A 57,671-nucleotide genomic window follows, 5' to 3' on the forward strand; every position below is an offset into this window, starting at 1 on the left:
TCAACAAACCATTTGAAGCCAACCGGTACTTCGCAAAGCTCACGGCCAAGATCAGCAACAACGCGGTCGATCAGTGCACTGGATACCAATGTCTTACCAACAGCAACTTCCTGTGCCCAATCAGGGCGGTGGCGGTAAAGATAATCAATACATACCGCTAGGAAGTGGTTAGGGTTCATAAGACCGGCAGGCGTCACAATACCGTGACGGTCGTAGTCAGGGTCATTACCGAACGCCAAGTCGTATTTGTCTTTGTGCGCCAGCAGGCCAGCCATCGCGTAAGGCGACGAACAGTCCATGCGCACTACGCCGTCTTTGTCTAGCGACATGAAGCGGAAAGACGGGTCGATAGACTCATCCACCAGCGTAAGATCCAAGCCGTAATGCGCAGCGATCTGACGCCAGTACTCAATGCCAGATCCGCCCAGTGGATCAACACCCATTTTCAGATTGGCTTTCTGGATCGCAGCCATATCGATGACATTAACCAGATCATCAACATAAGGTGCAACCAAATCACGCGCTTCAACCAGATCACTAGCAAAGGCATCAGCGATTGAAATGCGCTTAACATCGACCATGCCCGCTGCAATAATTTCATTGGCTCGGGTTTCGATAGCCGTCGTTAGTGCACCTTCCGCCGGGCCACCGTGGACCGGGTTGTATTTGATCCCGCCGTCTTGCGGTGGGTTGTGCGATGGCGTGATAACGATACCGTCAGCTTTGTCATCCTGCGCTTTGTTGTGACACAAGATGGCATGAGAAATACCCGGTGTTGGGGTGTAACCATTATCTTGCTGGATCACAACCTGCACACCATTAGCCACCAACACTTCAAGTGTCGAGGTAAAAGCAGGCTCAGACAGTGCGTGGGTATCCTTACCAAGGAATAGTGGACCTGTTACGCCGTTGGCAGCGCGAACTTCAGCCACAGCCTGAGCAATCGCCCAAATGTGGTGCTGGTTAAACGTTCCTTTGTCGGCGGTCCCGCGGTGACCAGAAGTTCCGAATGCGACCTTCTGCTGCGGATTTTGAGCACTTGGCTCAATCAGGAAATAATTTGCCACCAACGCGGGAATATTATGCATATCTTCTTGCTGAGCACGCTGCCCCGCACGAGGATGAATAGCCATTAACGTATCCTTGTAAAAACTAAATAGGCATATTGCCGGTTAAATTTCACCGCAAACTTTTTCAATGATATCGCCACTGAAGCTCATCTTGACCATCAGTTGTTCAACCATCTGGCGTTTACGATCAGTATTCGTATTCGTGATCACCCAAAAAGGTGTTTCCGGAATTGGCTTAGGCTTAGTGGTCTTGCCACTTGCTAGCAGTTTCTCTTCTGTATCGGCGAAGTAAATTCGGGTACGCCCTTTAATAGCAGCCGCTTCAGAGAAACCTTGAGGATCAATACGATAAAGCGAGGTTAATACCAGCATAAATCGGCCAATCGCTTTTTCCTGCACGGCAAATTCGTCAGAAATCAACAACGAACGCATCTCTTTCACGCGATCGTTATTGGGTACCACGTTGCCCGCATCTTTGCTCACCACGACGCCTTTCGGACGTACTGGCATCACGACCTCATGCTGCAAGGTTGCTACAGATTGATCAGGCATCATCAGCAAGCGGCGCAGGATATCCGAAGCACTTTCACCAATGTGCTGGGTCTGGCTCGCGATATAACGATATAGCTCTTCGTCTACCTCAATAGTCTTCATCGTAGTGTTCATTATCGTTCCGTTTAAAAATCACCGAGAGATTATAACGTGATCCGAGGTTATACTCTACGGTAAAGCGTTAACTACAAGAGAAAATAGTCAGTGAATCTTCATTACCAAGTCGATGGCGAAGGCGATGTGATCGTCTTGATCCACGGCCTATTTGGCAGCGCCGACAATCTCGGCCTAATGGCCAGATCATTGAAAGATAAATATAAAGTGATCAGCGTTGATCTGCGTAACCATGGTCGCTCCCCACACAGCGATCAATTTACCTACCGCGAAATGGCACAAGATATCCTTACTGTTATCGACCAACTCAACGTCGAGCGCTTCTCGCTGATTGGTCATTCTATGGGCGGCAAGGTGGCAATGGCAGCAACCGAACTCGCTGCGGCCCGACTCAACCATTTGCTGGTCTTGGATATGGCACCGGTTCACTACCTGGTCCACCGCCACGAAAACGTGTTCAACGGCTTGCGTGAAGTCTCCCGCCACACCGTCAGCAAGCGCAGTGAAGCCGAACCGTTACTCGCTAAGCACGTGGTTGAACCTGGGGTTCGCCAGTTCCTGCTCAAATCCTTTGCCAAACAAGAAAACGGGCTGTTTGATTGGCGTTTCAATGTCGAAGGCCTCATTGCCAACTATGCCACCATTATGGGCTGGCAGGACATAGTGCCGTTCACTGGCAAGACCTTATTTATCAAGGGGCAGAATTCAGAGTATATTTTACCGGAACACCGCGTGGCGATTGGCACCCAATTTCCCAACGCCAAAGCGCATCTGGTGGCCAACACGGGGCACTGGTTGCATGCTGAAAAACCTGAAACGGTTAATCGTATCATTTTGAACTTCTTGCAGGCCGCTTAGCGTTAACAGGCGGGCGTTGTCTATGATATAGTGCGCGCCTGGCTCAAAAATGACGATAATGTGGAAAGGAGACACAGATGTTGTATGAGCATATGGATTTGCTTGAATCTATTGGGCTGGATTTGCTCTTTGCCGCGATATTTTTCTTTATCGGCATGGCCATTAAAGATGTGCTAAAACAAGGCAATGTTCCGCCTTTTGGCCGAAAAATCGTCTGGCTGGTTCTTTTCCTTGGATGTGCCGGTTTTATTACCAAAGGTCTGATCCAAATCAGCTGGGAAGGCGCAGGCATCGGTTAAAACTGAACGATTACAGTCATTGATAGCCAAAAGCAGCAGTGTGCTGACTTTACATACCGCGATCACTGACCATCAGGGTATACTCCTGACAAGGCTATTTCTATCGTTAACCAACAGGTTAACGGTCAACATTAATAACGGGTAATTTCTACTATGGCAAGTGTAGGACTCTTCTTTGGTAGCGACACTGGTAACACAGAAGCGGTCGCTAAAATGATCCAGAAACAACTGGGCAAAAAGCTAGTTGAAGTAAAAGATATCGCAAAATGCAGCAAAGAAGATATCGATAACTTTGACCTACTGTTGCTAGGTATCCCAACTTGGTACTACGGTGAAGCACAGTGTGACTGGGATGATTTCTTCCCTGAGCTAGAGCAAATCGACTTTTCAACCAAACTGGTTGCTATCTTTGGCTGTGGTGATCAGGAAGACTACGCTGAGTACTTCTGTGATGCGATGGGTACAGTACGTGAAATCGTTGAAGGTCGTGGCGCAACTATCGTTGGCCACTTCTCTACCGAAGGCTTTGAGTTCGAAGCATCTAAAGCGCTTGTAGACGACAACCACTTCATTGGTCTGTGTGTTGACGAAGACCGCCAGCCAGAACTTACCGAAGAGCGCGTACAGAAGTGGGTTAACCAGATTTTCGATGAAATGTGCCTAGCAGAACTTGCTGACTAATATTTCGTCTAGCGAAAACTAAAATGCCGGGTCTGATGCCCGGCATTTTTATATCTGGAAAGCTTAAGATAGCGTTTCCCCCTACGTGGCCCAAATGGCATTCCTTGCTGAGGCTCGCTATCAGCATCCAGATATACACCGGCTTGGCTTGCAAAATAACGCTCGCGCCGTATTGAGTACGATTAGCATTTCCATTTCACTATTTTAACTTTGAGGCCAGAGATTCAGGGCAAAATTGATCACTGATAGGCAGGAAAATTCGATACATAGCGGCACTCCTATCACAGGTTCAATGAGATGACTCCCACTGCGTCTAATTACATTTGGACAACACACAAGCAACAATAAGAAAAGTTAGATATCAGCAAGATTGACCTGTTTTTAGGTTTATTGTTACCTTGTGGTCACTTATAATGAGCAAAGAAGAGAAAGACTACCGTATCATGAGGGTGCGGGTAGCCAATAGGAAACTCCAATGTCAGATAACAATCACGCACTAAAACAAGCTGGCCTGAAAGTAACCCTTCCACGCCTTAAGATTCTGGAAGTGTTACAACAGCCGGATTGCCAGCATATCAGTGCTGAAGACTTGTATAAGAAGCTAATCGATATCGGTGAAGAAATTGGCTTGGCGACGGTATACCGCGTTTTAAACCAATTTGACGATGCAGGCATTGTGACGCGCCACCACTTTGAAGGCGGCAAATCGGTATTCGAACTGGCAACACAGCATCACCATGACCACCTAGTATGCCTAGACTGTGGCAAAGTTATTGAGTTCTCTGATGACATCATCGAAGAACGCCAAAAAGAAATCGCGGCTAGCTTCAATGTTCGCCTAACCAACCACAGTCTGTACCTGTACGGCCACTGTGCAGAAGGCAACTGCCAAGAAGACAGCACACTACACGACAAAAAATAATTAGGCCCAAGTAAAAAACAATAAGGCCATGAGCTCAACACTTGGCCACTCAACCAGCCTCATTTTTGTTGTTGTCCACCAATAAAAAAACCAGCCATTTGGCTGGTTTTTTCATATCAGGGTTGGAGAGGCTTAGTCACCAATCTTCGCCCAAGTATCACGTAGGCCAACGGTGCGGTTAAAGACCAACTTCTCTTTCGAAGAGTCTTTGCTATCGGTACAGAAGTAGCCCATACGCTCAAACTGGAACGCTTTTTCCGCTTCAGCTTCAACCAGTGACGGTTCAACCACGCCATTCATCACGCTCAGTGACTCAGGGTTGATCACTGACACGAAGTCATCTGCCGCACCTGGGTTTGGAACGGTAAATAGGCGATCGTAAAGACGGATTTCAGCCGGAACACCCTGCTCTGCAGATACCCAGTGGATCACGCCTTTCACCTTACGGCCGTCAGCAGGGTTCTTGCCCAGCGTTTCGTTATCGTAAGAACAGAAGATGGTAGTAATGTTGCCGTCTTCGTCTTTCTCGATACGCTCAGCCTTGATCACATACGCGCCACGCAAACGAACTTCTTTGCCCAGAACAAGACGCTTGTACTTCTTGTTGGCTTCTTCGCGGAAGTCTTCACGCTCGATGTACACTTCACGAGTAAAAGGTACCGTACGACTACCCATCTCAGGCTTGTTCGGGTGATTAGCAACGTCTAACATTTCCGCTTCGCCATCAAAGTTCTCAATTACGACTTTGATTGGGTCAAGAACAGCCATTGCACGCGGTGCATTTTCGTTCAAGTCGTCACGGATACAGGATTCTAGTGAGCTCATTTCAATGGTGTTGTCTTGCTTGGTTACACCAATACGCTTACAGAATTCGCGAATAGACGCCGACGTAAAGCCACGGCGACGTAGGCCAGAGATAGTCGGCATACGTGGATCATCCCAACCTGACACCAAGTTTTCAGTCACAAGCTGGTTCAGCTTACGCTTAGACATCACGGTGTATTCAAGGTTTAGACGGCTAAACTCATACTGACGAGGCTGGCAGTCGATTGTGATGTTATCCAGTACCCAGTCATACAGACGGCGGTTGTCCATGAACTCCAGGGTACAAATAGAGTGCGTAATGCCCTCTAGCGCATCTGAAATACAGTGGGTGAAATCGTACATCGGGTAGATGCACCACTTGTCACCGGTTTGGTGGTGAGTGGCAAAACGTACACGGTAAATAACCGGATCACGCAACACCATAAACGGTGATGCCATGTCGATTTTAGCGCGCAGGCTCATTTTGCCTTCTTCAATCTCACCGTTCTTCATTTTCTCGAACAGCTCAAGGTTTTCTTCTACGCTGCGATCACGGTATGGGCTGTGCTTACCGGCTTCGGTAAGGGTGCCACGGTATTCGCGCATCTGCTCTGGACTTAGCTCATCAACGTACGCTAAGCCTTTATTAATCAATTCAATAGCAAACCCGTGCAGCTTATCGAAGTAGTTCGATGAGTAACAAATCTCACCGCTCCATTCAAAGCCTAACCAGTTAACATCGTTCTTAATAGACTCAACGTATTCGATGTCTTCTTTCTCAGGGTTTGTATCATCGAAACGAAGATTACATTGACCCTGATAGTCCTGAGCAATACCGAAGTTCAAACAAATAGATTTCGCATGGCCGATATGCAGGTAACCATTCGGCTCCGGCGGGAATCGGGTATGTACGCTTGTATGTTTGCCACTATCTAAATCCGCATCAATAATCTGGCGGATAAAGTTAGTTGGACGAGCTTCAGATTCACTCATCAATTAGACCTCGTGTGCTTACAGGATTTTTAAGTCCCCTATGATCCATAAATATAGGGGCCGACTCAACAAATAGTGTACATTGTTTGTCGATATGAATAAAAAAACCCCGCAATCGTACGGGGTTTCGAAGATAATCGGCCGAAACTGGCGGGGTTAGGCCCGCCAACAGCCATTACAACGTGACTAAACGGCTAAAGCGCTGGCGGTCCGCACTCATCGCACGCACCTCAACATCCCCAGAAACTGAAGCTTTACGCTTGGCATCATAGGTCTGCCAAGGGGGACAAACAAACATAACAATGATCTGAAACCGCAGGCACTAAGGCTCGCCCTTGATAACTCAGACACGGGTCTGAAAGAGAGAGAATGCTTTGATAGTGTGGTAACAGGTGATTATTGAGTCTGATGGAATATCGGCCTCCGAATGGAGGCCGATATGGTCGTTAACTATGACTTAAGGCAAAGTCATTAAGGAAGCTTTACTGCTGATAGGTCTTCGTTCGGAGAAACTTTCTTCATTTCACCAGCAACGATTTCAGCAAGTGGGCCTAGGATAACCTGTAGGTTGTTAGAACCCAGTTTCACCACACCCATTGCACCCAGTGCTTTCAGTGTTTTCTCATCAGCAAGGCTGCTGTCTTTCAGCGTCAGACGTAGACGAGTGATACATGCATCGATGTTTTCTAGGTTAGATACGCCACCTAGAGCTACGACGTACTGCTTAGCTAGCTCACCCGTTTCCTGAGAACCGCCAACATCAGATGCTGTTTCATCTTCGTCTTCACGGCCAGGAGTCTTCAAGTTGAACTTGATGATAACCGTGCGGAAGATTGCGTAGTATAGGCCGAAGAATACTAGACCCTGTACAACCAGCATGTACCAGTTTGTCGCAAGTGGGTTGCGGCTCTGAAGAACCATATCAACCAGACCTGCAGAGAAACCGAAGCCAGAAATCCACTGCATTGAAGCTGCGATGTAAACAGAGATACCTGTTAGTAGTGCGTGAAGTACGTATAGGCCTGGTGCTAGGAACATGAAGGCAAATTCTAGCGGCTCAGTAACACCAGTGAAGAATGAAGCGAAACCTGCAGCAATCATGATTGATGCAACTTTGTCTTTGTTCTCTGGCTTAGCTGTGTGGTACATAGCAAGCGCTGCACCTGGTAGACCGAACATCATGATTGGGAAGAAACCACCCATGTAGATACCCGTTACACCCGGAATTGCAACACCAGAGTCGATTGAACCCTGACCACCAAGGAAGTTAGGAAGGTCGTTGATACCTGCTACGTCAAACCAGAATACAGAGTTCAGTGCATGGTGAAGACCCACTGGGATTAGTAGACGGTTGAAGAATGCGTAGATACCCGCACCTAGCTCACCAAGACCCTGAATCGCTTCACCGAAGCTGACTAGACCACCGTATACAGCAGGCCAGATAAACATCAGAACGAAAGCGATGAGGATACCAGCAATTGACATCAAGATTGGAACCAGACGCTTACCAGAGAAGAACGCCAGTGCTTTGTGCAATTCAACTTGCGAGAAGCGGTTGTAAATTTCAGCCGCAACGATACCCACTAGAATACCAACAAACTGGTTGTTGATCTTGCCGAAGGCCGCTGGTACTGCGCTAACATCGATACCCTGGATGTTAGCAACCGTGCCCGGTGCTAGTAACGTAGTCACTACTAAGAAACCAACGAAACCCGATAGTGCTGCTGCACCGTCTTTATCTTTAGACATACCGTAAGCAACACCAATTGCAAACAGCACAGACATGTTATCGATGATAGCCGAACCAGCTTTGATCAAGAAAGCAGCAAGTGCACTGTTCGCACCCCAGCCGGCCGGATCAATCCAGTAACCAATACCCATTAAGATTGCAGCTGCAGGAAGCGTGGCGACAGGCACCATCAATGCTTTACCTACTTTTTGAAAATATCCAAGAATATTCACCCTTAGTTCCCCCTATGGTTTTCTTAGATTCGATTGTGAATAACTTATTTTAGCTATCCGATTAAGTCTCTTGCAGTTTAAGAATTTTATTTCGCCCCGCAAATTAAAAGGTCCTCATTTGTGATCTTAGTCACCAGTATTGCCAATTGGCAGGCGATTTTGCTAGCTCGATCATAAAACTTATTTTATCATGCAAAACAAATGCGATATCACGCTATGATTTAACCGTAATTTAAATTTGGAATGAGGTGTCACTGTGAGACTAATCCCACTGAATGAAGCTAAAGATGTAGGTTTGTGGTCAGCCCGCTATATTGCTGATCGTATTAACAAATTTAAGCCAACAGCGGAACGTCCTTTCGTACTGGGCCTACCAACAGGTGGCACCCCGCTAGCAACGTACAAGCGTCTAATCGAGCTTTATCAAGCTGGCGAAGTAAGCTTTGAGCATGTTGTCACCTTCAACATGGATGAGTACATTGGTATCCCGGCAGACCACCCTGAGTCATACCGCAGCTTTATGTACAACAATTTCTTCAACCACATTGATATTAAAGAAGAAAACATCAACCTTCTTAATGGCAATACTGAAGATCACGATGCTGAATGCCAACGCTACGAAGAGAAAATCAAGTCATACGGCAAGATTAACCTGTTCATGGGCGGCGTAGGTAACGACGGTCACATAGCCTTCAACGAGCCAGCATCGTCTCTTGCGTCTCGTACCCGCATCAAAACCCTGACTGAAGATACCCGCATCGCGAATTCTCGTTTCTTCGATGGCGATATCAACCAGGTACCTAAGTACGCATTGACTATCGGTGTCGGTACCCTGCTAGATTCTGCAGAAATTATGATTCTGGTAACCGGTCACAACAAAGCGCTAGCGCTGCAAGCCGCAGTTGAGGGGTCAGTTAACCACCTATGGACAGTTTCAGCCCTGCAGATTCACCCTAAATCTCTGATTGTATGTGATGAGCCATCGACACAAGAGCTGAAAGTGAAGACTGTTAAGTACTTCCGTGAACTTGAAGCTGAAAACATCAAGCATCTGTAATCAAGGAGTTATTCATGTACGCGCTAACCAATTGCCGCATTTACACCGGTAGCGATGTGCTGAATAACCACGCCGTCATTATTGACGGCGTGAACATTCACGCTGTCTGCCCTGTTTCAGAACTTCCTGCGGATATTGAAATCCGTGATCTTGATGGTGCCAATCTTACACCAGGCTTCATCGACCTCCAGCTGAATGGCTGTGGCGGTGTCATGCTCAATGATGAGATCAATGCCGACACTATCCATACCATGCACCGTGCAAACCTGAAATCAGGCTGCACCAGCTTCCTGCCAACGCTGATCACCTCTTCTGATGAAGATATGAAAGCGGCAATCGCTGCCGAGCGCGACTATCAGAGCCAATACCAAAACCATTCACTGGGTTTGCACCTTGAAGGTCCTTACCTAAACGTGATGAAAAAAGGTATCCACTCTGTTGACCATATCCGCCGCTCTGACAACGCGATGATCAATGCCATCTGCGACAATGCCGATGTGGTGACCAAGGTAACCCTCGCACCGGAGCAAAACGACCACAGCCATATCGAGCAACTGGTTGAAGCCGGTATCGTAGTATCAGCAGGTCATACCAACGCCACTTACGTAGAAGCCCGCAACGGCTTTGCCTCAGGGATTACTTTCGCGACCCACCTGTTCAACGCCATGACCCCGATTGCTGGTCGTGAGCCGGGTATGGTCGGGGCTATTTACGACACACCAGAGGTCTATACCGGTGTGATCGCCGATGGTTTCCATGTCGATTATGCCAATATCCGCATGGCCCACCGCATGAAAGGCGACAAACTTGTTTTGGTCACCGATGCAACTGCACCCGCAGGAGCTGACATGGATCACTTTATTTTTGTCGGCAAGAAAGTATATTACCGTGATGGTAAGTGTGTTGATGAAAATGGCACACTTGGTGGTTCGGCACTCACTATGATCGAAGCGGTCCAGAATAGTGTCGAGCATGCAGGTATCGCCCTGGACGAAGCGATTCGTATGGCAACCCTCTATCCTGCTCGCGCTATCGGCGTTGATCAGAAGTTGGGCGCCATCAAAAAAGGCATGGTAGCAAACTTAGCTATTTTTGATCGTGACTATAAAGTTCAGGCGACTGTTGTTAACGGTGAATACGAGCAGAATTAAATATGACAGGCGGACAAATTGGTAATGTTGATCTGGTAAAGCAGCTAAATAGCGCTGCTGTTTACCGGCTCATCGACTTGCAAGGCCCTATATCTCGAATCCAGGTTGCTGATATCAGTCAGCTCGCACCTGCAAGTGTTACTAAAATCACCCGCCAACTGCTGGAGCGCGGCCTGATTAAAGAGGTCGCGCAGCAGGCTTCCACCGGAGGCCGGCGTGCAATTTCGTTGACTACAGAGTCAGCACCTTTTCACTCGATTGCGATTCGCCTCGGGCGAAACTACATCGAACTAACGATTTATGACCTTAGCGGCAAGCATATTGTCGGTACTGCGCATCCTTTCTACTATGCCAATCCACAAGAGCTTATCGATGGCTTGCTTGAGCATATCCGCACATTTATTTCCGATAACCAGAATGTGCTACGCGAACTGGTTGCCTTTGGGATCACCCTACCGGGCCTGATTGATCCGGAAAGCGGTGTGGTTGAGTACATGCCCCACATCGATGTTGATAACTTGCCGTTGTCGGAAATTATCACAGACAAATACGGTGTTGCCTGCTTTGTCGGCAATGATATCCGCGGCTTGGCACTGGCCGAGCATTATTTCGGGGCAAGCAGAGACTGCAGGGACTCTATCCTTGTCAGTGTCCACCACGGTACCGGTGCAGGGATCATTGTCAACGGGCAGGTATTCTTGGGCTTCAACCGTAATGTCGGTGAGATTGGCCATATCCAGATCGACCCGCTTGGCGACAAGTGCCAGTGTGGCAACTTTGGCTGCCTAGAAACCGTCGCAGCCGATCCGGCGATTATCCGCCACGTTCAAGCCCTGCTTGACCAAGGCTACCCAAGCTCTTTGCAAGAGCTGGAAGATATCACCATGCCAGCTATCTGTGAAGCGGCCAATAAGGGCGACGAACTGGCAAGCCAAGCGTTAATCAAAGTTGGTAATCAATTGGGCAAAGCCCTGGCAATGACCATCAACTTGTTTAACCCACAGAAAATTGTCGTGGCCGGTAATATTACCCAAGCCAAAGACGTCATTTTTCCTGCGATTCGCCGCTGTGTGGAAACCCAGTCGCTTTCAACCTTTAACAAGGACTTGCCAATCGTTGAGTCTGTGCTCTACACCCAGCCGACCATCGGTGCATTTTCGATGATCAAGCGCGCCATGCTTAACGGTGTCTTGTTGCAGCGCTTGTTAGAAGAGTAACGAAAGCAAAGTTTAAAGCGAAAACCAAGACGATGATTAGCTTTCTAAGTTATTCATCCTGTTACAAAATATTAAGGGCAGACTTCAGACAGAAGACTGCCCTTTGTGTTATATTTCGCCGTCAATAAAGTACCCTCATAGATAGAGGTACATATCCAACAGCCAGTCCACACATCTAATTAATCCATTTTTGGCCTGGCGAAGAACCATAAAGGAACGTCAGCCTAGCATGGAACTTATCTATATCATCGCCGCCTTCTTGGCCGGCTTTATCGCACTTCGGTGCAAGCTGCCCCCACTCGTGGGTTTCCTTGTCGCCGGCTTTGCCCTCAATACCGCAGGCTACGAATCAACCCCGGTACTATCGAGCCTCGCCGATCTCGGTGTGACACTGCTGCTATTTACTATTGGCCTAAAGCTCGATGTTAAAACCCTACTAAGCAAAGAAATCTGGGGTGGCGCCACCCTGCACAACCTGCTCACGACCGGCTTGTTTACCCTCGCTTTACTTGTCCTCAAGCAACTAGGGGTTGGTATGATGGCGGGTCTCGATGTGGCCCAAATAGCCTTGCTTGCCTTTGCCCTGTCGTTCTCCAGTACGGTATTTGCGATTAAGGCGCTACAGGAAAAAGGCGAGCTCAACGCAACTTACGGTACCCTCGCCATCGGGATCCTGATTATGCAGGATATCTTCGCGGTACTTTTCCTGACCGTATCGACCGGTAAGATCCCTGAAATCACAGCCCTTGCCCTGTTTGCCCTGCCACTGCTACGCCCTTCGCTGTTTAAGATCCTTGACCGTGCCGGGCACGGTGAGATGCTGGTGCTGTACGGTATTTTCCTGGCGCTGGTCGCCGGGGCTGGCTTGTTTGAGCTTGTCGGCATGAAGGCGGATCTCGGCGCGCTGATCATGGGTATGATGCTCGCCGCCCATCCCAAGTCATCAGAGATGTCAAAGTCGCTGTTCAACCTCAAAGAGCTATTGCTAGTCTGTTTTTTCCTCAACATTGGCTTGGCAGAAAAACCGACGCTCGATGGCCTACTAATGGCACTGTTGCTGATGGTTATGCTGCCGCTCAAGGGGATTTTGTATTACGTCATCTTCAATTTGTTCCGCTACCGAGTCCGTACTTCCCTACTCGGGACCCTGACTCTGTTCAACTACAGCGAATTTGGCCTTATCGTCGGCGGTCTCGCCTACAAAATGGGCATGCTACCGGGTAGCTTCTTGGTCGCCATTGCGATCGCGGTCTCCCTCTCTTTTCTCGTCGCCGCCCCGCTCAACAGCTTGGGTCATCGTCTCTACAAAGATGCCTCAAAGTGGCTCAGAGAGTTCGAGCCGGAAAAACTCAATGCCAGTGATCGCCTGATAGATTTAGGGGATAAACAAATCCTGATCTTAGGTATGGGCCGCATTGGTAGCGGGGCCTATGATGAGCTGGTAGCAACGTACGGCAACAAAATCATCGGGGTCGAAGCCCGTGAAGACTCGGTCGAACTGCATCAAGAGCAAGGTCGCCATGTCATCCACGGCGATGCTACCGACTCAGATTTTTGGGCCCGGGTGATCTCCAAGCAACATATTCAGCTGATCCTGCTCGCCATGCCGCACAGCCAAGCCAACAGTTTTGCCCTCGAGCAAATCCGTGAGCGCAATTACCAAGGCCAAATCGCTGCCATTGCCAAATATGACGATGAAGAAGAAGAGCTCAAAGCGCTGGGAGTCGATGCGGCCTTCAATATCTACAATGAAGCCGGTAGCGGCTTCGCTCGCCATGTGTGTGAACATTTGACACCACAAATTAAGTCGAACTAATTCACACCTATCCACGATAAAACGGCAGCTTCGGCTGCCGTTTGTTTTTGTGCGCAAAATATCACCCACAATTAACTTTCATTCACTTTTTAGGGTATATATTAAATATTATTCATCAAGAGCTCTTTTTATTTATCGAATTGAAATTGATGGTTGCAATTCATTGTTGAATACGCAATTTTAACAATTAACGAAAGGACAGCGATGATGTGGCCAAGATCTGCCTAGCACATAACAAAGTGCTAACGCATCGGAAATGCAAACCCACAAAACGGGTGATGCACACCGCCACGCTGATTCCGGCAATTTTCATGGATAGCAACATTTAGTTAATTTTGGGGTAGGTAGTATGTGTTCAGTATTTGGGATCCTAGACATCAAGAGTGATGCAACGGCATTACGTCAAACCGCATTGGAAATGTCTAAAAAAATGCGCCACCGCGGCCCTGACTGGTCTGGCATTTATTCATCAGATAAAGCCATTCTTGTTCACGAACGTCTGGCTATCGTCGACTTGAACAGCGGTGAACAGCCACTTTACAATGCTGATAAAACACATGCCCTTGCGGTAAATGGTGAGATCTACAACCACAAAGAGCTGCGTGCTGAATTTGCCCCTGACTATCCGTTCCAGACCGAATCTGACTGTGAGATTATTCTGGCACTATACAAAGAGAAAGGCCCCGAGCTACTTGATTACCTCAACGGTATTTTCGGCTTTATCCTATACGATGAGCAGGAAGATGCCTACCTGATCGGCCGTGACCATATCGGCATCATTCCGCTATACCATGGCTATGACGAGCATGGTAACTACTATGTAGCCTCAGAAATGAAGGCATTGGTTCCGGTTTGTAAATCAATCAGTGAATTTCCTCCTGGCCACTTCCTATGGAGCAAAGCCGGCGAACCAACCCGCTACTACAAGCGCGACTGGATGGAATTTGATGCAGTGGTTGACGCTAAGACGGATAAGGTCGCGTTGTCTGATGCATTGGAAGGAGCTGTTAAACGCCAGCTAATGACCGATGTGCCTTACGGTGTACTGCTTTCTGGTGGCTTGGATTCCTCAGTGATTTCAGCCATTACCAAAAAATTTGCCGCCCGCCGTATCGAAGATAACGAAGAATCAGATGCTTGGTGGCCAACCCTGCACTCCTTCGCCATTGGCCTAGAAGGCGCACCGGACCTAAAAGCAGCGAAGGTTGTTGCCGATAGCATCGGTACGGTTCACCATGAACTAACTTATACTGTTCAGGAAGGTCTGGACGCTATCCGCGATGTGATTTACCACATCGAGACTTACGATGTCACCACCATCCGCGCGTCGACGCCGATGTACCTGATGTCACGCAAGATCCGTGCAATGGGTATCAAGATGGTACTGTCTGGCGAAGGTGCCGACGAAGTTTTCGGTGGCTACCTGTATTTCCACAAAGCCCCTAACGCACAAGAGTTCCATGAAGAAACGGTCCGTAAGCTACTCGCACTGAACATGTTTGACTGTGCCCGTGCCAACAAGTCAATGGCTGCATGGGGTATCGAAGCCCGTGTACCTTTCCTCGATAAAGAGTTCCTGGAAGTGGCTATGCGCCTTAACCCTGAAGACAAGATGTGTGGCAATGGCAAGATGGAAAAACACATTCTCCGCGAGTGTTTCGGCCATTACCTGCCAGAATCGGTTGCTTGGCGCCAGAAAGAGCAGTTCTCTGACGGTGTAGGCTACAGCTGGATTGACTCTTTGCGTGAGGTTGCAGAAGCAAAAGTCTCGGATCAGCAGCTTGAAACGGCGAAATTCCGTTTCCCGTACAACACGCCGACCACCAAAGAAGCTTATGTGTACCGAGAGATCTTCGAAGAGCTGTTCCCGCTAGAAGATGCAGCGAAATGTGTTCCAGGTGGCCCGTCAATCGCTTGTTCTAGCGCGAAAGCCATTGAATGGGACGAGAGTTTCAAGAACAGTGCCGATCCTTCAGGCCGTGCCGTCGCAGCAGTTCACAATGAGGCTTACTAATTCAACACCTTAACGGCTGCAGTGCAACATGATGGAAACAGCGAGAGCCGATGCTCTCGCTGTTTTTTTGATCAGAAATAAAAGCGGGTACCGAAAACGAAACGAGTGAAACTGTCTTCGAGGCCATCTTTAGTCACATTGATATCATCCGTCGCGATGCTGTAGTTAACCTCGGCACTTATCGCTACATGCGGGTTAACAAAATACTTAACCCCGCCTGCAAATTTAAGCGTCATCGCAGTCGCATCTTCAAAGTCGAAGTCAAAATCACCATCACTCCCAGACAGGTTGGCGACTTGAGCAGCTAAGCCCAAATATGGCACCCAGTTAGTAGTATTGGTAAAATTATACTCAGTAAAAGCACCTAGCTGGAACTGCTGTGAGCTGTCACTCATGTTAACATCCAACACCCCGCCGATTTCCCAATTCTCGCGTATGAAATAACCGTAAGAGGTATTGAGCACAAATAGATAATCATCGACATAGTCAAGATCTAAGCTACCTTGCAAGCCGAACTCCTGGGTACCTTCCGGTAAACTAACCCCAGCCCATAGTGCTGGAGTGAAAACACTGCCTACCAATACCAACGCCACTGCACTTTTCTTCATATTCTTCTCCATTTCCATATTGAACAAGCTCATAAAGCGTAGATGGGGTTATGTTATTTTTCTAATTATCAACAAGAAAATATACCCTTTGCACATAATCCTTTATCGTTCAGGCATAAAAAAGGGAGACAGTGGCTGTCTCCCTCTCAATATCATAATGATGACGCTTAGCGTTCCCAGTATGCTTCTTCCAAGCTGTCTTCACGCTCTGGCAGGCCGCGAGACAGGCGCGGAGAGTGCTGCGCCAGTACTTCGTAACTCACTCGATTCGAGTACAAGCAAACCTGTGAGAAAGACGAGTAAGTCAAGAAATCAAACTGATGCTTGCTCGACTTCGGTACATTATCTTTGTGATAACGGTTAGCAGACATGTCGTGCAACAGTGCAGACAATGCACCATCACCGGCACCGTTGGTGTTCTTGATACGCTCAGGGCCCCCCATATACGGGGCAATATGTGAGTACACCTTGATCGGGGTTCGACATTCTGATTTGAGCATTGGACGACTGAATTCGTAACGGTTGAACTCAGGAATTTCACCCGGCAGCAGCGGTAGGCTCGTTTCGCGCTTGGCTTCATCTTCGGTGTAACCGGCAGTGTACAAACCAACAGGGCCTGCGGTACATAGCACCAAGTCTACCCACTCAAGGGTTTTCTGTGACGCAATCAGCGGATCAGATTCACCGGTCAGAGCTTCGGCTTCATCTTCGTTCATCGCAACAACCGTCACATGATCACGCAGGAAGTCACGCCACCACTGTGGATCATCTTCAATCACAAACTTGGTACCGAGTGTCAAAACAACAGGTACATCGTACTTTTTGGCGTATTCAATTGCCTGCATAGTGGCTGCTGGCATTGGGTCGCCGTCTTTACAACGTACCAAGTAAGCTGTTAGTACCAAGGCAGAAGCGCGTTTGAATACATCTTCTGGAATGCTGCTTGGGTCAAGCTGGTTCATGCGGCCTTCGTTGATCGCGAAAGTTCGCTCACCTTCTTTAGAGATCAGGGCAAAGCAACGGCCGATAGGGCCATTGACCGGCTGCAGGTGGTTCATATCCATACGGCTTGATGTGTTGCACAGATAACGGTAGGCATAGCTGCCGATTTCGATATCTTTACTCATCACACCCAACAACACGGATTTGTCATCAGCCAGGACCGAATAGTTATGAAGGGTATTACCAATAGTCCCCCCCGCAAACTCGTGGCTAATCAATTCTTTTTCTTTCAGCTCACGGTAAAGTGCTTCGGCTTTCTCATCGGAGATCACCAGCGAGTGACCTTTACTTAGCTCATAGCGTTCCAGGAATTCATCTTCGACGCATGCTTCAATATCAACCAGAGTCTGGTCAATACCGACAATATGCGTACGTGTTAGTCGCTTGTCTTGCTTGGCTTGACTAAGAAGGGGATCACGAGCATGGACCGGGAAGTAATGCTTCGATTTGCGTTGGCCTGGAAATTTCATGTCAATGAGCTGTCTGTTGAGAAATTTTTGCGAATTCTATCACAGAATATAGAACAAAAAAGAAAAAGCTCTCACAGAATGTGAGAGCTTTATTACTAACTAGGAAAGTTTTCCATACAGGGCGTTAAGCTATGCCGACACTCGGTCGCTATTAGGTTAATCCCTACCACCCTTGGCTATGTTGCTGTACCAGCGAAGCCATCAATTTGATATGGCCAGGGCTGTCATTGAGGCAGGGGATCAAATTGAAACTCTCCCCGCCGGCTTCAATAAAGACCTCTTTGCACCCTTCGGCTATCTCTTCCAGCGTTTCTAGGCAGTCCACCGAAAATGCCGGGCAAATCACATCAAGACGCTTCACTCCTTTTTGCGCCAGCTCTCGAATCGTCCCTTCAGTATAAGGCTTGAGCCATTCTTCACGGCCGAAGATAGACTGATAGCTCATACTCATTTGCTCACGCGGCATATCAAGCTTTTCAGCTAGCAATGCGGTGGTACCGTTACAATGCTCAGGATACGGATCGCCATTGTCGGCATAGCGCTTCGGGATCCCATGGTAGGAACACAGCAGATAATCAGCCTTGCCATTCTCTTGCCAAAAATCAGTAACTGATTCAGCCAGCGCTGAAATGTAGTCAGGATGGTCAAAATAGTGGTTCACAAAGCGCAACTCTGGGATCTCGGCCCTCGCCTTCAGCACTTTCGCCACTTTATCAAATACCGCCGCGGTGGTGGTACGTGAGTACTGTGGGTACAGAGGGAGTACCAACACGCGTTCGCAACCCTGCTGCTTGAGCGCATCAAGACCATCAAGCATACTCGGACTACCGTAGGTCATTCCCAACTCAACAGGTACACCCAGGGTGTCTTGCAATGCCTGCTGCTGACGTTTCGAATACACCATCAGTGGGGAGCCCTCATCCATCCATACCGACTGATACAACTTGGCAACTTTCGGCGCGCGGACCGGCAAAATCACCCCGTGTAAGATCGGACACCATAGCCAGCGGTTCATATCAACCACACGGTGGTCATGAAGGAATTCAGACAGGAATCGCTTCACTCCTGCCGGTGTTGCTTCATCCGGTGTTCCTAGATTCACTAGCAGCACCCCATACGGGCGGGTTTGATTATTGTTATCTATGCTTTGCTCGCTCATATCATCCTTCACGCTAACGGCGGTAATGGCCAATCAAGTCAACTATGGTTGGTATAACTGTATCAGTTTTCTTTTCAGTCGGTTATACCTTATCAGGCAATAATTGGATCATTTTGCTGCAATAAAAAACGGGCTGACCCAATGGTCAGCCCGCTTGTGAACTTGCTAAGCAGCTTGCGATTAAGCCAGTGCTTTTTCTAGCTCTGCGCTTACAGCGGCTACAGGCTGAGTACCGTCGAATTTCAGGTACTTCGTGTTGCCTGCGTCTGCTTCTTTGTTGTAGTAAGCAATCAAAGGAGCAGTCTGCTCGTGGTATACACCTAGGCGAGCACGTACGGTTTCTTCTTTGTCGTCATCACGAACAACAAGATCTTCACCTGTTACGTCGTCTTTACCTTCAACCTTAGGCGGGTTGTAAATTGCGTGGTAAGTACGACCAGAAGCGAGGTGGGCACGACGGCCAGCCATACGCTCAACGATCACGTCGTCAGCTACGTCAAATTCGATCACGTAGTCAACTTCAACGCCGATTTCTTTCAGGCCATCAGCCTGAGGAATTGTGCGTGGGAAGCCGTCAAGCAGGAAGCCTTTTGCACAGTCGTCTTCAGCAATACGCTCTTTAACCAGACCTAGGATGATGTCGTCTGACACAAGCTGGCCAGCATCAATGACGGATTTCGCTTGTTTACCTAGCTCAGTACCTGCCTTGATTGCTGCACGTAGCATGTCACCAGTAGAGATTTGTGGAATACCAAATTTCTCCATGATGAATTGTGCCTGAGTACCTTTACCTGCACCTGGAGCGCCCAGAAGAATGATGCGCATCTTGTTCCCCTTTAGATTTGAATGGAGTTTTCAAAGAAGTGAAAAATACACTGATTACGGCATAGTCGCAAGCCCAGTCCCGGACTGGGCTGCGATTACATGCTGTATCAGAATACTATTTGAGGCCGGTAACAGGCGATTAGACCTTAGTCCTACCTGCTCTGGCTTATTTTTTCCTGCCGTTAGCCCAGCAGTTTATTCACCGCGGCCAGGAACTGGGACGGATCGTCCATAGTGCCCTTCTCCGCCAGCATCGCTTGTCCCAACAGCATTTCGACCCAACGGCCAAAAATGTCTTCGTCCGCTTCGTCAGCCATTTTAATAACCAATGGGTGCTCAGGGTTCAGCTCAAAGATGTATTGGACTTCTGGTGCGTCATGACCGGCAGCAGCCAGCAGTTTCGCCATCTGGGTACCCATTTCGTTCTCGTCGGTCACCACAACAGCAGGGGTATCTTTTAGCTTAAACGTGGTACGTACGTCTTTCACTCGCTCGCCAAGGTACGTTTTGCTTCGCTCAACCACCGACTGGAAGGCTTCTTCTGTTTCCTTGCGCTTCTCTTTCTCTTCTTCCTGTTCAAAGGCTGATAGATCAAGGTCGGCTTTGGTGATCGCTTGGAACGACTTACCATCGAATTCTGGCAGGTGGCCCATCAGCCACTCGTCGATGCGATCGTGCATCAGCAAGACTTCCAACCCTTTGCTGCGGAACTGTTCTAGGTGCGGGCTGTTCTTCGCCGCGCTGAAACTGTCGGCCGTCAGGAAGTAGATCTTGTCCTGGCCCTCTTTCATCCGCTCGATGTAATCGGTCAGCGATACAGTCTGCTCAACCGTCTCAGCCTGGGTTGAGCTAAAGCGAAGCAGCTTGGCAATCTTCTCGCGGTTAGTGAAATCTTCTACCGGGCCTTCTTTTAGTACCTGACCAAACTCATTCCACAATGTTTGGTATTTGTCGGCGTCTTTGTTCGCCAGACGCTCCATCATGGTCAGGGCACGCTTGGTGCATGCCTTGCGCAGTGACTGAGTCACCTTGTTGTCCTGTAGAATTTCTCGCGATACATTCAGCGGTAAATCGTTCGAGTCAATCAGGCCGCGCATAAAGCGCAGGTAAGACGGCATAAACTGCTCAGCATCGTCCATAATGAAGACGCGTTGAACATATAGTTTCAAGCCGTGCTTGCTGTCGCGATTGTGCATATCCCAAGGTGCTTTAGATGGGATGTACAGCAGGCTGGTGTAATCCTGCTTACCTTCGACGCGGTTGTGGCTCCAGGTTAACGGCTCAGCAAAGTCGTGGGATACATGGCTGTAGAACTCTTTGTATTCTTCGTCGGAAATATCGGACTTGTTGCGAGTCCAAAGCGCTTGCGCTTTATTGATTTGCTCCCACTTACGACCTGTTTCCTTCCCTTCCTCGTCGCGCTCAACAGTTTGGATATGAACCGGTATACCGATATGATCCGAGTACTTGCCGATGATCTCACGCAGGCGGTGCTCACTCAGGAATTCCTTCTCGTCTTCACGAAGGTGAAGCACGATCTCGGTACCTCGGCTCTCTTTCTCGATATCTTCAATCGTGTAGTCACCTTCACCACCCGATTGCCAAGATACGGCCTGATCGGCTGCAACACCGGCCGCACGGGTGTTCACCGTCACTGAATCTGCCACGATAAAGGCCGAATAGAAGCCGACGCCGAATTGACCGATCAGCTGAGAGTCTTTTGTTTCGTCTTCGCTCAGCTTGGCGAAGAAGTCTTTGGTACCCGACTTGGCAATCGTGCCCAGGTGCTCAATCACATCATCACGGGTCATACCGATACCGTTATCGCTGATAGTCAGCGTACCGGCCTGCTCATTGAATGATAGTTTCACGCCAAGCTCGGCATCATTTTCATACAAGTCTGGCTGAGATAGCGCACGGAATCGCAGCTTATCCGCCGCATCAGACGCATTTGAAATCAACTCTCGCAAAAAGATCTCTTTGTTGGAGTACAACGAATGGATCATTAGTTGCAGCAGTTGCTTCACCTCAGACTGAAAACCGCGGGTTTCCTTATTTTTGTGGATAGTTTGTTCGCTCATTTCAACTCCGAAACTTGTATCAATAAACATTCAGGGTTCTAAAACAGCCGCATGCCTTACGCAGCATTCCTTGACTCTTCACTAAAACCCAAGTGACTTGAGTATATAGATGTGGTCAAACGTCGCTATTTCAACCTAAAATACATCTTTTATGTTTTTGATGTTTTTTCAGAGCCGTTTTTATATTTTTTATATTCAGAAGAGATTCAGGGTAGCGGCGTATGATGTGCGCAAAGAATGTACCCTTGGTGCTAAAAATGAATAAATTAGAAAGTAAATTCCTAATTGGTCAGCGCTTTTTGTTTGACCCATACGATAATAGCTTAATTGACCAACACGAGAGTGATGAGCTCACCCGACTAGGTAGTAATGAAAGCCGGGCGCTCAGTTTGCTGATCGAAGAACCGGGAGCCATCATTACCCGCCACCGCCTGCATGAATATGTATGGCGAGAGCAAGGTTTTGAGGTCGATGACTCGAGTCTCACCCAAGCCATTTCGACGTTAAGAAAAGCACTTAAAGACTCGACGAAATCGCCGGAGTTCATCAAAACCGTACCCAAACGCGGCTACCAGATGATTGCTATGGTTGAATCGTTGTCAGAGCTTGCCTCTAGCGCCAGTGCCGAACAAGCAGATACGCTAGCTGAAAAACGGGACGATCCGTCCGATATTGAGCGCGAACTGCTTGAACACAACCACCAAGTTACGGCAACCAAACCATATTCAGTGGCTTCTCACCCACGGACGCCAAAGCGCCCATTACCGATGGCAGCCATCTCAGGTGTATTGGTACTGATTGCCCTGCTATTGCCTATTATTGTTAACCTTGGAATACCACCAAAGTCAGCAGCTTTCGAGCCTTTTGCCGTTGTCGATGATATCCCGGTCCTTACCCCGGCCAACCACCCTTCGCTAACGCAATGGGAAAGTATGATCACCCAATGCGTTGAAAGCTATCTTGACTACCACCCGGCAGACAAACGTCCAATGGAAGTCATTGTGTCTGGTGGCCAAAACTCTCAGTTGTGGGTCAACTATGTTCACTCGTTAGATAATCCAGCACAGAATGTGACCCTCCGTTTGTTGACTAGCCATAAGGACAATGTTTCGATATGTCAGTAAATACTCACAAACAGTCAGCAAAACACTTTGTTTACCGGTATTGGGCGTTTATCCTTTTAGGCTTGTCAGTGCTGTTCTGCGCTTGGCTATATTACTCCAGCGACTACAAGCAAGAGCAACTCCTGATCTCTCGTGAATGGCAATCAAAGACGGTAAGCCGCATCGAAGCGACCGAGCTGGAGCAACTCGGTATGCTGCGCCGTGTCGAGCAAACCAGCCATGTGGTATACCTACCGAACTTTACCTATTCGCGGATCACCTTGATGAGATTGTTCAGCACCAATGAACAACCACTCACCATTCATATTTCGGAATCGGGTAACTGGGATGTTAGCGGTAAGTATCTACTGACCGAGCCCAAAGAGTTTAAAGATATCACCTCGGGCACCAATGAGGACTTCCAGCCGGAGCACCTACGGATCATCAACCAGATCTACCGTATGGATGCCCAGCAGAGCCGTAGAATGGATATTATTGACGAGAAGACCATCTTGCTGACCAGCTTGTCATACGGCTCGCATATTCTTTACTCGCTGTAAGCCAAACATTCGAACTTAATGACTATTTAACCGCTCAGCAATGGGCGGTTTTGTTTTTGGGGGCGATGGGCGATGGGCGATGGGCGATGGGCGATGGGCGATGGGCGATGGGCGATGGGCGATGCAGATTTTAGAAAAGCCCACTAGATTTCAAGATCTTGCTCTGAGTTCTTCCTCGCGCCCAGGGCCTAGAGCCGTTTTTGCCGCTCTAAAACAAGAACGGGCGCAACTTTCGTTGCGCCCTTAGGTCTTACTTGCAGCAGTCCCGCTACTATGGTGCTCCCTGCATCATTCCGTTGAATTGCTGTAATCCGTCAGCATATTCCTTTTATTCTTCGTCCTGAAGTTGTCCATTGGCCATCCTGACCTGTCAGCATATCCTATCCTGACGCTCAACATCCTTCCTGGAGGGGTCCCTGACTTCTTCCTGAAGTGGTCCTTTTGTCATCCTGACTGGCAAACATCCTGCTTACCACTTTCCGTTCCTCGGCTATCCCTTCACAGTCCTTGTTCGATATACCGTCCTGGTACACCGGTCTCATCCTGAGACTCCCCAATCCTTGGGTATTTCCTGTTCCGTTCCGTCAGTTCCTTCCGACCCCTTCAACTATACGCCGACAGGCCGAATAGAATAGTAACCTCGAGGGATACTCGTACCGACAACACGGTTGGCACACAGCAAAAAACAAAATAAAACCAACAAAAACAATACTATGTGATTATAAGCACAATATATTCTCACACTTACCACCGTTATCTCCCACGAGCTTGTAAGAGATCTCTCACAAAATAGATAGAGGATTAGTACAGAGGTGAATAAATTGCGGCTCTATAAAAAAAGGGGGGAAGCCACGCTTCCCCCAAACACAATGAACAGTCTAGCAATTATCTAATATTAGAAGTACAGGCGCATACCGATTGTGAATGCGTTATCGTCTTTACCAGCGTTAGTTTTATCGAAGTCCTGGTCCGCGTATTCCATATAAGAAACAACTTGGCTGGTTAGCCAGTAATCCGCACCAATGGTGTACTGGTTGAGCTTGTCGTTTTGTGTATCGTAGTCAACATAGTCGTACACACCGTACACGCCGAAACCCATTGGGAAGTCGTAGCGGGCCATGGCACCAACACCGGTCTGCTCATCGCCTGCGAAGTCGTAATCAGAGTACATAGCCGCTAGAGACAATGCCTGCCATTCATACGTGGCGTTCAAGGTCCAAGACGTGTCTTTATCATCGCCGTAGATACTCTTCTCGGTACGCTCTGACTGGGTGTAGGTACCAGATAGACCTAGACCAAAGTTAGAGGTCCACGCTGCACCTAATGCAAACGCTTGGTCGATATCGACACTGCTGCTTTCGGTACCAGTGTGGTATTGAGCCATAACAGTAAAGTCATTGATATCAATCTTGTACTGGATACCGTTGGTCAAACGGTCAGTCGCAGCACTATCAGATTTGATGTTTGCTGTACCGCCGTATTCCCATGAAATATCATATTGGCCTGCCAGCGTATCTTGTACCGCTGACATACGACCCATGCGGAACTCACCGAAGTCACCACCGATAGCCACAGAGCCGAACTTCAAGAAGTCTTCATCATCAAAGCCATCACCGTCTTCAGGGATGATATTGAACTCTTTCAGTACATCACCATTGATGTACATGCCATTGTCCATAAAGTAATTGATGCTTAGGCCAAGCTCTGTACCTTCACCGGTGAAAGTACTGTCTGCGCCCATCAGGCCATTGTCAGTGGTCTCGTAACGGGCACGAAGGTTACCGTATACGTTAACAGATAGATCATCTGACTTATAAACCTCTGCCGCCATTGCTGACGCACTAGCCACTACCGAGCCGATCACGGCTGCAACTACTGTCTTTTTCATGTTCACTCCTAATCGTTCCCTGACCTTAAATAGTCGAAAACTTAGTATTAAATTTTTTATTTGATACGCCGTTAATGACGGTTTATTTACAACCATCAATAATTGTTATCCGGCAAGTAACGCTATTATTTAATACATGAAAACAATTAGTTAGGAACAAAAATTCTATTAAAGAATATTTTGATAGAAATTATTAGAAAACAACTTTAACTAAAATCTAAATTAATCTTTACCACTCTAAAGCATCTAAAATTGGCTTCTTAAGTAATTGATAAGGCAAGATATTGAAAAAATGACAAAAAAATACCAACAGTTGCTGTTGGTATTTTTATGAAATAACTTTATATAAAACAAGTTTTATATCTGTCAGTAAAGCTTCTGTCGTCCCGCCAAGGAGTGGGACAACGTCGTACCATCGACAAGCTCAAGCTCACCGCCTACAGGTACCCCATGGGCAATCCGTGAAGCTGGGATCGAATACTCACTGCATAGCTCAGCAATGTAATGAGCGGTCGCTTCACCTTCCACCGTCGGATTCGTCGCCAAGATCAACTCGTTGATCGGCTCGCCTTGCAAACGAAACTCCAAGGTATCCAGACCGATGTCCGAAGGACCAATGCCATCGAGTGGTGACAGGTGTCCCATCAACACAAAGTATCGGCCAGAAAACTGCCCCGTTGCTTCTACCGCCACGATATCTGCCGGTGACTCCACCACACAGATCTCACCATTTTCCTGACGACGCGGGTTGGAGCATATTGCACAAACCTCTTCTTCAGTAAACGTGCGGCAATCGCGACAGTGACCAATCTCGGTCATTGCCTTGCTCAGAGCGTCAGCCAATTGCAGGCCACCTTGTCGATTTCTCTGTAACAAACTGAAGGCCATACGTTGCGCTGACTTGGGACCGACCCCAGGCAGGCACCGTAAGGCCTCCATCAGTTGTTCCAGTAAGTGACTGGTACGCATTAATTAGAATGGCATCTTAAAGCCGGCTGGTAGGTTCATACCACCGGTTACGCCTGCCATTTTTTCTTTCTGCGCTTCTTCGATACGACGAGCGGCGTCGTTGAACGCAGCCGCAATCAAATCTTCCAGCATATCTTTGTCGTCTTCCATCAAGCTTTCATCCAGCTCAACACGACGTACACTGTGGCTACCAGTCAGAGTCACTTTTACCAGGCCAGCACCAGACTCGCCGGTCACTTCCATATTTGCGATCTCTTCCTGCATTTCCTGCATGCGCTCTTGCATCTGCTGCGCCTGCTTCATCATGTTAGCCATACCGCCTTTACCAAACATATCATCTCTCTCTGTGGTCTGGTTAATCTATAAGGGTCTTACGCTATCTTCATCAAGTACAGCAGAAAACCGCTGACAAATGAAATTAACGTTCGGATCGGACATTAAGCTCTGCTTGGCCTGATCCAATTTCTGCTGATATATCACCTCCCGCCATTCAAGGGGCGAGCGGCCTTTATCATTCAATTCAACGTCCAACGACACGGTCTCGGCAAAAAGCTCACTCATTGCCACAGCCAATTGCTCCCGTGCCTTGGGAGTATTCAAGTGCTGCTGAGAAGGGCGGAGACATAATTTCACCCGATTACCTTCTCTTTCGAACGCCGAATTAAGTGCCAACTGCTGAACCATACGTCCAACTTGCAGCTTGGTCACCCAATCCGACCAACTATCCTGATTTGCTGCTTCATTGACAAGCAATTTCACCATCTCAGGTGTCTTTTCATGCTCTAAGGCTTGTTTCAAAAGCTTCGGAGCAACGACTTGCTGAGTCTCGGTCCGTTCAGGAAGCGTGGTCGGGCGCCATTGGTACTCAGAGGCATGATCGCCTTGCTGATCCATGGCGTCAGCCTGCGCTGCCGCTGTTATCGGTGCACCCGGTACCGGCATCGCATTTCCAGCCGCCGTTACCTGACCATTTTGCTTGCTGGCAATTCGATCAAGTACGCTGCTGCTTGCAACCTTTTTAGCCCGTACCGGTTCACCCTTTTTTCCGTTATCCGGCGCATTGCCGTCACGCTTGGTTTTACTGCGAAGCTGGTTTCTTGCCGCCAGCAACCCTGATGCCGCAGAGCTAGGTGCCGCTCCCGACGCTGGTTGGGCTTGTGCTGGTGCTGGTGCAGCAGGAGCCATTTGCTGCTGTGGCGGAGTCTGTCCAGGCTGATAGCTTGGTGCTGTGCCAGCTGATTCATAACCCGCTGGTGGCTGTGACGCATAATGAGCCGGAGGCTGATTTTCAGGTGACTGATTGACATATGAATGACTCGCTGGTGCCGGCTGCGACACCCCCTGTGGTGGCATATTCTGCTGCGGAGCCGGCGCTGCCATCTGTTGAGGCTGCGGGGTAGCCGCCTGACCGCCATTCATTTGTGCTTTCAGTGCCTGCACCCGCTGAATACCCTGCCCTTGGGCCTGCGACGGCTGTGCCGCGACTGGCTGCGTCGTTGGAACAGCGATAGGCTGCGGCGTTACAGCATTAACCGATACCGGCCTAAAGGCCAGCATACGAAGTAACACCATTTCCAATCCGGTCCGGCCGTCGGGGGCAAAAGCCAAGTCCTGCCGTCCCTGAAGAGCAATTTGGTAGCACAGCTGGACTTCTTGCGGTGATACCGACTGACTCAGCATGCTAATTCGCGATGCATCCGGAGCGCTGTCATCCAGCGAGGCTGGCAGGGCCTGATGCATCGCAACACGGTGAAGCTGAATCGCCATTTCACGAAGCAAGCTGTCCCATTCCACACCGACCGAGGCGAGCTCTTCCAGACATCCCATCGCGGGCTGTGCCTCACCGCCAGCAACGGCTTCAAGCAGGTAAAGTGCCTGTTCGGTATTGAGGGTCCCCAACATTTCCGACACGGCGTCCGCCTGAACCTGACCATTACCCAGCGCAATCGCCTGATCGGTCAAGCTCAACGCATCTCGCATACTGCCTTCGGCTGCCCGAGCGATCAATCCCAGCGCCCGAGAGTCGAATTCAACATGCTCTTCGCCCAGAACCTTTTCCAGCTGCGTCTGGATCTGGCTATTGTCCAGATGCTTGAGATGGAACTGCAAACAGCGGGACAGGATAGTCACCGGCAGTTTTTGCGGATCGGTAGTCGCCAGAATAAATTTCACATATTCAGGCGGCTCTTCAAGCGTTTTCAGCAAGGCGTTAAAGCTATGACGAGAGAGCATGTGCACTTCGTCAATCAGGTAGACCTTGTAGCGGCCACGCGCTGGCTTGTACTGGACGTTATCGAGTAGATCTCGGGTATCTTCTACCTTGGTACGTGATGCCGCATCGATTTCCAGCAAATCGACAAAACGACCTTCATCGATTTCACGGCAGGTTTCGCATTGGCCACATGGCGAGGCTGTGACACCTTGCTCACAGTTCAGGCCTTTGGCAAAAATACGGGCAATCGTGGTTTTACCTACCCCTCTTGTTCCACTGAACAAGTAGGCATGGTGAAGACGGTTATGGGCAAGCGCATTGGCCAGTGCCGTCAAGACATGGGACTGACCGACCACATCATCAAACTGGTGCGGGCGCCATTTACGAGCCAGAACCTGATAACTCATGTTAACTAACCTTACAGAATCAAGAACTCAATGCTAGCACAGGGAGGATTTTTGAGCGAGAGGACGCTCCAACGAGCGCCCAATGATTAGCCAACTACCACCGAGAAGTATGACTCGGAGGTAAGCGAAATGGCTAAATCAATAGAAGAAAAATTAGTGGCCGTCGAAATCACAGATGCTGAACACGTTCAGGCCAATCCCTTTCAGGCGCTCTTCACCACCGATATCCGGCAGGTTGATCACAAAAGCAGCATCTTCAACGATCCCTCCCAAGCGGCGTACCAGCTTCGTTGTCGCTTCGATCGTGCCGCCAGTTGCCAGCAAATCATCGACCAACAAGACCTTGTCGCCTTCTTTGATCGCATCAACGTGGATCTCAAGCGTATCCTGGCCATACTCCAACTCGTAGCTTTCGCCAATCACTTCGCGAGGTAACTTGCCAGGCTTACGTACTGGTACAAAACCCACGCCCAACTCGAGAGCTAACGGGGCACCGAACAAAAAGCCACGCGCTTCAGTACCAATGACCTTAGTAATTCCTTTCTCTTTATACAGATCAATAAGGATCTGCATGGTCGCACGGTATGCTTCCGGATCTTCCAGCAGGCTGGTCACATCGCGGAACAGGATCCCTGGCTTTGGGTAATCCGGAATGGACTTGATGCTATTTTTGATCAACGCGAGCTTTTCTTGAGTCATAATAATTTTCCAATAAACAATGCGGCCGCATGATGACACACAGCCAAAAAAACTGGTTCAAATAGTAGTTTTTTTCCCATGGCGGGGCAAGGATTGCAACACTCTCACGCCCAGAGGATGATCCAGATATCATCAAGCAGTAACGAAGGACCTGCTACTCCCCCTATGCCGTGGGGTGATCGCGCTCTGGCAAGCGATGAAACCAGATCAGCAAGACAACCAGCATGGTTAACAGCATGATTTTGTGCCACAACAAGGGAACGAGATAAATGGACAGGGTAAAGCTGGCCACAATCATGATACTGGCCCGCCGCTTTACATTCCTGGACACTGCGCGGTGATGGTGCCAGTTTTGCAAAATGGGGCCAAATCTCGGGTGGTTGAGTAACCAATTGTTGATCCTGGGCGATCCCCGCATGAAACAGGCACTGGCCAGCAGCAAAAACGGCGTAGTGGGTAACAATGGCAGAAAGGCCCCAATGAGCCCTAAGGCAACGCAGGCCCAGCCACATAACAACAGAAGTGCTTTCTTTACCATAGCGAAACGGCTCTTTACCCTTTACTACGAGTTTACCAGCTAAAACAAAAATACCAACAATCCAAATCTTGTCGGAATGAATTGTTGGCATTCATGTCATGACAGGGGCGCTCGTCAATACTTACGAAGTAAGCATGCTAACCCAAGTCAAGATAGCGGGTAGTGTCGGCAGCGCCAACACGGCAACAAAGCCGAAGAAATATTTAACGTTATACGGATCTTGAATTCCCTGCTCCATGGTAGACTTCCTTTATTGACTGATTAGGTTTTCACGGCTCGTGGGCCGCCATTTATTTGTGCAGCCAATATAGCGGAATAGTACTGCGACAAAAACCGAGAGAATTTAAGGTTATTGTCATACAACCCCATAATTGTTTGATTCAAATCACAATCGTTCTCAAGAATCGTCTTAGACTGAAATAATCACTAATAAAAAAATAAAAGGCTTATGACAACGTCAGATAAACTTTACGAGCAGCTGCAGCAGCGCCTGGAACAAGAACACGGTATGTTGTCACGCGAGCTCAAGCACGAGATGCTGCTCAACACTTTAGTGCCGTCGGCAACAGCGATTGAGAACGCGGAGCTGAGCGAATTAATCGTGATGGCAAAATCTTCCTTCATTCCCAATTTGTTCGATTTAGCGATCCGGATGGAACGCGTAGATGCGGCAGTCTGCTCAGTAAAACTGGGAATGTATGGTCTGTGTGTTGATTGCGAAGAAGAAATCGCGATTGAAGATCTCGAGAAAGATCCTGCTCAGCCGCGCTGCAGCAGCTGCTGCGAGCACAGCCGCTACCACCACGACAGCTAATACAACAATAAGCGGGCCTTCCCGCCTATTGTTCACTGGCTGGTGTATTACTTGCTCGGCGTTAGTGAATAGCGCTTTTTGCCTAACACACCAGGAACATTAAGGTGCAGACTGCTGTTTGACCCACTGTTCAAACGCCGCTCTTTCTTCCGCATTGGCCTTGCTGTACCAAAGCTTGAGCTGGACAAAGGCATCGCCGGTAATACTGACTTCCCCTTTATCGCTCACTTCTACGACTGTCTGTTCTAGATCAACCGCGTAACCTTCTTCAAAAGTAATACCGTGTTGGCGGTTATACTCGGCAACCAAGCCTTCCATGTCACTGTAAGCGGCAAAGCCTTTACCTTGCAGCTCAACATGCTCAAGTGCCTTCGTGGTCCCATCGGCCAACTCAAGTTGCCACTGCGGGCCGCGCTGGAAATAGGCTTTGGCCTGGCTCATGCTGCTCAAACGTGGCAAGACAATGGTGGCATCTTGTTTGGGCACATCCATCTCAAACAGATATGGCCGGGTGGTGTACATCTTGCTCTTCGAGCCATCTTTGAGCTCACCATCAAAGCGCACTACCACCTGATGGCGGCCTTCGGTCAAATCAATGCTGTCAGCTTCAGACCAGAAAGAAGACTCAATCTTTTTACCGTCAACCACCAGCAGTTTAATGTTCTGGCCGGTACTCAGTATGGCGGCCTGTAGGCCCATTGGCAGTGCCAATAGCCCAAGGGTCACTAACCATTTGTTCATTGCAAATCCCTTACTCACTGTGATGACACAATTTTGTCATTACCAAGATAACAAAAAGCCGCCTGAAAGGCGGCTTTTTTAGGAGAGTTTTTAACCGAAAAAGACGATTAGAATACTACTTCCATACCTACTAGGTAACCTACATCTAGGTCAGCATCGTCTGCATCTGCCCAGCCAAGCTCACCGTAAACTTTCACGTTGCTGTGTAGCTGGTGCGTGATGTTTGCATATACGTTGTCGATAGTTTCGCTATCGAAGTCAGCACGGTTGTAACCTAGTGCAAAAGTGTTTTTGCCCATAGTGTAAGAACCCGCTAGCTCGATTAGATCAACATCGTCTTTAAGACCAGATGCTACATCTTTGTATTCTACGTTGCCGTAAGAAGCTGCAAATGCGAACTGACCCATTACGTATTCAGCTTCAAGGTTATAGCCGTCAACATCCGTTAGGCTACCATCAACATCAAGATCAGATGCTGTGTAGTAGTAAGCACGTACGTCAAAATCAGCAAAGCGCGCACCGATACGGCCATCAGTTACAGAACCATCGTCACCTTGGAAGTCATTACCTTGAGCATCTAGGTCATGAGAGATACCGAAGTAGAACTGACCGTTGTCGAATACGTACTTGATTGCTTCATCACCTTCGGTTTTAACAAAGTTGATTTGCTCGAAGCCTAGCTCGTAATCTTTACCGATGCCTGCATCATCAATGATGTATAGCTGACGACCAAATGTTAGCGTACCGAAATCGCCACCAAGACCAACCCATAGTTCATCGTTAGTTACTTCGCGGTCTTCGAACGCAAAACCGATACCCGCCACTGCGTTTAGCTGATCAGTTACTGCGATAGTGGTGTTTATCTGTAGGTCACCGTCATCAAGGCGAAGACCAGCGTCATTGTTGTTGTCTTTGTCTTGAATTTTCTGAATGTACTGAACTTCAGCTGCACCAGAAAGGTCTACAACTACGCCATTTGCGTCATATAGGTTGATGCCAGCTTGCGCTGAACCTGCTGCTAGTACTGATAGTGCTAGAAGAGTCTTTTTCATGATATCCACTGCCTTTTCTTATTTAGACTGGAATTCCTGTTTCCAGAATTCCTTTTCTTTTTATTCCCCAACTTCCCATGCCTTATAAACATATAACGCAATAAGAAAGCTAAAGATTCGAAATTTATGGGGCTCATCCTGACAGAAGATTCCTCTTTGTGTCAAATCTTCTAAATCCAAACTAAAAAAACATCAACAACCATCAAATTCAACAACTTACACCCTAAGCGAATGCTAATTGAGCATTGTTTTTATGCAAAAAATTCTTATTCATAAAAAAGTAACACGCAAATTATCAACACAAAAAACTGTAAAATTATCAAAAAACAGCAAATAGAAGCACAAAACACCATGCTTAGCAGTAATTTGTGGTGGATTAACGCTCAAAACCCCCACCACAGATCCCCACCTAACTAGTTCAATCTTATTTCGTGAACTGGTTCTCATTTTTAACAAGCAAAGCTCAAAAACCTGCGAGCAGTCACATTCAGATGTTCATGCTATAATGCTCAGCCCTGTCCCTATGAAGTTTCAGTTATGCTACACAACCAGATAAAGAGTGATATCAAGCAGTGCTATGAGAACCTGGGCAACCAGCTCGATAACTTTATACCTAGAAGGGCTCAAAACTATCTGGTCGCCGAGATAGCCAAGACTTTGGGCGGTGAATACCACGCCAAACACCGTATGTTGGTTGGCGAAGCTGGCACAGGGATCGGTAAATCACTCTCCTACTTGTTAGGGGCTATCCCGTTTGCGGTGTTCAACAACAAAAAAGTACTCATTTCCACGGCAACCGTCGCCCTGCAAGAGCAGCTCATCAATAAAGACCTGCCGCTGTTCAACCGTATTTATCCCAAAGAGTTCAGTTTTATCTTGGCCAAGGGCCGTCAGCGCTATTGCTGTAACCATAAATTGGAAGCCAGCTGCAATAGCGATGATAATCAGCAAGTTAGCCTATGGGATGAAAAACCTAAAAAGTCTGATTTAGATCTTTTGAAGCGGATGTTGATAGCCACAGAAGGCGGAAAGTGGGATGGCGACCGGGACAGTTGGCCAACCACCATCCCTGATCGTGTCTGGCAGCAAATCGTTGCCGATAAGCATAGCTGCCATGCCGGCTTACCCAAACACCGGGACTGCCCGTTTGCCAAGGCCCGTGAGCACTTGGAAAAAGCGGATGTCATTATTGCCAACCATGCCCTGCTGATGGCTGACATAGAATTGGGCGGCGGCATCATCTTACCGGAACCCGAAAAAACCATCTATGTCATTGATGAAGCACACCATTTGCCTCAGGTTGCACGGGACTTTTCCTCGGCGGCGGCCAGCCTTAAAGGGGCCGCAAGTTGGTTGGAGAAGCTCAATCAATCCGTCGGTAAACTGGCAGAGCTGGCAGATTACAAGAAATCGGGCCGATTCCAGACCGCACTGAGCGAGAATATCGCCCAACTGATCCCTTCACTGCGGCAAATTGCCAACAATATCGACGATACCCATTTCAATAAGGACGGTGTTTACCGTTTTGAACATGGTGAACTTCCCACATGGTTGCAAGAAGAAGCAAAGGGCTGTAAAGATGCCAGCAAGAAAGCGCTGCAGGCACTCGGTAAAATCCACGATTTGATCTCCGAGCGCACGAAAGACAATGAAATCTTACCAAGACTCGGTGAGCAAGCGCTTACCGAATCAGGCTTTTATTTACAGCGACTTGAAAACCTTGAGAAAGTCTGGAACTTGATGGCCCAGCCCAACAAGGACAAAGGCGCCCCGCTTGCACGTTGGATAGAAAAAAGCCAAGACCGCGAGAATGACTACATTATTGAAGTCTCCCCGCTTGAGGTCGGCTACCGCCTCGACCAATTACTCTGGAGCCGTGCTGTCGGCTCCATTCTCGTATCGGCAACCCTGCGGGCCTTGAATCAATTCGACTATTTTTGCCGCCAAGCCGGCATTTATGAAAAAGAAGCCACCCGGTTCTTGGCTTTGGCCTCGCCGTTTGACTACCAGAACAACGCCCGTCTCGTGATCCCGGCCCTGCCTCTCGAGCCACAAGCAGACAAATTTACCGATTTGCTCATCGACACCCTGCCGGAGTACCTCGAGGGTGAAACGGCCAGTTTAGTCTTGTTTTCTTCCTATTGGCAGATGAACCAAGTAGCCGACAAACTACGCCCGCTGGCCAAGAAGAATCGCTGGGACCTGCTCATCCAAGGTGAGGAATCGCGCCATGTTATTCTAAAAAAACATCAAGAGAACTGTAAAAAAGGTAAAACCAGCATTCTCTTTGGTACTGGAAGCTTTTCCGAAGGGCTTGATTTACCGGGTGATTTACTCAAAAACCTGATTATCACCAAAATTCCATTTGCCGTACCCACCTCGCCGGTGGAGGAAGCGCATGCCGAGTACATCGAAAGCCGTGGCGGCAACCCGTTTTTGCAAATATCGGTACCGGAAGCCAGCAAGAAGCTGATCCAGTCCGTGGGCCGCCTCCTGCGTAAAGAAGAGGATACGGGTCGAGTCGTGCTGCTCGACCGCCGGGTGATCACCAGACGCTACGGCAAAGCCTTACTCGACTCACTGCCCCCTTTTGAACGTGTTATCGAACACGTCTAATCGTCGATGATTGGTCATGATTGAAACGCTGGAGCCGGGAATGTGGCTCGTACTTGGACTGGTAGCCCTACTCGCCGGTTTTATCGATGCTGTCGCAGGTGGAGGCGGTATGCTGACCGTCCCAGCTCTGCTGTCTATTGGTCTACCGCCCCACATAGCATTAGGTACCAACAAGCTCGCGGCAACATTTGCCTCATCGACGGCTGCCTGGACTTATTATAAGAAGAAGCTGTTTTCACCCTCGTTCTGGCGGCAGTCTTTCATCGCTACCTTGATAGGTGCAACAGGCGGTACCTTGGTCGTTGACATGCTTTCCACCGAATGGCTGGAAAAAATACTGCCGCTGCTCATCCTCGCTGCCGCTATCTACACAATTTGGCACCCGCATCCCAAAGGAAGTAACCGCAGCCTACCGGAGAAATCCGCCAGTCTGACCAAGAAGCAATGGCTACAGGGAATAAGCCTTGGATTCTATGACGGTGTGGCAGGCCCCGGCACTGGTGCCTTCTGGACCGTATCCAACATGGCGCTTTACCGCCTTGAAATCCTGATGGCATCAGGCCTTGCCAAGGCCATGAACTTTACCAGTAACCTGACCTCGCTGGTGACCTTTGCTATCTTAGGGCATATTAATGTGATACTGGGCCTGACAATGGGCGTCTGCTTGATGATCGGTGCCTATATCGGCGCCCATTCCGCCATACGCTTCGGCGCACGTTTCATCCGGCCTGTCTTTGTCACCGTGGTGATTATTTTGGCCATCAAACTGGCCCTGCAGGCTTGGTTTTAACCGGCCGCTGAATCTGGAGTCATACCATGCTCGACTTCCAACGACTGGAAGACCTCGCCACCCAGTTGGCCGACGAGGCCGCCAATACCGATAGCAAACGGGGAGAAGCCCAGCGCCCGCTATTTGATGAGCAGCTGTTTCATTGCCGCAGCAAGCTGCTGGTTCCTTGCGTTGAAGAGATCCGTGAAGAAATCCTGGCACTCAGCCGTGAGCACAGCCAAGGCAAACTCAACCCCAGCCGTACCCAGCATATTTGTGAACGCATTGTTGCACAAATCCAGGCGGTACAGCGGGAACTGGCCACACAGCAAATCCGCAAAAATGAACCACAACGAACGAGAAGCCGACGCAAGCCAATTTATGAACTCAAGCAAGAGCTCGCCCAGCACCAAGAATGGGCCAAACGCTTAGCGACTATGCAGCGCACCAAAGAGCAAGCAGTGAACCGATGTCGCTCGGTTGAAGAGCAACAGAGTTTAGAGAGCGAAGCGGCAACCTTGGCTGATCGCCTGTACCGCTGCCGCGCCGCACTGGCAAAACTCGAAAAGCAGATCAGTATGCGGGAGCGTAAAGGCTAATGGCACTTCATTTGGTTTATCACCCTATTTACTCAGAGCTTGAACTGCCACCGCAGCACCGCTACCCCATCCACAAATACCGGATGCTGTATCAGCACCTGGACCAAGAGCTGGGGCTCGGCTTACATCCTCATCTACAGTTGCACCAACCGCACCCCATCAGCATTGATGAGGTCAAACAGCTGCACCACCCCGATTACATTGATGCCCTGTTTAGCAACACTTTACCCGCTGCAAAAATGCGCCGAATTGGTTTTCCATGGAGCCCGCAGCTCATTGAGCGTACCCTGACCTCTTCGGGCGGCACCAAGTTAACCGTCGATTTGGCCTACCAGCACGGTATCGGGATCCACCTTAGCGGCGGCTATCATCATGCCCATCATGATTTTGGCAGTGGTTTTTGTCTGATTAACGATCTGGCGCTTGCTGCCCGTCACGCCCTGACCCTGAAGGGGATCGACAAAGTCATGATCATTGACTGTGATGTTCACCATGGTGACGGGACAGCGACTTTATTGGCTGATAATCCGGAAATCATCACCTTTTCCGTTCACTGCGACAAGAACTTCCCTGCCCGTAAGCCAGCATCAGATATCGATCTCGCCTTACCACGAGACACAACCACCGAAGAGTACCTTGATGCTTTTGCTAGTATCTTGCCCCTTGCGCTGGCACAGCATCAACCGGATATAGTGATCTACGATGCGGGTGTCGATATCCACCAGCATGATGAATTGGGCTACTTCAAGGTGTGTATCGACGGCATTTATCAGCGCGATCATCTGGTATTGAGCCTTTGCCGCAATGCCAGTATCCCTGTTGCAGCTGTTGTAGGCGGCGGTTACCGAAGTGAGCATCAACATCTGGTCAAGCTGCATGCCCAGCTTATATACTCCGCACTGGATGTACTGACACAGCGATAACCTTGTAACTAACCAAATAGCGAGAGCAATATGACTGAACCAACTTCGTCACCACTCGACAACGCCCCGGACGATATCAAATTGGCGGTGGATCTTATCTACCTACTCGAAAGTAATGAGGTTGATCTTGAAACGGCATTGTCAGCGATCAATATCGTAAAAGGGGATCTAGAAGCCAAATTAAAAGCGTCAAAAGGCCAATAGCCCAACATCTTTAGGACCTCATCATTACTGCATCTCTGAACAAGTAGCTTATTAGTGCCCAACGGAATATCCAGGCTGCTTGTCTATTTCCATTGCTGTAAATGGCATTAGAAATATATCCAACCTACACACCCTACCGTCAAAATAATGACTATGCCGCAATTGTCCCGCCATAAAAGAAGTCAATTGATTCGATTGACATATTTTAAAATAAATAATTAAAGCATTGGTATTTAACTTGTTTTTATATCGTTCTACAATCTTTGCCGAAAATAAGTCTAATTATATTCTGAAAACATTTTTTTACTCATATACATACCAGTTGGAGCTATAATGAAAAAGGGACTAACACTAACAGCAATTGCTGTTACTGTGCTTTTATCGGGCTGTGCATCTGATTCTGATGCAACAAAAGCGCTTCCTCTAGAAAGCAATCAATCTGAAATCTCTAGCCAGATCAGCTTAATTGCTGACAGCATCAATCAAGCCAAAGTAAAAATTAGCAACGCAAAAGCTGATGACCTTCAATGGTTTGCAACCAAACACTTCCAGGATGCCGACAAAGCTCTCAGTGATGCCAAAGAATACTACGCCGTGTTTGAAACGGATCCAAGTAAGGCACACAATAGTACCGGCTTCTTTAGCTCAAGAACCAATATTCAAGCGACAGAAGACGCACTGAATCAATTCAACTTAAATATTGCAAAAGCAGAAATGATCCGAGAAAAAGCATTATCAATTCTCGATGAAGCATTTTCTTACCGTGCGCAATTAGATTATTTAGACGTCAATAAATATTACCCGAAAAGTAATGCACGTTTAGAAACTCAGCTGAAATCATTGGTTAACTTTATTGCCGATGACAGAACTGAACGAGCGACATCGGGCCAACCGGATTTGGTTAGCCGACAGCGTGCGCTAGAAGTCAAAACAGTCACTCGTATTTACCTATCCGACGCACAAAAAGAATTGGCGCGATTGAAAACGAGTAACACAGCACTGCATGCGCCAGATACTTTGGCTGTAGCCGCAACCCGAGTGACGGCGGCTGAAGCCTTCATTGGTGCTGAGCCTCGTTCGATTAACAAGATTGAAGACAAAGCGGCTGAAGCCATGTTCTCTCTAAAACATGCCGAGCACATTGCTGATGTCGTACAAAAACTGAAAGTACTGCCAGAAAAAGACTACGAGCGCCATGTACTGACGTTTGAAAAATTACTGGTCAATATTTCTAAAGCCCTAGGCAGTGACGATCTGCGTGATAATCCTATTAACCAGCAAGGCAAACTGCTTGTCTCTCTGATTGAAGACCAAAAAGCCCAATCAAGCGAAGGGGAGCAGAACTTGCAACAACTGCTGTCACAACTGACTGATGAGCAGGAAAAAGTCTCTGAACTACAAGCTTCTCTGACGACTGAGCAGCAGGCAACCGTTGCTGCTGGTGAAAAAGTGAAACAGTTGGAAACCAAAATTGCTGATTTGAATGCCGCCCTCGTCGTCGCTTATACCCAAGCTAACGAACAACAGGACAATACGGCAGACACTGTAGCAGAAGAGGTAACTGCAGAAGAGGTCGCCGTGGAACTCACAGAAGCAGTGAGTGAAAGCGCCGATCAGACCATCGATGCACAGACCATTGAAGTCGAAGCCGCACCGCAAAAACTCACAGCTGAAATTGATCCAGAAGCGGCGAGCTAAGCCCGTTTACTTTCTCAATGATAAGAAGTGGCTAATTTGCCACTTCTTTTTATTGACATTTCCCCTAGGGGAAGGTTTAGACTTTTAGTCAATATTATAATTTGTAGTTAAATATTGATGACTTTGCGCCGACCGCACACTACGCTGGCATTACTTTTGGTGTTGATGATAAGCCTGATTATCAACCCGAGTTTTGCTATGCCCGGTCATCAAGCAATGTTGAGTCAACCAACAGTATCGAGCCAGCATACCGCCTCTGCCCCATCGACTTCCCATAGCACCGCTCACCACAAGGCCCAGAGCCAAGACATGGCTCATTGCGATAACTGTATTGATGGTTCGGCGATGAATACTAACCACTGCGGTAATGATGGAGACAACAAGCATTGCCAAAGCTGCAACAGCAGCCATTGCCATTACTCCGCCCTGCCAGTCTTCTCTCTCGCACAAACAAACTTATCCAATTACGGGACTCCCCATCGCTTATTGGTGAGTGCTCCTATCTCCCGTCCCGAAAACAACCTACGGCCCCCTATTCGCTAATTCACTTCCGTCAACACCACTGGACCAGCTCGCTTGTGTCCGGTCGCTATTTACGTCGAAAAAGTGAAAAAATTATGTATAACAACAAGATATACCGTGCACTGGGCATAGTGTCTCTCATTGGTTTTGCTGCCAGCTCATGGGCTAACGCTTATCCAGGCAACGGGCCTTCTGAGTCGGCAACATTAAACAGCCTTATCAATTGGGCGATTGAACATGATGTTGCCCAGCAGAAAATACAGTTTCAGGCTGATGCTATCAGTGAAATGGGGATCGCCAACAGCCAATTGATGGATCCCAAAATGAAAGTGGGTATCGGCGGTTTGCCCGTCGATAGCTTTGCTTTCGATGAAGATCCAATGACCAATATTTCGGTCGGCCTGATGCAACAGTTTGGCCGTGGCAATAGCTTGTCGCTGCAACAAAAGCAGAGTCAACAGCAAGCCGGCAGTGTTCGAAAGCAGGCGGATATCCGCAAGTTAGATGTCACCAAGGTGATAACAAACACCTGGATAGAGCTTGCATATTTAGATCAAAGCCAGCAATTGATCAAACAAAACCAAGATCTGTTCCGTGAGCTCACCCGCTATCTAAGCACCAACTATGGTGTCGGGGCCAGCCAAGCGCAAGATTTGATCCAAGCCGAACTGCAAGTCAACAAAATAGATGATCAACTCCAGTCAAATCAACAGATGCAGCAACGGCTTCGCGCCCAGCTATCTGAATGGCTTGGCGAGCAAGCTTGGCAAGTAAAGCCCAAAGCCTACCCACAATGGCAGGCACTTAATACTTACCTTGCGGCATCCCCAGACAATCATTATCAGCAACTCGCCAGCCACCCCAATATCCAGGTAGCTGATGAACTGATCAAAAGCAATGAGACCGGGATAGAGCTGGCTAATGAGTCCTATCAGCCACAATTCGGCATCGAGGTGATGTATGCCCATCGCCAAGCAAACCGGATGGATGGCTCTGCAGCGCCGGATTTGGTCAGCGCCTATGTCACCATGGATCTCCCTTTATTCACAGAAAAGCGCCAAGACAAAAAGTTGTCAGCCGCTCAGCATCAAGTCGGAGCTTCCAGAACCCAGCGTGATCTTATGCTGCGCCAGATGCATGCACAGATCAGTGCCGCAACCATTGATCGGGATAACACCCAACAACGCCTAGAGCGTTACCGCTCAACGTTGCTAAAGCAAGCCAAGGAAAAAACCCAGGCGGTCGAGCGAGGCTATCAAAACAATACCAGTCAACTGGATGAGTATATCCGTGCAGCCAGTGAAGAGCTGGTCATCGAGCTGGAGCAGGCACGCCTTGCCGCCGACTTACAACAAGCAAATAACAACTTGGCATACCTGCTGAACAAATATTAAGGGATATCATGAAACAGTCATTTTCTGTTGCCTTCATTGCACTCGCCATCGGTGCTGGCCTAGGGTATTTCACGAACGCCTATTTCGCTAATGGGCAATTAAGTACCAGCCATGGCACAAGCAGCCATGTCGCCAATAACGAGCCCTTATATTGGGTCGCCCCCATGGATCCTAACTACAAACGTGACAAGCCGGGTAAATCACCGATGGGGATGGATTTGATCCCGGTCTATGAAGAAGATCTTGCTGGCGGCAATGATGATCCCGCCGGTACCGTCACAATCAACCCGGCGGTTGAGAACAACCTGGGCGTCAAAACCACCCGCGTTGAACGCCAGCAGCTTGCCCCAAAAATTGATAGCGTGGGCTATGTCAGCTTTGATGAAAGCCAGCTATGGCAGATCAACAGCCGTGTCAGTGGCTGGATCCAGAACCTCAGTGTCAATGCCATTGGTGAGCGCGTAGTCGCAGGGCAAGTACTCTTCGAAATTTACTCGCCAGATTTAGTGCGGGCGCAAGAGGAATTGCTCAATGCCAAACGCATGGGCAAAGCGGTACTGGTCAAAGGAACCAAAGACCGCCTGCGCTCACTGGGTGTTGATAACGGCCAAATCAGCGATATCCTACGCCGCGGAAAAGCCCGTCAATACATAGCAATAAAAGCCCCAGCAGATGGCGTAATCGCCAGCTTAGACATCCGAAATGGCGCCTATTTATCACCGCAGCAAACCGTCATTACTGGGGGGGGATTATCCGACGTCTGGGTTGATGCCGAAGTATTTGAACGCCAAGCCCACTGGATCACCCCAGGGACAACTGCAGAGATGTCGGTCGACGCCCTTCCGGGGAAGAGCTGGCAGGGCAAAGTCGACTACATCTATCCTATTTTAGATCCAGCAACCCGCACTCTGAGGGTGCGCCTGAAATTCAGCAACCGTGCAGCCAACCTCAAACCGAATATGTTTGCCAACCTGACTCTGATCCCACATACCAAGGAATCGGTCTTGGTGGTACCAGAGCAAGCGGTGATCCGCTCCGGCAACATGGCCCGTGTTGTCCTCTCCCTTAGTGAAGGTAAATACCGCTCCGCACGTATTGAGACAGGACGTACCGCTGCAGGTATGGTTGAGGTCATCGATGGGCTAACAACGGGTGATAGTGTTGTTACCTCTGCCCACTTTATGCTGGATTCTGAATCGAGCCAAAGTGCTGATCTCAGTCGTATCAACACCAATATCCCGGCAGAGCCCGTCAACCAAGTCCATACCAGCGGTGTGATCCGCAACATCATGCTGAACCATAAGATGTTAACGCTGGAGCACCCACCTATCCCCGAATGGGGCTGGCCTGCCATGACCATGGATTTCACCGTCGGCGATGACAGTGATCTGAGCCAGTTTGTTGGAGGCCAATCGGTTCGGTTTCTAGTCACCAAACAGGAAAATGGCCAATACACACTGTCCGATGTTAAAGCGGAAAGTGGGCAAAGTGGAGCAAAGACAGACCACAGCACTATGGACCACAGTACTATGGACCACAGCACCATGGACCACAGCCTTCAGGCTCCGGTAAACAAGGAGGCTAAGCAATGATCAGTGCCGTGATCCGGTGGTCAATACAAAACCGCTTTCTGGTTTTGGTTGCGACCGCTTTCTTGATAGCCTCTGGCATATACAGTGTCAGACAAACCCCAATAGATGCTATTCCTGATCTATCTGATGTGCAGGTTATTATCAAAACCAGCTACCCGGGCCAGGCACCGCAGGTAGTGGAAGATCAGGTCACCTATCCGCTGACCAACGCCATGCTTGCAGTACCGGGAGCAGAAACGGTACGTGGCTATTCCTTCTTCGGTGACTCCTATGTCTATATCATCTTCAATGATGATACCGATATGTACTGGGCCCGCTCTCGGGTGCTGGAGTACCTAAGTCAGGTTGCCCCTAACCTACCGGACAGCGCCAAGCCGACCTTAGGCCCTGATGCCACCGGTGTCGGCTGGATTTACAGCTATGTCTTGGTGGATAAAACCGGCCAGCATGACCTTAGCGAACTAAGAAGCTTGCAGGACTGGTTTCTGAAATATGAGCTGCAAACCGTTGAAGGCGTATCGGAAATCGCCACGGTTGGCGGTATGGTCAAGCAGTACCAAGTCCAGATAGATCCCAATAAGCTACGGGCCTATAACCTGACGCTACAACAGGTCAATATGGCGATTCAGGCAGGAAACCAAGAAGCGGGGGCTTCTGTGGTTGAACTGGCCGAAGCTGAGCATATGGTCAGAGCGACTGGCTATGTTTCTAATATTGATGATCTTAAGAACATCCCCCTCAAGGTCACTGACAAAGGCACACCGCTATTGCTTGGTGATATCGCCGATATCAACCTTGGGCCGCAAATGCGCCGGGGGATCTCCGAGCTGAACGGTGAAGGCGAAGCGGTTGGCGGGGTCGTCGTGATGCGCTTTGGCGAGAATGCCCAAGAAGTCATCAGCAACGTGAAAGACAAACTCTCTGACCTAGAGCGTAGCTTACCTGATGGTGTGGAGATCGTGACGACCTATGACCGTTCAGGTTTGATCGACAGCGCAGTCAAGAATCTCTACGAGAAATTGATTGAAGAATTCATCGTTGTTGCCATCGTCTGTGCCCTGTTCCTGTTCCACTTCCGCTCATCATTGGTGGTGATGATTAGCTTGCCTATCGGTATCCTATCAGCGTTTATCATCATGCACTGGCAGGGGATCAACGCCAATATCATGTCACTCGGGGGCATCGCTATTGCAATTGGTGCCATGGTCGATGGTGCTATCGTGATGATAGAGAATGTCCACAAGCACATTGAACGTACCCCGCTTACGGATAAGAACCGTTGGCAGGTGATCAGCAAAGCCGCTGAAGAAGTCGGCACCCCACTGTTTTTCTCGCTCATCATTATCACCTTGAGTTTTGTGCCGGTGTTTGCTTTGGAGGGCCAAGAAGGCAAGATGTTCTCGCCATTGGCCTTCACCAAAACCTACGCCATGGCCGCCTCTGCCGGTCTGGCTATCACCTTGGTGCCGGTGCTGATGGGCTACCTGATCCGCGGCAACGTCATGCCCGAGCACAAAAACCCGATCAACCGCTTGGTCACCTTGCTCTACCGGCCATTGCTTAATTTCAGTCTGGCCTTTCCCAAAACCGTCATTGTGATCGCACTCGCCTTGATGGCTTCGGCCTACTATCCAGTACAAAAGATGGGCAGCGAATTCATCCCACCGCTGGACGAAGGCGATTTGATGTATATGCCAACGACCTATCCGGGCATTTCAATCGGCAAGGCGCGTGAGTTGTTGCAGCAAACCGATAAGCTGATCAAAACCATTCCGGAGGTGAAAACCGTTTGGGGCAAAATAGGCCGTGCAGAAACCGCCACCGATCCGGCACCGCTGACCATGATCGAGACCATAATCCAGCTCAAACCCAAAGAAGAATGGCGTGAAGGTGTCACCACCGACAGCCTACGCCGCGAGCTTGATAATTTAGTGCAATTTCCGGGTTTGACCAATGCCTGGGTAATGCCGATAAAAACCCGTATCGACATGCTGGCCACCGGCATAAAAACGCCGATTGGGATCAAGATTGCAGGGCCGGAGCTCAAGCAGATCGAACAAATCGGAGCCCGGTTAGAAACCGTGCTGCAAGGTATTGAAGGAACTGCGTCAGTCTATGCCGAACGGGTAGCCGGTGGTCGTTACATCACCATGGATATAAAGCGCCGTGAAGCAGCACGCTACGGCCTAAGTATCCGTGATATCCAGCAAGTGATCAGCACCGCTGTCGGCGGCATGAATGTCGGGGAATCCGTCGAGGGGCTGGAGCGCTATCCTATCAATGTCCGCTATCCGCAAAGCTATCGTGACTCATTGGACAAGCTGCGCAACCTGCCGCTGGTGACCCCTAACGGTGCCCGGATCGCACTGGCAGATGTTGCGAATATCCGATTTGAAGATGGCCCGCCAATGATCAAGACCGAAAATGCCCGTCCTAACGGCTGGGTCTTTATCGACATTGATGGTCGCGATCTTGGTTCTTATGTCCAAGATGCCCAGCAAACCGTTGCCGAGCAGCTTGAACTTCCAGCCGGTTATTCACTGGTATGGTCCGGCCAATACGAATATATGGAACGGGCCAAAGCCCGATTAACCGTGGTCGTACCCGCAACGATCGCCATCATAATGCTGTTGCTCTACCTCAGCTTCCGCCGAGTCGGGGAAGTAATGATCATCATGGGCACCCTACCACTGGCGATGGTCGGCGGGGTATGGCTGATGGAATGGCTGGGCTACAACTTCTCGATTGCCGTTGGCGTTGGCTTCATAGCCTTAGCCGGTGTGGCGGTGGAAATTGGCGTCATCATGCTGGTTTACCTTAATCAGGCTTGGAAATTCCAGCAAGAAGAAGCGGAACATCTCAATCAGCCACTCACTCTCGAATCGCTCAACAATGCGATCCAACAAGGGGCTGGGTTGCGAGTTCGGCCAATTATGATGACGGTGTTCACCGTGATCATCGGCCTTATTCCTATTATGTACGGCTCAGGTACTGGTTCGGAAGTCATGCAGCGCATTGCCGCACCGATGATTGGTGGTATGTCATCAGCCCTGTTGCTCACGCTTGTTGTATTACCCGCCTCCTTCCAACTTTGGAAACGCTATAGCTACAAACTCACTGAATAAATACAAACAATTTTCCCGGTGCCCGGCACCGGGTAAGGAATGACAATGAAATTAAGATCTGCGCTATCGCTGGCCCTACTACTGGCAACCCCCTTGAGCTTTGCCGCTGGGGAACACGCTCATCATCACGAAGGGCACGGTAATATGTCTGGCCACGGTGCGATGGCCTCGGCGGTCGGTATGCCTGCGCCTGCGGCACAGGCAACCCAAACCTATCAAGTGGCACTGGCCGATGATATGACCATGCAGTTCGAGCCAAGCTTGGCCATCAAACAAGGTGATGTGGTGCGGTTTGTTGTCACCAACAAAGGCCAGATCCCCCATGAATTTTCCATTGGCAGTCTCGACGAACAAGCCAAGCATCGCGAGATGATGCGGGCAATGCCGGATATGGAGCACCATGACGGCACCACTATCACTTTAGCTCCTGGTGAAACAGCCGAAATGGGATGGCATTTCATGGGACAGAGCTTTGTCGAATTCTCTTGCAATATTGCCGGCCATTCAGAGGCAGGCATGAAGCGTAATACCGTTTTGAAATAACTCACTGGAACACACTATGAAATATTTACTACCTGCACTCCTACTCTCTTTAAGCAGTGCGCAGGCTCTGGCAAGCACAGATGCACAAGCTTTCAGTCAGCTGTCACCGCAAGCAGCACTGGAGCAATCACATCAATGGCACCACACCGGTAAAGCAACAGTCAGAGTGATGCCGGATGCTATCCATGCCGAATTTGCCGATGGCTCAAAAGCCACCGTACCCGTAAAAGATGAGTTCCTTCTTTCTATTGCCCCGTTCGAAAAAGTAACCCATGGCTGTACCTTCCATGTCCCGACAGGATGCCAAGGAGAAATGGTTAGCAAGTCGATGATGGTGAAGATCACCGATACCCAATCCAATGAAATCATTCAGTCTGGTATGGTGAAAACCCAAAAAGACGGCTTCATTGATTTCTGGATGCCAAAAAATGGCAACTACCAGTTCACCTTCACCTACCAAGGCAAAACAGCCACTGAAGTACTAAGCACCGAAGGTAACAGCCGTACCTGTATCACTACCATGCAATTGATTTAAATCTTCCCCTACGCGACAACCTCCCCCCTGCAGACCACAACTCTGCAGGGTGTTTTGCCATGCCGTTGAATTCCGTCGTCTCTCAATATACTTTGACTTTCAAACTATATGATCACAAAATACCTTGACTATCAAAATATATAATTACCAAACAAAATAGCTTAGGGATCATTCATGCACAGCTCTAATTTGCAGCACTGGCAGCATAGCCATGATTTTGCGTCTATCAATCCGCAAGGGGAAAAACGGACGCTTTGGGTGCTCGGACTGACAGCCATTACCATGGTGGCAGAAATCACTGCAGGCACACTCTTTGGATCAATGGCCTTACTGGCAGACGGTTGGCACATGGGCACGCATGCCGCCGCGTTCCTGATCACCGTATTTGCCTACCGTTATGCCCGCAAACATGCCAACAACCCGGCCTTCTCATTCGGCACGGGTAAAGTCAGTGTACTCGGTGGTTTCACCAGCGCCATTGCTCTTGGCCTCGTCGCTTTGCTGATGCTGGTCGAGTCTTTCCATCGCCTACTCGACCCGCAAGCGATACAGTTCAATGAAGCCATTTTCGTCGCCGTGATTGGCTTGGTCGTCAACATCGTCAGCGTGTTTCTTTTGCACGGCAACCATCACGATGATCACGGCCATCACCATCATAACCATGCTCATGAGCACGGACACAACCATGAGCATCATCACGGACATGACCACAACCTGCGCGCGGCCTACTTCCATGTCTTGGCAGATGCGTTAACGTCGCTATTGGCTATTGTTGCCCTGCTGTTTGGTAAATACCTCGGCTATGATTGGCTTGATGCCGTTATGGGCATGGTCGGTGCGGTCATTATTACCCGCTGGGCGTGGGGGTTGATGAAACAAACGAGCCCAATTTTGCTTGATGGCAATATCGACCATGGATACCAACAAATAATCATCGACACCCTCGAGAGTGACGCCGATAGCAAAGTCAGTGATATCCATATCTGGAAAGTCAGCGCAGACCATTATGCGGCGATGATTTCGCTGGTGACCCACCAGCCAAAAGCAGCCAACGAATACAAGCAATTACTGAAAGAGTTCGATAAACTTAGTCATCTCACGATAGAGGTCAACCCGTGCCGAGGCGCACACTGACAACGAGACAGAAATGAAAGACATTGAACAGTTGAACCACACCATCATTGAATTCTACGAAAAGCTCTCTTCTTGGGAGCAATCCGTTGTCCGTGGCAAGGGCTTCTCCCTGCCACAGGTTCATGTCGTTGAAATCCTGGGTGCCCATGGTGCGATGAGGATGAAAGAGCTGGCGGATAAAATTGGTGTGACAACCGGTACCCTGACTGTTCAGGTCGATAAAATGGTCAAGCTGGGCCTTCTGGTGCGCCGTCCGCATGAATCAGATCGTCGATCGATTCTGGTTGAGCTGACAGCCGAGGGGGAAGAACTGTATCACGAGCACGATCAGCTTCATCTTAGCCTGACGCAAGACATCACCGCCAAGCTCAGTACTGATGAGCGAGAGCAGCTTCTTGCCAGCCTGACCAAAATGAACCAAGAATTCTAAACGCCACGCTCCAACCAACCCCTTGCTATCCACCTTATACAGGTACTGATCCGTACCTGTATACCCAATGGCCTTCGCGTAACCAGTATGCTGTCGTTCATATAAGTTGACTAAATAAACCTCATTTAGTCATCAATTTATCAATAAAACGTAGGTAATATCCCCTCACCCGCCTACAATCCTGAACACTTGCTGAATAGCGGTCATCTGCTTCTAGATGCGACTTTCAATGTACGCTGCTTGCAGCCCGGCCACTGACGTTAACGTTACTGATTTTGGCCAGTTATGGATATGGATATGAGCGATACCACCTACGGTCAATACAACCCGGCTTTTCAGTTCTCCTTTTTACACCCTCGCTACTGGCTATTATGGGCAGTGATGCCACTTCTTTTTATACTGGCCCTTTTGCCACATCATGCACGTAAAAGTATTGCCCGGTTTGCCGCCAAGCTAATTGTAAAGAAAAAGAGAGGGGCAAAACGGCGGGCATTGAAAAACATTGAGCTTTGTTTTCCTGACTACAACGAAAAACAGCGCCTTGCCTTGCTGGAAGATACCTTCACCGTGGCTGGCTGTATTTTATTGGGTTTTGCCCAGCCTTTTATCAAAGGCCGCCAATACATGCTCAATAGCCATGATGTCCAAGGACTGGAGCACCTTGAAGCCCTCCAGGCCCAAGACAAAAATATTATCATGCTAGTGCCCCACAACTGGGCTATCGACTTTTCGGCGCTGTATTTTGCGGCCAATGATATGCCGATGGTGGCAATGATCAAACCGCAAGCCAACCCAATCATCAACTGGCTGATGAATGTGCAGCGCAAGCAGTTTGGCGGGCGTATCTACCAGCGAAGCCAAGGTATTAAACCTTACCTGCGCTCAATCAAAGAGGGCTATCTTGCCTACTACCTGCCAGATGAAGAGCATCAGCTGCAACAAAGTGTGTTCGCCCCATTTTTCGGTCATGAAAAGTCCACGGTCAAAGGTGTGGGTAAACTGGCCAAGCTCTCCAAGGCTGCGGTACTACCGGTCTTTCCTTCCTATGATTTAAATTCCGGGACATTTACCATTACCATCCAGCCACCATTAACGGACTTTCCTTCGGGCAATGAACAGCAGGACGCCACACGGATGAATCAGGAACTGGAGGCCATGATCCGCCAACAACCCGAACAGTACATGTGGATCCTCAAGATCTTGCGCACCCATCCGGATGGCAGCAGACGCTATTAACAATCACCAACATACCGGAATAAAAAAGGGCCCCATGCAGAATGCATCCGGCCCTTGTCGTTTCTTTTCGTCATGCTCTTCTACAGCGTCGTGTTTGATACGACTGCAGTATTAACCTCAAGCGGTTTCTAGCACTTTCACTATCAGACCACTGTCAACTTGCTGCAGCGCTTCGAGCAGCTGCTCAATATCGACTTCGGTAGGCACATCAACCTGCAACTCGGCAAAAAATAATGCCTGCCCAAGATCGGGAACCCCAATACGGTGGTTTTCAATCTTCACAATACCGATACCGATATTATCCAAAATACGGGTAATATCATTGACGATACCCGGTCGATCCTTCGACTCGACCTTCAGTGTAAGGTGGTCGGTTTTGATCTCACCAACTTCCGACGCTTCAACGACCCGAATATCTAATTCTTGCTGGGCTTGGAAAAGTTCTTTTAGTTGACCCGCAGACTGCGCAGGAATATCAATCTTTAGAATCCCGACAACTTGGTTATCCAGCCTGTTAATTTTACTGATCAGCCACTTGCCCCCAAGTTCATGAGTCTTGGCTGCTAATTTATTGATAAGTTGAGGATGATCTTGTCCCGCCAATGTTACGGTTAATTGAGTATTCATACGCGCTTCCCCTCTACAATCCAGCCAGAAACACGCTGGCTATATAGTCAGATTAGCAAGCAAGTGGGCAACGTGCCGTGACCAGGCTCCATTCTGGTTATGAAAACCATTGTTTCCCCATACTGAATTCACAAATCCATGTAAAAAGCCAGTTACTGGCGTAACTGGCTCATACCTGATCAATTGAGTGGAATCAGCTATTGGTGCGGTATTTATGTAAAACCTCACCCAAGTGCCGAGAGGTGTCCCCCAAGCTGGTGCTGTTATCAATCGACTGTTCACTCATGGAACGGATCAATTCCGACTGGGAGCGAATATCGTGCAGCTCTGAGGCAATGTCATTGGCGACAGTGGTCTGTTGGTGCGCTGCCGTCGCAATCTGAGTACTCATATCCATCACCTGACGTGCCGATTCGGCAATATTATCAACGTCGCGGCCGATTTCGGTGATCATCTCGCGACTATGATGGGACTGCTCAAGCGTCACTGCGGTAATGTTGGAGATACTGGTCGTCTCAAGCTGCAATGTATCTATCATCGCCTGGATCTCAACCGTCGCCTGCTGGGTACGTCCCGCTAGCGTTCTTACTTCATCCGCTACCACCGCAAAACCACGGCCTTGCTCACCGGCACGGGCCGCTTCAATGGCCGCATTCAGCGCAAGCAAGTTGGTTTGCTCCGAGATTGCATTGATCGTCGTGATCACCGCATTAATTTCTTCAGCCTTTTCGTTAAGACTCCCAACAGCACGCGAGGCTTCGTCAGTTTGCTCTGACAACTGGGTTACTTTAACAATCGCCTGCTGAACATTGCGGTTACCCTGCTCAATACTTTGCATATCGGCATCCGACTGCTCTGAGGTTTGCTGTGCCAGGCCAGCAATATCTTTTGCCGACGCCGTCATTTCTTCCATCGCCGTCGCCACTGAATCAAGCGAGGCATATTGCTGGTTCACTTGCTGGCCAGATCCTCGTGCATCATTACTGAAGCTACCAGCCGCGCTCTGCAAGTTCTGCGCGCTATGCTTAACGGTATTGACCAACTCACTCAAGGTATCCATGGTGCGATCGAGTTCAAAACCGATAATACCGAATTCATCTCGGCCGACATGAAAGCCCAGACGCGACGTCAAATCACCATCGGCAATACGCCTAGTGGCTTGGTGCATCACCCACAATGCACCGCCAAGGAAGGTCGCCATCCAGTAACACAGCAAGCCAATCGGCAAGAGCATGGCCAGTGAATAGAAAAAGCGCTTCAGGGCCTGATCTTTCTCGGCCTGCAACGAAATTGCCCCCCCCTGTGGCAAGCTCGCCATCCCCCATGGTGTCGCCACCATCGCCTGCCCTCGGGCAGCGGTATTTCCGGCAAAGCTCACACCTTGCTGTTGCAACAACCGGCGCTGGGCATCTGCGTCCAACCCCGCTCCCTGTACCGTTTCGACCATTGCCGCGACCCTTGTTTCGGCCACTGCAAACTGCTGTCGCTCAAGTTGGTCCACGGTTTGACGGTAGTGCAACCCGGCAATCGCCGTGACGACCGTAGCAATCAGTGCAAAGAGCACCCAAAACTTATCGTTGACCGACATTTTGACAAACAGCCTGTCAACGGTACGAAATTCAACCTCTCTCATCGTCGTTCCCTGTAGTTATTATTGGGTTTGCCATATGGTAACAGCTCAACGTTTGATGTTGTGATACAGGGTTTGTTTTTCAGGTGAGCGCAGCAAACCATTTCACAAAAAGTCGATCTTCATCACAAACAAGATCGCTTAATAGCTTGCACTTGATGTATAGGTATAAAAAAACCGGCGATATCACTCCGAAACCCAGAGCGAAACCAACCGGTTTTGCATGTTACTTTTCGTGAATAAACGAAAGTAAGCTTAGATACCCGCGCGCTTGAACAGACCCGCCATCAATGGCGAATTTGCTTTAACTTGCTTGGCTTTATTCTTGAACTCACGTGCTAGCGAGGTGTCCTTGATATCGTTAGCAATGTAAATCATCGACTGGTACATATCACCTGCCGTCTTGATTCGATCTTTATCGTTCATTGGACTGATGATCTTCACGACATCAGAACCCTTCATGCCTTTTTCGGTTGCATAAGTCTCAACCGAATCTAGCAGCTTATCTAAATCATTCACGAAGTCAGAATTTTCAACACCTAACTTCTTAATCTCTTTCAGGTTACGTTTGCGTACCTGATTAATAATAAATGCTGGCTTGTTAATTTTCTTGTAGCCGAAGAAACCGGCTAGAATCAGCAAGGCAACACCACCAGCCACATAACCCCAAATCGAACCCGAAGATTCAGCAACCGGCTGGATCACTTCGGCGGCGGTTGTAACAGACACTGGTACATCAGACATATTGGTAACCTTTCATTTCTCTGGAACAGAACTACAGTGACATTATGCACTCCAGCAACAAAGAACTATGCGTTTTATCAATTTTTGTTGCAAATAGGGTGACCGACTTCAAGCTTTAGCAAATAACCTAACGAATATATCGTGCCACAAAGCATAACATTTCACAAAAGTCAGTTCTGGCATGCAATAAAAATGAAGTTAGGCTTCATCGATAACTGCTCAAAACGCTGTGGATCAATGTCTACCATTTCAGGCGAAGGGCTACCTTCAGAGAGTCCGGCCACAGTCATACCCGATGTAAATACCGCCTCAAAGAGGTCGGTGAGCGACCGGCGATAAAACGACACTTCCACCGGCTGACCAATGGTATCCCACTCTTCCGTAATGAGCTCTTTCTGGAAATAGTCACCAGATGGCGATACCTCAAAATCAATCAACGGATGATGAGTCGAAAAGACAAAGACACCGCCTTTTATCAAGCAGCGTTGAATATCTTTAAAAAGCAGCTGTAGATCCGGCAAGTAGTGCACGGCCAGCGGGCAGATAACGACGTCATAAGCACTATCCGGCTCGTGCGGTAATCCCATATTGAGATCTTGCACATAGCACTGTAGCTTGCCTGAAAGCTTGTCGTTTACCATTTCAACCATTTGCGGCGATACATCGACAGCGGTCACCTCCGCTCCCTGTGCCAACAGATACTCAGCATACACACCGGAACCACAGGCCAGATCCAACACTTTCTTGCCTTTCAGATCAGGCAGCATCGCCTGCAGCGAAGGACGCTCAAGCATTGCATTATAAATATTATCTTGGACTGCACGGTCATACTCTTTGGCAAAACGGCCATACATTGGGCTTTTCATCGTCAGGGGCTCTGTCTGGTATCAGCATGGAAGCTGTTGTAAATAGATAGTAATGATACCCACCTATACTATCTACTGCCCAGCTCCATAGCTAGCGCTTTGTGGTGACCCGATATAAGTTATACAATAAACGCAAAATAAATAAGGCTGGTAATAAAGCCAATAGCAAACATAGAAAGACTGACTTTAATATAGAGTAATAAAGCCTTTAGTAGATTATCCATCATAGTTATTCACCGATGGTATACATTAAAATTATAGATAGATTAACCATAGCGTGTAGCCCTTACCCAAGATGTCTCAAAGTAGTAAATATCTACGTATATCTATGATATAGCTAACAAACTTTAAATACCTCGGGTTGAAGGCTGGATAACGCAAAGACGGGTGTAAATAATGGTTTAAGCTAAAATTCAGTGTTAATTTCTCTCTATCAATATTCCTAAACCAGACTTCTTTATTTATTCTTCTTATTACAAAAAAGGCTTTAAATATATCTCCTAATGATACAACGATGAGCCCCCAACAAATAACCTAACACCGTCGAAGCCGCTACAGAAAAGCCAGCTCAAGGTATTAAGGAAAATATGTAGGGATATGGTGCAGATTACAAAACGCTAGATGGGTGCCGTTGAAACCATAAGATATCCTTTTCAGCCTTTACAACAAAACGACAGCTATCTTCTGTAAGAGAGTTTCACGACATCGGATGCATGTCGGGAAGCTTTATATTGCAGGCCTCAAGTAGATACAGCTTACACACAAGAGATAAACCACATGTAACGTCCACACGAGCTAGCCCTAGTACCTAGCTCGAAGCTGGACAATTCCGTTTTAGTACAATTGCTAATTTAGCAAAGTTTGAATTATAAAAAGTATGGCAAAGTTACTGAATTTGATGTCCAATATTGACTGGTACAAATCATTTGGTGACAGTATCGCTCCAGTAAGTATTTGCTTAACTGATAGCGTTTTACCTACACATTCAAAATGTATCAATGAAAAATCACATCCAGTAAAGCAACTCTATTATCCCAAATATATTTCTCTTGTTTATCAACTGGCTCTTTCGAATTATACCAATTTGACGAATAAATGAACTTCAAAAAATTTATGTAACCATCAACTTCATCAAACTTATTCATAGGCTGTCCAACAGCCTTAGACAAGTTCCGCTTTAAAGCCTTTGATGACATAGTTGAATATAAGTCAGGCCGAGAAATACAAAGCAAACGCCCCCAACAACTCATCTTAAAGCCTAAGTCAAACAAAGAACTAAGCTCATTTCTAAGGGTTACCCAGTCGGCATCACTATTCATCCTAAGAAGTGCGCAATTATTTACAGCCGTTAAAATAATATCGTGCTGCGTTTCTGTTCCACTTTTGAGTAAACCTGCAAAATTACCGCTTGCTGTGGTGTTTCCCAAGTGGGCAAATGGCTTTCTTCCGCCAATTAGCTTTCTAGTTTCAACCTCATCCAGATAGTTTTTGATCCAAGGAAGAGACAATGAATGCTTGGCAGAATCCAATACGTGCCGGTAGCCTTCATCCAAGTCGGGACATTCTGCAAGTATTGTTGCTATTCTTTGATAATATTCACTCCAGCTAGCATCACTTAACCATTCCGAGACGCCTTCAGGATTATCTTTGTATTGAGGTGATTGCAATCCCGTTTGACGCTGCTTGCTTAGAGTTTCTAAGTAGCTTTTTCGATATTGTTCTAACCAATCAAAATCAGGATAGAAAGCATTCCTATCATTGTGCCATTCTTCTAGCTGCTTTAGTATTTTCTGAAATTGGACATCTTGATCAATATTATGAGTTTCACATGATACACATGCTTCAGTATTACGAGTAAAACCGCTATGGGTTAAATTGCTACTACCAATAATAAGACACGCTTTATGCCCTTTACGAAATAAAAAAACCTTAGGGTGAAAAGTACTATTAGGGTTATTCCCCATAACTTTAACAGTCGCCTTCAAGTCCAATAATTCCTTTAACCCATCAGGGTGAGTTTGATTAAAAGCGATACCAGCCGTTGCATTGATAGTTTGTAGCTTCCCTAACCCATCAAATGGGACTCCGTATTCAGGGTTACCTATCCATGCAACTGCAAAATCAAGCGTTGAATATTCACTGCAGCACCTTTTGAACTCAGCTGAAATCTCTTTGGTATTGACTAAAACTTGCATTGTTACTCCTGAAAATCGAAGTTATTTAACCTATTTGGTAAGGCCATACGTTTGGTGACAGTCTGTGATGAGAAAGTGTATCTCGCTATAAGGCCAGCTCTTGTTTCTAATACAATTAACTAAGATGGAACAGGGCTGAACCAATATAGGGCAATCTGTCAGTTCTAGTCACATTGAGAAACGAAACTGACAGATTGAATTCAGACTAATTAAAATGAGAGATATATTGGATTTTTCAGCATCTCATCAAGCGAACATACGGAAGTTCGATCAAAACTAATATGTAGTGATTTGAGTTAAGCTGCTTCATTTAATCTTAAACTTTCATAATAATCTTCGGCTAATGCCGTCATCTTGAATTCGGCCTCTATGCCTGCAATCTTCTCAACAGCTTGTTTAATATCGTCTAAATCGACACTAAAGAACTCTTTGCGAAGGTTTACAGCATTGACACGGTGAGCATGGAACTCGCGGTGTAGCGCAGATTCAAGTGAAGGAGCATCATCTGTATAAATCATAGCGTGAACGTCAAAAGGGAACGGTACGCTGGCATCACCAAGTTCTTTCACCCTGTCCATTGGCTCGAGTCTTCGAGTTAAGCCTATCTTATATACATCTTCACCAAAGGAGCCAATATTGCTGATCACGTATACATGACCTTTACGCGTTTGTTCTGCCATGCTCTTAGCTCGTTCTTCTTTGGCTTCTGCTTCAGCAAGCTGCTGCTCAAGAATCGCAATTCTTTGCTCCATATCACTGCGATCTTGTTCAGTGGCTTTAGCAAGCTCTTGCTGTGCTTTATCAAGAAGATTTCGATACATCTTTTCTTCTTTCTCTGCATCAGCAATCGCTTTTTGATACTCTTTAATCGCTCGTTGTTCTTCACGGATCTGTTCTTTTATAAGTTTCTGCTCCGCAATTTCTTCTTGTTTCTTTAGCGTGAATTGATACTGAAGTTTACATTCTTCGAACTTAAGTTCGATGTAGTCAAGGTCAAAGCCGCATTCAAGAGTTGCTGCTGATTTCTCTAGATTGTTCGCTAGCTTTTCAATCCTCTCTAGCGTTCGACCAAACGAGCTTGGAGTAACCTTTCCAATAAGCATGTCACATTCAATATTAAATGCGGTGAGCATTAACCTAACTTGACCATTCAGAATATTCTTGTTGAAAGACTTATCATTAGAGATGACTGTTGTTTCTGGGAATATGATAGCAGTCTTGTCTTTAATCATATCTTTCTGCTGCTGCCTGATATCTTTTATCTCTTCAGAATAACGGGAAGATGTTTCATAAAGGTATTGCGGGGTTTCAAAATGGCCGTGAGCAGTGTATTCATCGAGTCGAGAATACAAATCTATATCGCCCATTAGCTCGTTAAGGTCGAGTTTGCCTTTTTCAATCTTGGCATTAAGCTCATTTAAAGTGTTCTGAACAGTATCAAAATGCGCTTGCTGCTCTTGGATACTAAGCCGAAGAGAGTCATCTTGCCCTTTCAAAGCCTGTAGTTCGGCAGTTTCTGTGTTAATCACCTTAAGCTTTTTTTTCGCAGTCACTATAGATTGCTTAACCAACTCGTTGGTTTGCTCTAATGATTCAAGCTCTTTTTGAGTTTTAGTTAATGCTTCATCGAGTGATTTGTATTGACCTGCTT

The 57,671-nt window shown here is 48.2% G+C and carries 51 protein-coding genes (2 of these 51 running past the window's edge); 27 read left to right on the forward strand and 24 right to left on the reverse strand.

What is annotated here, in order from left to right; translation table 11 throughout:
- Together pgm and seqA are read right to left on the reverse strand one after the other, a co-directional pair.
- Positions 1-1,133, reverse strand: partial view of a phosphoglucomutase (alpha-D-glucose-1,6-bisphosphate-dependent) gene (gene pgm / locus C9I99_RS18090; RefSeq protein ID WP_107350253.1) — the 5' portion only. Its footprint begins 514 nt before the window's first position; the window shows 1,133 of its 1,647 coding nt (coding positions 1-1,133); it begins with the start codon at positions 1,131-1,133; its stop codon lies off the left edge, out of view.
- Positions 1,134-1,172: 39 nt separating this feature from the next.
- Positions 1,173-1,724 (reverse strand): replication initiation negative regulator SeqA, encoded by a 552-nt coding sequence (seqA, locus tag C9I99_RS18095; RefSeq protein ID WP_107350310.1) that lies wholly within the window; start codon positions 1,722-1,724, stop codon positions 1,173-1,175.
- A gap of 102 nt (positions 1,725-1,826) precedes the next feature.
- Here seqA and C9I99_RS18100 point away from each other — a divergent pair, with 102 nt between their 5' ends.
- The 4 genes from C9I99_RS18100 to fcrX all read left to right on the forward strand — a co-directional run bounded on the left by C9I99_RS18100 (position 1,827) and on the right by fcrX (position 4,496).
- Positions 1,827-2,594, forward strand: a complete 768-nt coding sequence (locus tag C9I99_RS18100) for an alpha/beta fold hydrolase (protein ID WP_107350254.1) — start codon at positions 1,827-1,829, stop codon at positions 2,592-2,594.
- 77 nt (positions 2,595-2,671) lie between these two features.
- On the forward strand, positions 2,672-2,893 hold the full coding sequence (locus C9I99_RS18105; RefSeq protein WP_107298499.1) for a DUF2788 domain-containing protein: 222 nt from the start codon (positions 2,672-2,674) through the stop codon (positions 2,891-2,893).
- A gap of 153 nt (positions 2,894-3,046) precedes the next feature.
- Entirely contained in the window at positions 3,047-3,574 is a 528-nt protein-coding gene (gene fldA / locus C9I99_RS18110) for a flavodoxin FldA (RefSeq protein WP_107350255.1), read from the forward strand.
- Positions 3,575-4,049: 475 nt separating this feature from the next.
- Positions 4,050-4,496 carry a ferric iron uptake transcriptional regulator FcrX gene (fcrX, locus tag C9I99_RS18115; RefSeq protein ID WP_107350256.1) on the forward strand — a complete coding sequence of 149 codons (447 nt, stop codon included), beginning with the start codon at positions 4,050-4,052 and terminating at the stop codon, positions 4,494-4,496.
- Between the two features lie 132 nt (positions 4,497-4,628).
- On the opposite strand, the gene glnS is transcribed toward fcrX, so the two are convergent.
- From glnS to nagE, 3 genes are all read right to left on the reverse strand, one after another.
- The gene (glnS, locus tag C9I99_RS18120; RefSeq protein ID WP_107350257.1) at positions 4,629-6,293 is read right to left on the reverse strand and encodes a glutamine--tRNA ligase; all 1,665 of its coding nucleotides are present in this window, start codon (positions 6,291-6,293) and stop codon (positions 4,629-4,631) included.
- A gap of 175 nt (positions 6,294-6,468) precedes the next feature.
- Positions 6,469-6,591 (reverse strand): early set domain-containing protein, encoded by a 123-nt coding sequence (locus C9I99_RS27575; RefSeq protein WP_275937913.1) that lies wholly within the window; start codon positions 6,589-6,591, stop codon positions 6,469-6,471.
- A gap of 173 nt (positions 6,592-6,764) precedes the next feature.
- The gene (gene nagE / locus C9I99_RS18125) at positions 6,765-8,255 is read right to left on the reverse strand and encodes an N-acetylglucosamine-specific PTS transporter subunit IIBC (RefSeq protein ID WP_107350258.1); all 1,491 of its coding nucleotides are present in this window, start codon (positions 8,253-8,255) and stop codon (positions 6,765-6,767) included.
- Between the two features lie 256 nt (positions 8,256-8,511).
- Between nagE and nagB the strand changes: the two genes are divergently transcribed.
- From nagB to asnB, 5 genes are all read left to right on the forward strand, one after another.
- Positions 8,512-9,312 (forward strand): glucosamine-6-phosphate deaminase, encoded by an 801-nt coding sequence (nagB, locus tag C9I99_RS18130; protein WP_107350259.1) that lies wholly within the window; start codon positions 8,512-8,514, stop codon positions 9,310-9,312.
- 14 nt (positions 9,313-9,326) lie between these two features.
- Positions 9,327-10,463 (forward strand): N-acetylglucosamine-6-phosphate deacetylase, encoded by a 1,137-nt coding sequence (gene nagA, locus C9I99_RS18135; RefSeq protein WP_107350260.1) that lies wholly within the window; start codon positions 9,327-9,329, stop codon positions 10,461-10,463.
- Positions 10,464-10,465: 2 nt separating this feature from the next.
- A complete protein-coding gene (gene nagC, locus C9I99_RS18140) occupies positions 10,466-11,680 on the forward strand; it encodes a DNA-binding transcriptional regulator NagC (protein WP_107350261.1) in 1,215 nt (404 codons plus the stop codon).
- A 229-nt stretch (positions 11,681-11,909) separates the two neighbouring features.
- On the forward strand, positions 11,910-13,496 hold the full coding sequence (locus C9I99_RS18145; protein WP_107350262.1) for a cation:proton antiporter family protein: 1,587 nt from the start codon (positions 11,910-11,912) through the stop codon (positions 13,494-13,496).
- 349 nt (positions 13,497-13,845) lie between these two features.
- A complete protein-coding gene (gene asnB, locus C9I99_RS18150) occupies positions 13,846-15,510 on the forward strand; it encodes an asparagine synthase B (protein ID WP_107350263.1) in 1,665 nt (554 codons plus the stop codon).
- A 71-nt stretch (positions 15,511-15,581) separates the two neighbouring features.
- Here the strand turns inward: asnB and C9I99_RS18155 are convergent, their stop codons facing one another.
- From C9I99_RS18155 to htpG, 5 genes are all read right to left on the reverse strand, one after another.
- Positions 15,582-16,118, reverse strand: coding sequence for an outer membrane beta-barrel protein (locus C9I99_RS18155; RefSeq protein WP_107350264.1), 537 nt, complete (start codon positions 16,116-16,118; stop codon positions 15,582-15,584).
- A gap of 167 nt (positions 16,119-16,285) precedes the next feature.
- The gene (locus C9I99_RS18160; RefSeq protein ID WP_107350265.1) at positions 16,286-17,590 is read right to left on the reverse strand and encodes an inosine/guanosine kinase; all 1,305 of its coding nucleotides are present in this window, start codon (positions 17,588-17,590) and stop codon (positions 16,286-16,288) included.
- A gap of 163 nt (positions 17,591-17,753) precedes the next feature.
- On the reverse strand, positions 17,754-18,749 hold the full coding sequence (hemH, locus tag C9I99_RS18165) for a ferrochelatase (protein WP_107350266.1): 996 nt from the start codon (positions 18,747-18,749) through the stop codon (positions 17,754-17,756).
- Between the two features lie 180 nt (positions 18,750-18,929).
- The gene (adk, locus tag C9I99_RS18170) at positions 18,930-19,574 is read right to left on the reverse strand and encodes an adenylate kinase (protein WP_107350267.1); all 645 of its coding nucleotides are present in this window, start codon (positions 19,572-19,574) and stop codon (positions 18,930-18,932) included.
- Between the two features lie 182 nt (positions 19,575-19,756).
- Positions 19,757-21,655 carry a molecular chaperone HtpG gene (htpG, locus tag C9I99_RS18175; protein WP_107350311.1) on the reverse strand — a complete coding sequence of 633 codons (1,899 nt, stop codon included), beginning with the start codon at positions 21,653-21,655 and terminating at the stop codon, positions 19,757-19,759.
- A 257-nt stretch (positions 21,656-21,912) separates the two neighbouring features.
- On the opposite strand from htpG, the gene C9I99_RS18180 reads away from it, so the two are divergent.
- Positions 21,913-22,779 (forward strand): winged helix-turn-helix domain-containing protein, encoded by an 867-nt coding sequence (locus C9I99_RS18180; protein WP_107350268.1) that lies wholly within the window; start codon positions 21,913-21,915, stop codon positions 22,777-22,779.
- Complete coding sequence (locus C9I99_RS18185) at positions 22,770-23,318, forward strand: regulatory protein ToxS (protein WP_107350269.1); 549 nt, start codon at positions 22,770-22,772, stop codon at positions 23,316-23,318. The genes C9I99_RS18180 and C9I99_RS18185 overlap by 10 nt, the downstream gene beginning before the upstream one ends.
- A gap of 895 nt (positions 23,319-24,213) precedes the next feature.
- On the opposite strand, the gene C9I99_RS18195 is transcribed toward C9I99_RS18185, so the two are convergent.
- From C9I99_RS18195 to C9I99_RS18220, 6 genes are all read right to left on the reverse strand, one after another.
- Positions 24,214-25,206, reverse strand: a complete 993-nt coding sequence (locus C9I99_RS18195) for a porin (RefSeq protein WP_107350270.1) — start codon at positions 25,204-25,206, stop codon at positions 24,214-24,216.
- Positions 25,207-25,572: 366 nt separating this feature from the next.
- Positions 25,573-26,175 carry a recombination mediator RecR gene (gene recR, locus C9I99_RS18200; protein WP_107350271.1) on the reverse strand — a complete coding sequence of 201 codons (603 nt, stop codon included), beginning with the start codon at positions 26,173-26,175 and terminating at the stop codon, positions 25,573-25,575.
- A gap of 3 nt (positions 26,176-26,178) precedes the next feature.
- Positions 26,179-26,508 (reverse strand): YbaB/EbfC family nucleoid-associated protein, encoded by a 330-nt coding sequence (locus C9I99_RS18205; RefSeq protein WP_107350272.1) that lies wholly within the window; start codon positions 26,506-26,508, stop codon positions 26,179-26,181.
- A 27-nt stretch (positions 26,509-26,535) separates the two neighbouring features.
- A complete protein-coding gene (gene dnaX / locus C9I99_RS18210) occupies positions 26,536-28,794 on the reverse strand; it encodes a DNA polymerase III subunit gamma/tau (protein ID WP_107350273.1) in 2,259 nt (752 codons plus the stop codon).
- Positions 28,795-28,947: 153 nt separating this feature from the next.
- Positions 28,948-29,493, reverse strand: a complete 546-nt coding sequence (apt, locus tag C9I99_RS18215) for an adenine phosphoribosyltransferase (protein ID WP_107350274.1) — start codon at positions 29,491-29,493, stop codon at positions 28,948-28,950.
- A 163-nt stretch (positions 29,494-29,656) separates the two neighbouring features.
- On the reverse strand, positions 29,657-30,031 hold the full coding sequence (locus tag C9I99_RS18220) for a YbaN family protein (protein WP_107350275.1): 375 nt from the start codon (positions 30,029-30,031) through the stop codon (positions 29,657-29,659).
- A gap of 448 nt (positions 30,032-30,479) precedes the next feature.
- On the opposite strand from C9I99_RS18220, the gene C9I99_RS18225 reads away from it, so the two are divergent.
- Positions 30,480-30,845 (forward strand): TraR/DksA C4-type zinc finger protein, encoded by a 366-nt coding sequence (locus tag C9I99_RS18225; RefSeq protein ID WP_107350276.1) that lies wholly within the window; start codon positions 30,480-30,482, stop codon positions 30,843-30,845.
- 99 nt (positions 30,846-30,944) lie between these two features.
- On the opposite strand, the gene C9I99_RS18230 is transcribed toward C9I99_RS18225, so the two are convergent.
- Together C9I99_RS18230 and C9I99_RS18235 are read right to left on the reverse strand one after the other, a co-directional pair.
- On the reverse strand, positions 30,945-31,586 hold the full coding sequence (locus C9I99_RS18230) for a YccT family protein (RefSeq protein WP_107350277.1): 642 nt from the start codon (positions 31,584-31,586) through the stop codon (positions 30,945-30,947).
- Between the two features lie 107 nt (positions 31,587-31,693).
- Positions 31,694-32,638, reverse strand: a complete 945-nt coding sequence (locus C9I99_RS18235; RefSeq protein ID WP_107350278.1) for a porin — start codon at positions 32,636-32,638, stop codon at positions 31,694-31,696.
- A 537-nt stretch (positions 32,639-33,175) separates the two neighbouring features.
- Between C9I99_RS18235 and dinG the strand changes: the two genes are divergently transcribed.
- From dinG to lpxM, 15 genes are all read left to right on the forward strand, one after another.
- Positions 33,176-35,254 carry an ATP-dependent DNA helicase DinG gene (gene dinG / locus C9I99_RS18240; RefSeq protein ID WP_107350279.1) on the forward strand — a complete coding sequence of 693 codons (2,079 nt, stop codon included), beginning with the start codon at positions 33,176-33,178 and terminating at the stop codon, positions 35,252-35,254.
- A 16-nt stretch (positions 35,255-35,270) separates the two neighbouring features.
- Positions 35,271-36,044: a sulfite exporter TauE/SafE family protein gene (locus tag C9I99_RS18245; RefSeq protein WP_166645391.1), complete on the forward strand. Its 774-nt coding sequence runs from the start codon at positions 35,271-35,273 to the stop codon at positions 36,042-36,044.
- Positions 36,045-36,070: 26 nt separating this feature from the next.
- Positions 36,071-36,622 (forward strand): primosomal replication protein PriC, encoded by a 552-nt coding sequence (priC, locus tag C9I99_RS18250; RefSeq protein ID WP_107350280.1) that lies wholly within the window; start codon positions 36,071-36,073, stop codon positions 36,620-36,622.
- Positions 36,622-37,545: a histone deacetylase family protein gene (locus tag C9I99_RS18255; protein ID WP_107350281.1), complete on the forward strand. Its 924-nt coding sequence runs from the start codon at positions 36,622-36,624 to the stop codon at positions 37,543-37,545. The genes priC and C9I99_RS18255 overlap by 1 nt, the downstream gene beginning before the upstream one ends.
- A gap of 30 nt (positions 37,546-37,575) precedes the next feature.
- A complete protein-coding gene (gene rsmS / locus C9I99_RS18260; RefSeq protein ID WP_107350282.1) occupies positions 37,576-37,749 on the forward strand; it encodes a pleiotropic regulatory protein RsmS in 174 nt (57 codons plus the stop codon).
- 333 nt (positions 37,750-38,082) lie between these two features.
- Complete coding sequence (locus C9I99_RS18265) at positions 38,083-39,447, forward strand: hypothetical protein (RefSeq protein ID WP_107350283.1); 1,365 nt, start codon at positions 38,083-38,085, stop codon at positions 39,445-39,447.
- 165 nt (positions 39,448-39,612) lie between these two features.
- Positions 39,613-39,990, forward strand: coding sequence for a hypothetical protein (locus C9I99_RS27030; protein WP_133638219.1), 378 nt, complete (start codon positions 39,613-39,615; stop codon positions 39,988-39,990).
- Between the two features lie 74 nt (positions 39,991-40,064).
- Positions 40,065-41,363 (forward strand): TolC family protein, encoded by a 1,299-nt coding sequence (locus C9I99_RS18275; RefSeq protein ID WP_107350285.1) that lies wholly within the window; start codon positions 40,065-40,067, stop codon positions 41,361-41,363.
- Positions 41,364-41,371: 8 nt separating this feature from the next.
- Positions 41,372-42,955, forward strand: coding sequence for an efflux RND transporter periplasmic adaptor subunit (locus C9I99_RS18280; protein ID WP_107350286.1), 1,584 nt, complete (start codon positions 41,372-41,374; stop codon positions 42,953-42,955).
- The gene (locus tag C9I99_RS18285) at positions 42,952-46,080 is read left to right on the forward strand and encodes an efflux RND transporter permease subunit (RefSeq protein ID WP_107350287.1); all 3,129 of its coding nucleotides are present in this window, start codon (positions 42,952-42,954) and stop codon (positions 46,078-46,080) included. Before C9I99_RS18280 ends, C9I99_RS18285 begins: the two co-directional genes overlap by 4 nt.
- 45 nt (positions 46,081-46,125) lie before the next feature.
- Positions 46,126-46,623: a cupredoxin domain-containing protein gene (locus C9I99_RS18290; protein WP_107350288.1), complete on the forward strand. Its 498-nt coding sequence runs from the start codon at positions 46,126-46,128 to the stop codon at positions 46,621-46,623.
- 16 nt (positions 46,624-46,639) lie between these two features.
- The gene (locus C9I99_RS18295) at positions 46,640-47,158 is read left to right on the forward strand and encodes a CueP family metal-binding protein (protein WP_107350289.1); all 519 of its coding nucleotides are present in this window, start codon (positions 46,640-46,642) and stop codon (positions 47,156-47,158) included.
- A 174-nt stretch (positions 47,159-47,332) separates the two neighbouring features.
- Positions 47,333-48,292, forward strand: coding sequence for a CDF family Co(II)/Ni(II) efflux transporter DmeF (dmeF, locus tag C9I99_RS18300; RefSeq protein ID WP_107350290.1), 960 nt, complete (start codon positions 47,333-47,335; stop codon positions 48,290-48,292).
- Between the two features lie 13 nt (positions 48,293-48,305).
- Positions 48,306-48,722: a MarR family winged helix-turn-helix transcriptional regulator gene (locus tag C9I99_RS18305; protein ID WP_107350291.1), complete on the forward strand. Its 417-nt coding sequence runs from the start codon at positions 48,306-48,308 to the stop codon at positions 48,720-48,722.
- A 297-nt stretch (positions 48,723-49,019) separates the two neighbouring features.
- The gene (lpxM, locus tag C9I99_RS18310; RefSeq protein ID WP_107350292.1) at positions 49,020-49,958 is read left to right on the forward strand and encodes a lauroyl-Kdo(2)-lipid IV(A) myristoyltransferase; all 939 of its coding nucleotides are present in this window, start codon (positions 49,020-49,022) and stop codon (positions 49,956-49,958) included.
- Between the two features lie 117 nt (positions 49,959-50,075).
- Here lpxM and C9I99_RS18315 read toward each other — a convergent pair whose 3' ends face one another.
- The 6 genes from C9I99_RS18315 to C9I99_RS18340 form a co-directional block, all read right to left on the reverse strand.
- Positions 50,076-50,585, reverse strand: a complete 510-nt coding sequence (locus tag C9I99_RS18315) for a glycine cleavage system transcriptional repressor (protein ID WP_107350293.1) — start codon at positions 50,583-50,585, stop codon at positions 50,076-50,078.
- Positions 50,586-50,778: 193 nt separating this feature from the next.
- A complete protein-coding gene (locus C9I99_RS18320; protein ID WP_107350294.1) occupies positions 50,779-52,218 on the reverse strand; it encodes a methyl-accepting chemotaxis protein in 1,440 nt (479 codons plus the stop codon).
- Positions 52,219-52,470: 252 nt separating this feature from the next.
- The gene (locus C9I99_RS18325; protein ID WP_107350295.1) at positions 52,471-52,959 is read right to left on the reverse strand and encodes a hypothetical protein; all 489 of its coding nucleotides are present in this window, start codon (positions 52,957-52,959) and stop codon (positions 52,471-52,473) included.
- Between the two features lie 170 nt (positions 52,960-53,129).
- Entirely contained in the window at positions 53,130-53,825 is a 696-nt protein-coding gene (locus tag C9I99_RS18330) for a class I SAM-dependent methyltransferase (protein ID WP_107350296.1), read from the reverse strand.
- A 995-nt stretch (positions 53,826-54,820) separates the two neighbouring features.
- Positions 54,821-56,020: a phospholipase D-like domain-containing protein gene (locus C9I99_RS18335; protein WP_107350297.1), complete on the reverse strand. Its 1,200-nt coding sequence runs from the start codon at positions 56,018-56,020 to the stop codon at positions 54,821-54,823.
- Positions 56,021-56,316: 296 nt separating this feature from the next.
- Positions 56,317-57,671 carry the 3' portion of an SNIPE associated domain-containing protein gene (locus C9I99_RS18340; protein WP_107350298.1) on the reverse strand. Its footprint extends 88 nt past the window's final position, so the window shows 1,355 of its 1,443 coding nt (coding positions 89-1,443); its start codon lies beyond the right edge, outside the window; the stop codon is at positions 56,317-56,319.

Origin of the sequence: Photobacterium lutimaris (assembly GCF_003025555.1) — a bacterium.
Classification (GTDB): Bacteria; Pseudomonadota; Gammaproteobacteria; order Enterobacterales; family Vibrionaceae; genus Photobacterium; species Photobacterium lutimaris.

Bases quoted from the DNA above. Each gene is read 5' to 3' on its own strand.
- seqA (WP_107350310.1), bottom strand. From the start codon at position 1,724: ATGAAGACTATTGAGGTAGACGAAGAGCTATATCGTTATATCGCGAGC.
- C9I99_RS18105 (WP_107298499.1), top strand. From the start codon at position 2,672: ATGTTGTATGAGCATATGGATTTGCTTGAATCTATTGGGCTGGATTTG.
- fldA (WP_107350255.1), top strand. From the start codon at position 3,047: ATGGCAAGTGTAGGACTCTTCTTTGGTAGCGACACTGGTAACACAGAA.
- fcrX (WP_107350256.1), top strand. From the start codon at position 4,050: ATGTCAGATAACAATCACGCACTAAAACAAGCTGGCCTGAAAGTAACC.
- glnS (WP_107350257.1), bottom strand. From the start codon at position 6,293: ATGAGTGAATCTGAAGCTCGTCCAACTAACTTTATCCGCCAGATTATT.
- C9I99_RS27575 (WP_275937913.1), bottom strand. From the start codon at position 6,591: ATGTTTGTTTGTCCCCCTTGGCAGACCTATGATGCCAAGCGTAAAGCT.
- nagA (WP_107350260.1), top strand. From the start codon at position 9,327: ATGTACGCGCTAACCAATTGCCGCATTTACACCGGTAGCGATGTGCTG.
- nagC (WP_107350261.1), top strand. From the start codon at position 10,466: ATGACAGGCGGACAAATTGGTAATGTTGATCTGGTAAAGCAGCTAAAT.
- C9I99_RS18145 (WP_107350262.1), top strand. From the start codon at position 11,910: ATGGAACTTATCTATATCATCGCCGCCTTCTTGGCCGGCTTTATCGCA.
- asnB (WP_107350263.1), top strand. From the start codon at position 13,846: ATGTGTTCAGTATTTGGGATCCTAGACATCAAGAGTGATGCAACGGCA.
- C9I99_RS18155 (WP_107350264.1), bottom strand. From the start codon at position 16,118: ATGAAGAAAAGTGCAGTGGCGTTGGTATTGGTAGGCAGTGTTTTCACT.
- C9I99_RS18160 (WP_107350265.1), bottom strand. From the start codon at position 17,590: ATGAAATTTCCAGGCCAACGCAAATCGAAGCATTACTTCCCGGTCCAT.
- hemH (WP_107350266.1), bottom strand. From the start codon at position 18,749: ATGAGCGAGCAAAGCATAGATAACAATAATCAAACCCGCCCGTATGGG.
- adk (WP_107350267.1), bottom strand. From the start codon at position 19,574: ATGCGCATCATTCTTCTGGGCGCTCCAGGTGCAGGTAAAGGTACTCAG.
- htpG (WP_107350311.1), bottom strand. From the start codon at position 21,655: ATGAGCGAACAAACTATCCACAAAAATAAGGAAACCCGCGGTTTTCAG.
- C9I99_RS18180 (WP_107350268.1), top strand. From the start codon at position 21,913: ATGAATAAATTAGAAAGTAAATTCCTAATTGGTCAGCGCTTTTTGTTT.
- C9I99_RS18185 (WP_107350269.1), top strand. From the start codon at position 22,770: ATGTCAGTAAATACTCACAAACAGTCAGCAAAACACTTTGTTTACCGG.
- C9I99_RS18195 (WP_107350270.1), bottom strand. From the start codon at position 25,206: ATGAAAAAGACAGTAGTTGCAGCCGTGATCGGCTCGGTAGTGGCTAGT.
- recR (WP_107350271.1), bottom strand. From the start codon at position 26,175: ATGCGTACCAGTCACTTACTGGAACAACTGATGGAGGCCTTACGGTGC.
- C9I99_RS18205 (WP_107350272.1), bottom strand. From the start codon at position 26,508: ATGTTTGGTAAAGGCGGTATGGCTAACATGATGAAGCAGGCGCAGCAG.
- dnaX (WP_107350273.1), bottom strand. From the start codon at position 28,794: ATGAGTTATCAGGTTCTGGCTCGTAAATGGCGCCCGCACCAGTTTGAT.
- apt (WP_107350274.1), bottom strand. From the start codon at position 29,493: ATGACTCAAGAAAAGCTCGCGTTGATCAAAAATAGCATCAAGTCCATT.
- C9I99_RS18220 (WP_107350275.1), bottom strand. From the start codon at position 30,031: ATGGTAAAGAAAGCACTTCTGTTGTTATGTGGCTGGGCCTGCGTTGCC.
- C9I99_RS18225 (WP_107350276.1), top strand. From the start codon at position 30,480: ATGACAACGTCAGATAAACTTTACGAGCAGCTGCAGCAGCGCCTGGAA.
- C9I99_RS18230 (WP_107350277.1), bottom strand. From the start codon at position 31,586: ATGAACAAATGGTTAGTGACCCTTGGGCTATTGGCACTGCCAATGGGC.
- C9I99_RS18235 (WP_107350278.1), bottom strand. From the start codon at position 32,638: ATGAAAAAGACTCTTCTAGCACTATCAGTACTAGCAGCAGGTTCAGCG.
- dinG (WP_107350279.1), top strand. From the start codon at position 33,176: ATGCTACACAACCAGATAAAGAGTGATATCAAGCAGTGCTATGAGAAC.
- C9I99_RS18245 (WP_166645391.1), top strand. From the start codon at position 35,271: ATGATTGAAACGCTGGAGCCGGGAATGTGGCTCGTACTTGGACTGGTA.
- priC (WP_107350280.1), top strand. From the start codon at position 36,071: ATGCTCGACTTCCAACGACTGGAAGACCTCGCCACCCAGTTGGCCGAC.
- C9I99_RS18255 (WP_107350281.1), top strand. From the start codon at position 36,622: ATGGCACTTCATTTGGTTTATCACCCTATTTACTCAGAGCTTGAACTG.
- rsmS (WP_107350282.1), top strand. From the start codon at position 37,576: ATGACTGAACCAACTTCGTCACCACTCGACAACGCCCCGGACGATATC.
- C9I99_RS18265 (WP_107350283.1), top strand. From the start codon at position 38,083: ATGAAAAAGGGACTAACACTAACAGCAATTGCTGTTACTGTGCTTTTA.
- C9I99_RS27030 (WP_133638219.1), top strand. From the start codon at position 39,613: ATGATAAGCCTGATTATCAACCCGAGTTTTGCTATGCCCGGTCATCAA.
- C9I99_RS18275 (WP_107350285.1), top strand. From the start codon at position 40,065: ATGTATAACAACAAGATATACCGTGCACTGGGCATAGTGTCTCTCATT.
- C9I99_RS18280 (WP_107350286.1), top strand. From the start codon at position 41,372: ATGAAACAGTCATTTTCTGTTGCCTTCATTGCACTCGCCATCGGTGCT.
- C9I99_RS18285 (WP_107350287.1), top strand. From the start codon at position 42,952: ATGATCAGTGCCGTGATCCGGTGGTCAATACAAAACCGCTTTCTGGTT.
- C9I99_RS18290 (WP_107350288.1), top strand. From the start codon at position 46,126: ATGAAATTAAGATCTGCGCTATCGCTGGCCCTACTACTGGCAACCCCC.
- C9I99_RS18295 (WP_107350289.1), top strand. From the start codon at position 46,640: ATGAAATATTTACTACCTGCACTCCTACTCTCTTTAAGCAGTGCGCAG.
- dmeF (WP_107350290.1), top strand. From the start codon at position 47,333: ATGCACAGCTCTAATTTGCAGCACTGGCAGCATAGCCATGATTTTGCG.
- C9I99_RS18305 (WP_107350291.1), top strand. From the start codon at position 48,306: ATGAAAGACATTGAACAGTTGAACCACACCATCATTGAATTCTACGAA.
- lpxM (WP_107350292.1), top strand. From the start codon at position 49,020: ATGAGCGATACCACCTACGGTCAATACAACCCGGCTTTTCAGTTCTCC.
- C9I99_RS18315 (WP_107350293.1), bottom strand. From the start codon at position 50,585: ATGAATACTCAATTAACCGTAACATTGGCGGGACAAGATCATCCTCAA.
- C9I99_RS18320 (WP_107350294.1), bottom strand. From the start codon at position 52,218: ATGAGAGAGGTTGAATTTCGTACCGTTGACAGGCTGTTTGTCAAAATG.
- C9I99_RS18325 (WP_107350295.1), bottom strand. From the start codon at position 52,959: ATGTCTGATGTACCAGTGTCTGTTACAACCGCCGCCGAAGTGATCCAG.
- C9I99_RS18330 (WP_107350296.1), bottom strand. From the start codon at position 53,825: ATGAAAAGCCCAATGTATGGCCGTTTTGCCAAAGAGTATGACCGTGCA.
- C9I99_RS18335 (WP_107350297.1), bottom strand. From the start codon at position 56,020: ATGCAAGTTTTAGTCAATACCAAAGAGATTTCAGCTGAGTTCAAAAGG.